Annotated in this window: 41 protein-coding genes and 1 pseudogene; 16 read left to right on the top strand and 26 right to left on the bottom strand. The window is 32.8% G+C overall.

The window, feature by feature from the left end:
- The 5 genes from WBQ70_RS00295 to WBQ70_RS00275 all read left to right on the top strand — a co-directional run.
- Positions 1-3,294, top strand: a 3,294-nt coding sequence (locus tag WBQ70_RS00295; RefSeq protein ID WP_423908947.1) for a T9SS type B sorting domain-containing protein, incomplete at its 5' end; no start/stop codon positions are given.
- A 45-nt stretch (positions 3,295-3,339) separates the two neighbouring features.
- Positions 3,340-4,314, top strand: a complete 975-nt coding sequence (locus WBQ70_RS00290; protein ID WP_423908945.1) for a PorP/SprF family type IX secretion system membrane protein — start codon at positions 3,340-3,342, stop codon at positions 4,312-4,314.
- Between the two features lie 287 nt (positions 4,315-4,601).
- Positions 4,602-5,789 carry a phosphoglycerate kinase gene (locus tag WBQ70_RS00285; protein WP_423908942.1) on the top strand — a complete coding sequence of 396 codons (1,188 nt, stop codon included), beginning with the start codon at positions 4,602-4,604 and terminating at the stop codon, positions 5,787-5,789.
- Positions 5,790-5,896: 107 nt separating this feature from the next.
- Positions 5,897-7,927, top strand: a complete 2,031-nt coding sequence (locus WBQ70_RS00280; RefSeq protein WP_423908939.1) for a LysM peptidoglycan-binding domain-containing protein — start codon at positions 5,897-5,899, stop codon at positions 7,925-7,927.
- 122 nt (positions 7,928-8,049) lie between these two features.
- Entirely contained in the window at positions 8,050-8,955 is a 906-nt protein-coding gene (locus WBQ70_RS00275; protein WP_423908936.1) for a DUF4837 family protein, read from the top strand.
- Between the two features lie 214 nt (positions 8,956-9,169).
- Here WBQ70_RS00275 and WBQ70_RS00270 read toward each other — a convergent pair whose 3' ends face one another.
- The 16 genes and pseudogenes from WBQ70_RS00270 to WBQ70_RS00195 form a co-directional block, all read right to left on the bottom strand.
- Complete coding sequence (locus WBQ70_RS00270) at positions 9,170-10,480, bottom strand: murein hydrolase activator EnvC family protein (RefSeq protein WP_423908933.1); 1,311 nt, start codon at positions 10,478-10,480, stop codon at positions 9,170-9,172.
- 59 nt (positions 10,481-10,539) lie between these two features.
- Positions 10,540-11,343 (bottom strand): DUF4292 domain-containing protein, encoded by an 804-nt coding sequence (locus WBQ70_RS00265; RefSeq protein ID WP_423908930.1) that lies wholly within the window; start codon positions 11,341-11,343, stop codon positions 10,540-10,542.
- A gap of 3 nt (positions 11,344-11,346) precedes the next feature.
- Entirely contained in the window at positions 11,347-12,693 is a 1,347-nt protein-coding gene (locus WBQ70_RS00260; RefSeq protein WP_423908927.1) for a tetratricopeptide repeat protein, read from the bottom strand.
- A 200-nt stretch (positions 12,694-12,893) separates the two neighbouring features.
- Positions 12,894-13,910: a sugar phosphate nucleotidyltransferase gene (locus WBQ70_RS00255; protein ID WP_423908925.1), complete on the bottom strand. Its 1,017-nt coding sequence runs from the start codon at positions 13,908-13,910 to the stop codon at positions 12,894-12,896.
- 73 nt (positions 13,911-13,983) lie between these two features.
- Positions 13,984-14,418 carry a dUTP diphosphatase gene (dut, locus tag WBQ70_RS00250; protein WP_423908922.1) on the bottom strand — a complete coding sequence of 145 codons (435 nt, stop codon included), beginning with the start codon at positions 14,416-14,418 and terminating at the stop codon, positions 13,984-13,986.
- Positions 14,415-15,887: a lipopolysaccharide biosynthesis protein gene (locus WBQ70_RS00245; RefSeq protein WP_423908919.1), complete on the bottom strand. Its 1,473-nt coding sequence runs from the start codon at positions 15,885-15,887 to the stop codon at positions 14,415-14,417. The genes dut and WBQ70_RS00245 overlap by 4 nt, the downstream gene beginning before the upstream one ends.
- A 222-nt stretch (positions 15,888-16,109) precedes the next feature.
- Positions 16,110-16,970 (bottom strand): ATP synthase F1 subunit gamma, encoded by an 861-nt coding sequence (gene atpG, locus WBQ70_RS00240; protein WP_423908916.1) that lies wholly within the window; start codon positions 16,968-16,970, stop codon positions 16,110-16,112.
- A gap of 76 nt (positions 16,971-17,046) precedes the next feature.
- Positions 17,047-18,624: a F0F1 ATP synthase subunit alpha gene (gene atpA, locus WBQ70_RS00235; RefSeq protein WP_423908913.1), complete on the bottom strand. Its 1,578-nt coding sequence runs from the start codon at positions 18,622-18,624 to the stop codon at positions 17,047-17,049.
- A gap of 38 nt (positions 18,625-18,662) precedes the next feature.
- Positions 18,663-19,196, bottom strand: a complete 534-nt coding sequence (atpH, locus tag WBQ70_RS00230) for an ATP synthase F1 subunit delta (protein WP_423908911.1) — start codon at positions 19,194-19,196, stop codon at positions 18,663-18,665.
- Positions 19,197-19,201: 5 nt separating this feature from the next.
- A pseudogene (locus WBQ70_RS00225) lies at positions 19,202-19,702 on the bottom strand (F0F1 ATP synthase subunit B).
- A gap of 121 nt (positions 19,703-19,823) precedes the next feature.
- Complete coding sequence (gene atpE / locus WBQ70_RS00220) at positions 19,824-20,015, bottom strand: ATP synthase F0 subunit C (RefSeq protein ID WP_170111537.1); 192 nt, start codon at positions 20,013-20,015, stop codon at positions 19,824-19,826.
- A gap of 112 nt (positions 20,016-20,127) precedes the next feature.
- A complete protein-coding gene (gene atpB, locus WBQ70_RS00215; RefSeq protein ID WP_423908908.1) occupies positions 20,128-21,285 on the bottom strand; it encodes a F0F1 ATP synthase subunit A in 1,158 nt (385 codons plus the stop codon).
- Positions 21,286-21,401: 116 nt separating this feature from the next.
- On the bottom strand, positions 21,402-21,794 hold the full coding sequence (locus WBQ70_RS00210; protein WP_423908906.1) for a hypothetical protein: 393 nt from the start codon (positions 21,792-21,794) through the stop codon (positions 21,402-21,404).
- Between the two features lie 56 nt (positions 21,795-21,850).
- The gene (locus WBQ70_RS00205) at positions 21,851-22,078 is read right to left on the bottom strand and encodes an AtpZ/AtpI family protein (protein ID WP_423908904.1); all 228 of its coding nucleotides are present in this window, start codon (positions 22,076-22,078) and stop codon (positions 21,851-21,853) included.
- Positions 22,044-22,454, bottom strand: coding sequence for a bactofilin family protein (locus WBQ70_RS00200; RefSeq protein ID WP_423908901.1), 411 nt, complete (start codon positions 22,452-22,454; stop codon positions 22,044-22,046). Before WBQ70_RS00200 ends, WBQ70_RS00205 begins: the two co-directional genes overlap by 35 nt.
- Before the next feature lie 2 nt (positions 22,455-22,456).
- Positions 22,457-25,117 carry a tetratricopeptide repeat protein gene (locus WBQ70_RS00195; protein ID WP_423908898.1) on the bottom strand — a complete coding sequence of 887 codons (2,661 nt, stop codon included), beginning with the start codon at positions 25,115-25,117 and terminating at the stop codon, positions 22,457-22,459.
- Positions 25,118-25,378: 261 nt separating this feature from the next.
- Between WBQ70_RS00195 and WBQ70_RS00190 the strand changes: the two genes are divergently transcribed.
- Positions 25,379-26,431, top strand: coding sequence for a 2Fe-2S iron-sulfur cluster-binding protein (locus tag WBQ70_RS00190; protein ID WP_423908893.1), 1,053 nt, complete (start codon positions 25,379-25,381; stop codon positions 26,429-26,431).
- 95 nt (positions 26,432-26,526) lie between these two features.
- Here WBQ70_RS00190 and dprA read toward each other — a convergent pair whose 3' ends face one another.
- The gene (gene dprA / locus WBQ70_RS00185) at positions 26,527-27,627 is read right to left on the bottom strand and encodes a DNA-processing protein DprA (RefSeq protein ID WP_423908890.1); all 1,101 of its coding nucleotides are present in this window, start codon (positions 27,625-27,627) and stop codon (positions 26,527-26,529) included.
- Positions 27,628-27,729: 102 nt separating this feature from the next.
- Here dprA and WBQ70_RS00180 point away from each other — a divergent pair, with 102 nt between their 5' ends.
- The 5 genes from WBQ70_RS00180 to WBQ70_RS00160 all read left to right on the top strand — a co-directional run bounded on the left by WBQ70_RS00180 (position 27,730) and on the right by WBQ70_RS00160 (position 32,494).
- Positions 27,730-28,659 (top strand): SPOR domain-containing protein, encoded by a 930-nt coding sequence (locus WBQ70_RS00180; protein ID WP_423908888.1) that lies wholly within the window; start codon positions 27,730-27,732, stop codon positions 28,657-28,659.
- A 306-nt stretch (positions 28,660-28,965) separates the two neighbouring features.
- Positions 28,966-29,973 (top strand): recombinase RecA, encoded by a 1,008-nt coding sequence (gene recA, locus WBQ70_RS00175; protein WP_423908949.1) that lies wholly within the window; start codon positions 28,966-28,968, stop codon positions 29,971-29,973.
- A gap of 157 nt (positions 29,974-30,130) precedes the next feature.
- Positions 30,131-30,547 carry a hypothetical protein gene (locus tag WBQ70_RS00170; protein ID WP_423908885.1) on the top strand — a complete coding sequence of 139 codons (417 nt, stop codon included), beginning with the start codon at positions 30,131-30,133 and terminating at the stop codon, positions 30,545-30,547.
- Between the two features lie 16 nt (positions 30,548-30,563).
- Positions 30,564-31,106: an RNA polymerase sigma factor gene (locus WBQ70_RS00165; protein WP_423908883.1), complete on the top strand. Its 543-nt coding sequence runs from the start codon at positions 30,564-30,566 to the stop codon at positions 31,104-31,106.
- On the top strand, positions 31,103-32,494 hold the full coding sequence (locus WBQ70_RS00160; protein ID WP_423908880.1) for a hypothetical protein: 1,392 nt from the start codon (positions 31,103-31,105) through the stop codon (positions 32,492-32,494). Before WBQ70_RS00165 ends, WBQ70_RS00160 begins: the two co-directional genes overlap by 4 nt.
- Here WBQ70_RS00160 and WBQ70_RS00155 read toward each other — a convergent pair.
- The gene (locus tag WBQ70_RS00155) at positions 32,478-33,230 is read right to left on the bottom strand and encodes a lysophospholipid acyltransferase family protein (protein ID WP_423908877.1); all 753 of its coding nucleotides are present in this window, start codon (positions 33,228-33,230) and stop codon (positions 32,478-32,480) included. The genes WBQ70_RS00160 and WBQ70_RS00155 overlap by 17 nt on opposite strands.
- 241 nt (positions 33,231-33,471) lie before the next feature.
- Here WBQ70_RS00155 and trpS point away from each other — a divergent pair, with 241 nt between their 5' ends.
- Positions 33,472-34,446, top strand: coding sequence for a tryptophan--tRNA ligase (gene trpS, locus WBQ70_RS00150; RefSeq protein ID WP_423908874.1), 975 nt, complete (start codon positions 33,472-33,474; stop codon positions 34,444-34,446).
- 64 nt (positions 34,447-34,510) lie between these two features.
- On the opposite strand, the gene WBQ70_RS00145 is transcribed toward trpS, so the two are convergent.
- From WBQ70_RS00145 to tatA, 8 genes are all read right to left on the bottom strand, one after another.
- Positions 34,511-35,905, bottom strand: a complete 1,395-nt coding sequence (locus tag WBQ70_RS00145) for a glycosyl hydrolase family 8 (protein WP_423908871.1) — start codon at positions 35,903-35,905, stop codon at positions 34,511-34,513.
- 392 nt (positions 35,906-36,297) lie between these two features.
- Complete coding sequence (locus tag WBQ70_RS00140) at positions 36,298-37,314, bottom strand: hypothetical protein (RefSeq protein ID WP_423908868.1); 1,017 nt, start codon at positions 37,312-37,314, stop codon at positions 36,298-36,300.
- On the bottom strand, positions 37,292-38,920 hold the full coding sequence (locus tag WBQ70_RS00135; RefSeq protein ID WP_423908866.1) for an NAD(P)-binding protein: 1,629 nt from the start codon (positions 38,918-38,920) through the stop codon (positions 37,292-37,294). The genes WBQ70_RS00140 and WBQ70_RS00135 overlap by 23 nt, the downstream gene beginning before the upstream one ends.
- Positions 38,895-40,415, bottom strand: a complete 1,521-nt coding sequence (locus tag WBQ70_RS00130; RefSeq protein ID WP_423908863.1) for a polyamine aminopropyltransferase — start codon at positions 40,413-40,415, stop codon at positions 38,895-38,897. The genes WBQ70_RS00135 and WBQ70_RS00130 overlap by 26 nt, the downstream gene beginning before the upstream one ends.
- Positions 40,408-40,623 (bottom strand): DUF350 domain-containing protein, encoded by a 216-nt coding sequence (locus WBQ70_RS00125; RefSeq protein WP_423908861.1) that lies wholly within the window; start codon positions 40,621-40,623, stop codon positions 40,408-40,410. Before WBQ70_RS00125 ends, WBQ70_RS00130 begins: the two co-directional genes overlap by 8 nt.
- A gap of 218 nt (positions 40,624-40,841) precedes the next feature.
- Positions 40,842-42,044: a DUF4178 domain-containing protein gene (locus WBQ70_RS00120; RefSeq protein ID WP_423908858.1), complete on the bottom strand. Its 1,203-nt coding sequence runs from the start codon at positions 42,042-42,044 to the stop codon at positions 40,842-40,844.
- Between the two features lie 3 nt (positions 42,045-42,047).
- Complete coding sequence (locus tag WBQ70_RS00115) at positions 42,048-42,410, bottom strand: S-adenosylmethionine decarboxylase family protein (protein ID WP_423908855.1); 363 nt, start codon at positions 42,408-42,410, stop codon at positions 42,048-42,050.
- A 191-nt stretch (positions 42,411-42,601) separates the two neighbouring features.
- Positions 42,602-42,784, bottom strand: coding sequence for a twin-arginine translocase TatA/TatE family subunit (gene tatA / locus WBQ70_RS00110; RefSeq protein ID WP_423908852.1), 183 nt, complete (start codon positions 42,782-42,784; stop codon positions 42,602-42,604).
- Between the two features lie 333 nt (positions 42,785-43,117).
- Between tatA and WBQ70_RS00105 the strand changes: the two genes are divergently transcribed.
- Genes WBQ70_RS00105 through WBQ70_RS00090 form a run of 4 tightly spaced genes read left to right on the top strand, consistent with a single transcriptional unit; the run spans position 43,118 to position 47,683 of the window.
- Complete coding sequence (locus tag WBQ70_RS00105) at positions 43,118-43,519, top strand: peptidase (RefSeq protein ID WP_423908849.1); 402 nt, start codon at positions 43,118-43,120, stop codon at positions 43,517-43,519.
- Position 43,520: 1 nt separating this feature from the next.
- Entirely contained in the window at positions 43,521-45,011 is a 1,491-nt protein-coding gene (locus tag WBQ70_RS00100) for a GH3 family domain-containing protein (RefSeq protein ID WP_423908846.1), read from the top strand.
- Positions 45,008-46,687: a DUF6909 family protein gene (locus tag WBQ70_RS00095; RefSeq protein WP_423908844.1), complete on the top strand. Its 1,680-nt coding sequence runs from the start codon at positions 45,008-45,010 to the stop codon at positions 46,685-46,687. Before WBQ70_RS00100 ends, WBQ70_RS00095 begins: the two co-directional genes overlap by 4 nt.
- 9 nt (positions 46,688-46,696) lie before the next feature.
- The gene (locus WBQ70_RS00090; RefSeq protein WP_423908841.1) at positions 46,697-47,683 is read left to right on the top strand and encodes a hypothetical protein; all 987 of its coding nucleotides are present in this window, start codon (positions 46,697-46,699) and stop codon (positions 47,681-47,683) included.
- The last annotated feature ends 186 nt before the right edge of the window (positions 47,684-47,869 follow it).

Below are 47,869 nucleotides of genomic sequence, written 5' to 3'. Positions count from 1 at the left end.
GATAATCCAATTTATACTTATGCGTTATCAGGTTTTGATATTTCAGGAAATGTAGTCACAAGACCAGCTCTAAATTCAACAGTATTTGAAAATCTTCCAGCAAGTGATGCCTCTGGTTATACAGTAACAGTTACATCAGGAAGAGGATGTGAAGAAACAGCAACAATTGTTGTAACGGAACCTGATCAAATTGCTGTTAATACAGTTAACGTTGCACAATTTGGTTGTAATGCAGGAACAAACGCAGCTAATTACGCAACTATTACAGTTGATCCAGCTGGGATTTCAGGAGGTTCAAGTACATACTTAAATTATGAATTTATAAAAGTGGGTACTCCTAACATAGTTGTTCAAACAGGAACATCAAATGTGTACACCGAACCTGATTTTGCAGGAGGCTCTTATACCGTAAACGTTTATGATGAAAATGGTTGTAGCGGAGCATCTGCTACGGTTACTATTACTCCTTATGTACGTTTGGATGAATTAACTGTTACTAAAAAAGCAATTACATGTACTAATCTTGAGGAAATTACGGTGACTACTATTGATGCAGAAGGAAATACAATTGCTTCTGGAATGGAATATACATTAGAATTTTTACCAAAAGATGGTACTCCTAAAGTAGTAATTGAGTCCAACAACACTACAGGAAACTTCACAGGATTAAATGTGGGTAATTACATTATCACAGCATTGAACACTGCAACTGGATGTAGCATTCAAAAAGCACATTATATAAATGAGCCAAATACGTTCCAATTAAATGCAGTGAAAACATCGGATGTAATTTGTTATAGTTCGAATGAAGGAGCGGTAACAATTAACTTAATTGATACAATACCAACACCAACTGATGAGTCAGGTCCTTTTAGTTACACAGTAACTGGTCCAGTTTCAAGTACAGGAAATTCAACTCCTACAGGTACATTAAATTTAACAAACTTGACAGCGGGTCAATATACGGTTTCGGCTACATTAGACAATACACCTTTCTGTACGGTAGAAACTAGTTTTACAATTAGTCAACCATCAGCAGCGTTAGCGATATCTGAAACACATACTGAAATTACGTGTGTACCAGGAAATGACGGAACCATCTCTGTAACAGCAATCGATGGTTGGGCTGGTGATTATGAATATCAATTAGAAAATAGTGTAGGAGTAGTTTCTCCTTGGTCACCTACTACTGATTTCTCAGATCTAGCAGCAGATACGTATACCGTTCGTGTGAGAGATGTAAAAGGGTGTATTGATTCAAAAATGGTAATATTAGATATTCCAGTACCAATAACTGTAACGGCAAGTTCTGATATTTTATTAGATTGTAAAGATGATGCTACGGGAACTGTTACTGCTATCACTACAACAGGAGGAAAAGACGGAGATTATTTATATACCTTAAATATCACTTCAGCTTCGCCAATGATTAGTTCAGGGCCACAAATTTCAAATGTATTTACAGGATTAGCAGTAGGAACGTATACCATCACCGCAACGGATCCATGGGGATGTAGTGGTACTTCAACAACAGTAACCATTACTGAACCTACAAAAGTAGAAGCGAGTTTAGCTGTTGCAACAACGCAAACCTGTTTGAATGAAACAACCCTTACGTTGACAGCAACTGGCGGTACAGCACCATATAGTTATAGTGCTGATCCTGGTTTTGGAACTTCTACTGTAATGACAGGTACAACGGCAACATTCGCTGTTCCTGTAGGTACGTATCATTATTATATAAAAGACAATAATGGATGTATTAGTATTGTTTCTAACGATATTAAAATTGATGCACTTGATCCTTTAGTTGTTAATGTTGATACACTAAATCCAGTGATTAACTGTTTTGGAGATCTAACAGGTGTTATTGTGGCAACTGCTCAAGGAGGTCTAGGAAATTATGTGTATACATTATTAGATGGATCTGGAAACGCATTAGCATTTACTGCTACACAAGCTTCTCCAGGTATCTTTACAGATTTACCAGCAGGAAGTTATCAGGTAAAAGTAGATAGTGGTGATTGTATTAAATTATCATTAGTAGTTACAATTACGCAACCTCTAGCTCCTTTAACAGTTTCAGCTCCAGTAATTCAGGATGTTACTTGTAGTGGTGCTGGAAACGGTATGGTGACAGTAAACGCTAGTGGAGGAACAGGTGTTATTAAATATGCGATCTCGCCTAATTTGAATCAATTTTTTGATAACAATGTATTTGATAATCTAGCACCTGGTAGTTATGATATTATTGTTCAGGATGTTTTAGGTTGCTACGTTCCATTGAATGTTAATATTACTGAGCCAACTCCTATTGCTGCTTCGACTATTATAGGTACTGTCATTCCTGAAATTTGTTATGATGACAAAGATGGTGAGTTTGCTATTGATATTACCGGAGGTGTTATGCCATACAGTGTTAGTGTAGATGATCCTAATGGAAGCTACATGACAGGAACAGCAACACAAACTATTTTTGCTTTCACAGGATTAAGAGGTGGTGTACATACGGTTTATATTCGTGATGCGAATACCTGTACTTATAATTGGATTGTTAGGATGGATGAATCAGTGAAAATTAATCCAGTAGCAGTGGTAGATTACAGATGTGTTAACAATGCCGCTAGTAATTCTGTAACTGTGACTGTAGATGCTAGTATTACGAATCCAGCCGATGTAAGCTATTCATTAGATGGTGGACCTTATCAGCCGAGTAATGTGTTTACCAATGTACCAGTTGGTGCCAATCACTTTATTGATGTGAAACATACAAATGGTTGTTTCAAAACCACAGCAAATTTTGAAATTCTACCAGTGGATCCACTAGCATTAGTTCTTACTGATGGAGGATTGAATGAGATTGTAGCAACAGCAACTGGTGGTGGTGGTAGTTATCAATACACCTTTAATGGAGAAAACTACGGAACCAATAATAAATATATCATCTATAAATCAGGTGATTATACAGTTGAAGTAACTGATGCTAATGGTTGTACAGCTACTGTAACGCGTTATTTTGAATATATTGATGTGTGTGTACCTAATTATTTCACTCCAAACGGTGATGGAATAAGTGATGGATGGGCTCCTGGATGTACGGTAAACTATAAGGATCTTACTTTCGACATATATGATAGATACAGTCGTAAAATTGCAACCTATCGTTTGGGTCAATATTGGGATGGTAAGTATAACGGACAAGAACTTCCTTCTGGAGACTATTGGTATATATTGAAACTTAATGATTCAAAAGACAACCGCGAATTTGTAGGTCATTTTACACTATACAGATAACAACAAAATACAAGGGTTATGTTATCTCAAATTAAAAATATTAAAATGAAAAAAATACTAGTATCAGTTCTTTTATTGGCCATAACTTCGGGTTATGGTCAAGAGTTGAATTTGCCTGTTTCTACGCAATATCTAGCCGATAATTACTTTGTCATATCACCTACATTTGCAGGTATTGGTGACAACCTCAAAATTAGAGCCAATGGATTAATGCAATGGGTGGGTATTAAGGACGCTCCCAAAAATCAATCCATATATGCTGATATGCGTATTGCGGATCGTTCTGGCGTAGGAGTTTCTTTTTACAATGATAGTAATGGAAATACCCATCAATCAGGAGCAAAATTTTCTTTTGCCCAACACCTTATTTTGGATTATTATACCAAGCAGTACTTATCATTTGGTATTTCATACAACATTAATAATTTTAATATTGATATTAATAATTTTAATGGGACCTATGATATTCCAATAGTAGATCCTAATGTTACAGACAACCGGTCTAATTCAAACAATAACTTTGATGTGGGTGGTTTGTATCGGAACCGTGATTTTTACTTAAGTTTAAATGCCAGTAATATTCTAACTAAAAATATTGATAAATATAGAGGAGTAGAGCCTACGTTGCTTTTGAATTATCAGGTTTTTTCAGGCTATGTTTTTAAAAGTCCGTCAAATAGTAAAGTAGAATTTGAGCCTTCTGTGTATTACCAATACTTTGCTAGTGACAAACGTTCCAGTACAGATGTGAATTTCAAATACCGACATTTTAATAAATATGAAGATTATTATTGGGCAGGAGTGTCCTATCGTTTTCTTAATGATCAATTTTTTAAACCCATTACCGTAGGGCCAATGGTAGGGGCTAAGAAGTCTAATTTTTATTTTGGATATTCGTATCAATTAAATCTGAATACCTTGGCTAATTATAATTCAGGAACGCATATGGTGACAATAGGTTTAGATTTCTTCGCAGGAATTAGCAATTGTCCTTGTACACAGTCTCCTATTCACGATTAATAAAATAGTATATAAATACGCTAGTAGTATTATTTATCGTTAAATTCTATAACTATTGTCACATCGAGCTTGTCCAAATGCTTTTTACAACAGGTCTTAGACAAGCTCAAGCTGACATTATTGATACAATGGTATTACACACATAACAATGGAAATGTGTAATTTGTTTATTTACAACGTTTTCGTACCGTTTAGATGGTTTTTTTCTCTTTTTTCAAATTTAATACTAATCTAAAAGAGTTATATTTGTTCTAATTTCAAAAAAAATAAACTTAAAATAGATCTTAATGAAGACTTTAAACGACTTTGATTTTAAAAATAAAAAAGCAATTATTCGTGTTGATTTTAACGTTCCTTTGGACGAAAATTTCAACATAACAGATACTACTCGTATCGTTTCTGCAAAGCCAACTATTGACAAAATTCTTGCTGACGGTGGAAGTGTTATTTTGATGTCTCACTTAGGTAGACCAAAAGGAGCTGAAGATAAATATTCGTTAAAGCACATCTTGAAAGCAACTTCAGAAATTCTTGGAGTTCCTGTAAAATTTGCTGCTGACTGTGTTGGTGAAGTAGCAACAGCTGCTGCAAACGATTTAAAAGCAGGTGAAGTTTTATTATTAGAAAATTTACGTTTTCATGCTGAAGAAGAAGCAGGGGATGTTGCTTTCGCAAAAGAATTAGCATCTCTTGGAGATATCTATGTAAATGATGCTTTTGGAACGGCTCACAGAGCACATGCTTCAACAACAATCATTGCACAATTTTTCCCATCAGCTAAATGTTTTGGATCTTTATTGGCTAAAGAAATTGAAAGCATCAATAAAGTATTAAAAGATAGCGAAAAACCAGTAACAGCAGTTTTAGGAGGTTCTAAAGTATCTTCAAAAATTACCGTTATTGAAAATATATTGGATAAAGTAGACCACATGATTATTGGTGGTGGAATGACTTTTACTTTCGTCAAAGCGCAAGGTGGTAAAATTGGAAATTCTATCTGTGAAGATGACAAAATGGAATTGGCTTTAGAAATTTTGCGTTTAGCAAAAGAAAAAGGAGTTCAAATTCACATTCCTGTTGATGTTGTTGCCGGAGATGATTTCTCTAATAACGCTAACACACAAGTGGTTGACGTTAGAGAAATTCCTGATGGTTGGGAAGGTATGGATGCAGGTCCAAAATCATTAGAAAACTTCAAAAAAGTAATCTTAGCTTCTAAAACGATCCTTTGGAATGGTCCATTAGGAGTTTTTGAAATGGATACTTTTGCTAAAGGAACAATCGCTTTAGGTGATTATATAGCCGAGTCTACAGCTAATGGAGCTTTCTCTCTTGTAGGAGGAGGAGATTCAGTTGCTGCAGTAAAACAATTCGGTTTTGAAAACAAAGTAAGTTATGTTTCAACTGGTGGTGGAGCGATGTTAGAGATGCTTGAAGGACGAGTTTTGCCTGGAATTGCTGCGATTTTAGACTAATATTATTATTTTTAACAATATTTATAGTTTTTTTTAGTTAATACGTAGTATGTTTGTATTAATGTATCGTTAACAAGTTATGAATAAGCGTATTAACTAAAAGAAATATGACTATAAAAAATATCACAATATCACTTTCTTTATTAGTAACAATCCCTTTGTTTTCGCAAGAAGTTGCTGAAAACAAAGGGATTGTTGTTTTAGAGAATAACATTTCTTATTTAGATTCCATCAAAAAGACATTTATCAAAGATAACCTCGCCACTTGTGTGGATAGTTTATGGATGAAAGAATTGACTAATATGGACTTGTATAACGAGATGACCAATGATTTGGTCAATGTAGATGAAAATAAAAAAGTCGATTATGATTTGTCTACTGAATTATTGAAATCAAGATTGGAGGAGATGGATAAAAAATCACCTTTTAGAATCCAATACAATGAACAACTAGAGAATGTTATTAAATCCTATCTAAAATATCGCAAAAAATCATACGAACGCTTAATGGCCGTTTCTGATTTTTATTTTCCTTTATTTGAAGAAGCTTTTGCAAAAAAAAATGTACCCTTAGAAGTAAAATATTTATCGATCGTTGAATCAGCTTTAAATCCAAAGGCAGTATCAAGAGTTGGAGCCACAGGTTTATGGCAGTTTATGTATCAAACAGGTAAAGAATACAATCTGAACGTTGATTCTTATGTTGACGAAAGAAGCGACCCTTTAAAAGCCTCAGAAGCAGCCGCTGATTATATGGCAAGAATGTATAGAATCTTTGGTGACTGGGAGCTGGTATTGGCTTCTTATAATTCAGGACCTGGAAATGTTTCAAAAGCAATCAGACGTTCAGGAGGTAAACAAAATTTTTGGGATATCAAAAGACACCTACCACAAGAAACACAAGGATATGTACCGGCTTTCTTAGCCACGATGTATATTTTTGAATACCATAAAGAACATGGAATTGTTCCAGATGTAAATGCATTAAAACTATATGCTACAGATACTATCGCTGTTAGAAAAGAAATGACTTTTAGTCAAGTGGCGTCATTATTAGATATGCCTATGGCACAATTACAGTTATTAAACCCATCGTATAAACTGAATATAATTCCAGCGTATCACGATAAAAATCATTTTTTAAGATTGCCAAAAGATAAGATTGCTGTTTTTGCTTCAAATGAAGATAAAATATATGCTTATGTTCAACATGAGTATGATCTTAAGTATGGTATTATTCAGCCTTTAAAAACGGCTATAGTCGCTAAAGAAATTAAAAAAGCGGACCCTTCAAAATTGTCAGTTTCAAATACTCTAATTTATAAAATACAACAAGGTGATAATCTGAGTGTGATTGCGAACAAATACGATGTGAGTATCGAAGACCTTAAAAAATGGAACAATCTTCAAAGTAATTCGATTGCTTACGGTGAAAACCTAAAAATTTCCGCACCTGCTGATACGATTTTTAAAGCTAGTAAAACGATTGGAACAGCTGTTATTACCCCAAAAGTAGCCGTTGTTGAGACTAAAAATAAAGAAGAAGTAGCATCCAGTATAGAAGAAGTAGTAGCTGATGAGGTGGTTATTTATGTAGTGCAAAAAGGAGATAACTTGAATTCAATAGCAAGAACCAATAATGTTACTGTTGCTGATCTAATGACATGGAATGATTTATCGGGGCCTGCTATAGCTTTGGGAACAAAGATTAAAATTAAAAATCACACCCATGCTGAAGTGGCTACTGTATCTCCAGTAGTTGTTTTGAAAAACATAGAATACATTGTTCAAAAAGGAGATAACCTTGGTAACATTGCTAAGAAGTTTGGTACTTCATTAACGGAGTTGAAACAATGGAATAAATTATCAACAACTAGTGTTGCGTTAGGAAAGACATTGATTGTTGCTAAGAATGAGCCTGCAATCAATACTTCATTAGCAACAGTAAATTCATTTAAAAAGGCTGATTCCTTTACTAAAGCGACCAAAGCTTCAGCGGATTATTATGTGCAAAAAGGAGATACTTTATATAGTATTGCTAAAAAATATCCAGGAGTTACGATTGCTGATTTGAAAAAATGGAATGATATAAGCAACGAAGGAATTAAACCTGGAATGAAGCTTAAAATAAACGGATAATCCTTTTAAATCTTTTATAAAAATGGGTTTTGTTTTGTAATTTTACAATTATGAACAAAGCCCATTTCTTATTTCTATTTATTTCATTACTCTTATTTTCTTGTAAAAATAAAGAGGACGATATGCCCAAGAAAACCACGGGTACTATCAACAGTATATCAATTGTTATTGATGATCAATTATGGAACGGTGAAGTAGGAGATAGCATTCGAAACAAGTTTGCCTCTCCTGTGATTGGGCTTCCACAAGAAGAACCTCTTTTTAACATCAATCAATATCCTGCTAAATTATTAGAAGGTTTCATGACGGATAGCCGCAATATTATTGTGGTTAAAAAAGAAGAGATTAATAAATTTGAAATTATTACGGATCAATATGCTTCTCCCCAAAATGTATTTCACATTTCAGGAAGAACTATAGCTGATATACTAAATATTTTAGAAAAACAAAGCGCTACTATAATTGCCGTTATTCGTCAAACTGAGATTGAAGAAAGTCAAAAGATAATCAGAAAATCGGTGCTTAACCCTGCGATTATCAACAATAAATTTCATATTGGTCTTGATGTGCCTTCGGACTATAAATATGCGCTCCATGAGGCTAGTTTTTTATGGTTTAAGAAGGAGATAATCAGTGGAAGTAGTAGTTTGTTGATTTATCAAGTGCCTATTCCACATGTTATCAATAAAAATAATTTGGTTTCCAATATTATTAGTATGCGTGATTCTATTGGACACCTATATATTCACGGAAAAGAGCATGATACGGATATGATGACTGAAGAAGCGTATGCCCCTTATTTTTTTAAGATAAAATTAGATGGTAAAACAGCCTATGAAATGAAAGGAACTTGGGAACTGAAGAACGACTTCATGTCTGGTCCATTTATTAATTATGCTATTGTTGATGAGGAATACGGTCGAATTTTAGTATTGGAAGGATTTTGTTATTCGCCTTCAAAAGAAAAAAGAGATTTGATGCATGAGTTGGAAGCTATTATTAAGTCTGTATCCATTGTAAAAAGATGAGGTTTTATACAACAAATTTTTCAAGAAAGAATTTCTTTTTTGTAGCAATGATTTTGTAATGCATTTAGATCTTGGTAATCTAAAATTTAACCCCTTTTTATAATATAGATAATCTCGGTTTTTTATTGTGCAGTCAGAACCTAGTATTACTGGACGGTTTGATAAAACAAATAACTCAATAGGTTCTAGAAACCTATTGAGTTTAAATTATAAATTACATATTCGTCAACCACCCTTGAGGATTAGCATAAGTCGTGTTCTGTAGAAGCAAAAACTTAATAACTGTCTTCCCGGTCTCTCCACTTGTTCGTATACGTCCAAGATTTTGTTTGATACTTACTTTATCTCCTTTGTTTACAGATACTGAACTTAAGTTTTGATAAACAGTAAAATAATCTCCATGCTGAATCATCACGGCTTTATTTACAGGCGATAAAATCATGACACTGGCTACTTCTCCCCCAAAAACAGCTCGCGCATTAGAACCTTCTTCGGTTGTGATTTCAACACCACTGTTGTGAATGACCAATGTGTTGTAAATAGGATGCGCTTGATCACCATATCCTAAGGAAACAAATCCTTTTTCGACTGGCCAAGGCAAACTCCCTTTGTTTGCTCTAAAACTATCTGCAATTAATTTTGCTTCAGGTGTCAACTCAATACGAGAGGAAGAAACTTCAGAACGAGAAACAACAGGTTCTTTAATCGCTACAACAGGCTCTTCTTTTTTTGAGGATTTAGACGATTTTGGGGCATTAGCAGCGGCAAGAGCGGCAGCTTTTGCTTTGGCTTCGGCAGCTAATCTTGCTTTTTCTGCCGCCGCCTTTCTATTAGCTTCAGCAATCGCTTCCCTAATCAAACGATCAATTTGTTTGTCAATATTTTTAGACTCACTTTGTTTTTTACGAATATCTGATACGATTCTATTTTTATCTTTTTTAATAGAATTAACTAATTTTTCTTGTTCTACTTTTTCTACTACAAGAGAAGCACGTTCTTTTCTGTTTTCTACAAGAAGTTTTTGTTTGACAACTTTTTGCTCATTTAATTTTTTATTAAATGCAATCAATTCGGTAGATTTCCCCTTAATTTCTTCCCCTTGTTCTTTACGGAAATTAGTGTATTGTTTTAAATATTGTACTCTTTTGAAAGCTTGTAAAAAATTCTCAGAAGACAAGATAAACATGGCACGGCTTTGTTCTGAACGACTTTTATAGGATTGCACTATTTTTTTAGCATAATCTTCTTTTAAAATCAACAACTCTCTATTGAGTTTATTGATTTTTAATTGATTTAAGTACATGTCGTTAGCAAGCAACTTGGTTTGTTTCTCAGTTGTGCTGATCAAATTTTCCTTCAGTCTGATTTTGTTTTTTTGAATCAAATATACATTCATCGCTGATTTTTCCTTGGATTTGACAGACTGTAACATCTTCTCATTGTCCTTAATCTCCCTTTGAATTTGGGCTTTGCGTTGCTCTAACTTTTCTTGTTGAGAAGATTGACTCCACAGGACAGAAGTCATGCATATTAAAACTAGGCTTAGAAAAAACTTTGGCATCTTGAAAATATATTTGTGCAAATTTAATTAATTAAAATTCTTTTGTAGCCATTTGGGACACTATATGGAAAAGAAAGTTCCTCATTAAAAGAAATCGAATCGTAATCCAAATTAATTTCGGTTTTCCCTTTATCCTGCGTTGCATTAATTTGTACTTTTTGAGGCATTAAAATTTCACTAAACAAATTAAAATTAGTGTATTGTATCTGAATTTTTCTAGCTTTATCCGTTTGAACTACTTCTTGCTTCTTCATTTTAAAATTAGCAGCATCTATGTAGAACGTTTTTTGAGTTGTATTGTTCGCTTTGTCATCCAATCGATACGTTTGTTCTTCCATCGTTTGAGTATATTTTCCTTTTCTTAAATCATCTAGTGATTCTCCCATCAGCATATTCTGAATTTTATCATAATTCAAATCAGTCCCTAAAAATTGACTCAAAGTACTAAAATCTCCTTCAAAATAAGTCCCTTTTATTTTTTCATAATAACTTACTGTCGTAGGTGTAATCGAGGCTTTGGCCATTGTAATCCCTAAAAAACGAATACTTACTAAAATTTGTTCATCTTTTTTGATTCGGATTTCAGCGGTTACATTTTGTGCTGTTTTTCCGTTGTCAAAACTGGCACTTGACTTGATATAAACGGTTTTAAAATCAGTTTTGTTAGTATACAACTTCTCAATTACTGCATTGTTTTTTAAACCAATAATTGGGGTTGCATCTGTAGACTGAACCAGTACTTGTTTTGATTTACAAGAAACAAAAGCAAGACTACTTACTAAAGTTAACAGAATGAAGGTTCTTTTGAGAAAATATTTTGTGTGCATTTTTTACTTTTTTAATAATTGATTGGCCTTAGAGAAATAAAATTCTTTTTTAGCATTATCTCCTAAGCCGTTGTAGGCTTCTCCTAATTGAATATTAAAATTAATTTCAAGATTCTTATCATCTACTACAAAATCCATACCCATTTCGAGTATTTCCATGGCTTTCTTGAACTGTTTGAGTTGGTTGTATGCCAAACCTGAGAAATAATAGAACTGAGGCTGATTAGGGAAAAAATCAATCAAATCAGAAGCTTTTTTGGAAACCAAACCAAATTTAGACGCATCAACATACGCTTGCAACAAAAGTAAGTTGTTGTCAACATCCATTTTATCAGTTTTACTATTCGATAATTCGTAATATTTTATGGCTTTATCAAATTCTTTTCTCGAATGATAAAATTTACCCACTTCTTTGGATACATCCACCTCTTTATCGGTATCAAAATAAGAAATCGCTTTTTCAACTTCCTTTTCATACTGCGGATTATTATTCACAAAAAGCAAAAACTCATTGAGAATACGGTGTTTTATTTTCGAGTCTACTTTGGTACTAGCCAAAACAATTTGCATTGCTTTGACTGCTTTATCACCTTCTTTATTTTCTAAATAATTTTTGAACAAGCTTACTTGTGCCCACTCTGAGGTAGGAACTTCAATTTCTAGTTGCCGAGCCGTTTCTAACACTTTATCAATCTGATTATTCTTAGAATAGAAATAAATCAAATTGACATAATTAGATTCCTCTTTTGGATTTTTTTTAATCTGTTCCAATAGACTTTGAATCTCTGTATTTTGGTATTTCCCTTGGGATAAGATCTGGATTTTATAAGATTCACGTCGGTCTGACTTGCCTACATTTTCATTCAGTTCATTAATTAATGCTAATGCTTTATCAAATTGAGCCGTATTCATATACAAAGAAGTCAAATCTTCTTTGAATTTAGGATCAAAAGAAATGAGTTTATTAATGGTAGCAATACCACCCAAATAATCTTTGGTTGCATAATTCACATCATAAATCCCCATCCAAAACCATTTATTTGTAGGATCAATCAGTGTTGCTTTTTCAAATGAAGATTGCGCATTTTTATACTTTTTTAATGCCAAATAATTTTTACCTAATTCAAAATGAATAGTCGCATTTTCAGGTTCTGATTTCAAACACTTTTCTAAAGAAAGGATGGCTTTATCATAGTTTTCAATTCCCTTTTGTTTTAAGGATTCATAAAAGTTGTCTTCAAATTTATCTTTATCGGTTTTTACATACTCTTTCTCTGTTTGTGCCAAAACAAAAGAAGTATTGCTCAGCAAAACAAAAAACAATAGCGATAAAACCAATTTTTTTATCATTTTAGTATAAACCACAAATTACACAAATTATTACAAATTTTGTTATCAATAAATTATAGTCATAAATTAACGAATTATTATAGATTTTAGACTTTAAGTTATTGACTTGATATGCCAGCTATATTTTATATCCTAAGAAAACCGCCTCAATTGTAACTTAAACAGCAATGATTTATGTGTTAAAAAACAACTAAATAAAACTATTCTAAAACCGAATAATCTCCAATGCTAACACTAGTAAAATTACCATCAAACTCAACGTGATTTCCAATCATGGCATTATCTAAATTGGCATTTTTAATATGAGCATGTGTTTGGATCAAGCTATTTTTAATGGTGCTATCACTTACATGAGAACCTTTCCCTAAGGACACGTTAGGCCCAACGGTTGCATTAATTAAAACGACATCTTCCCCAATAAAACAAGGAGGGATGATTGTAGCATTTTCTAATTTAGTATTTTGTGCTACTAAATTTTCACCATCAGATTGCAAAAAACCAAGCATTCTAGAATTTGTTTCGACTGTGACGTTTTTATTTCCACAATCCATCCATTCGTCAACACTTCCGGTTTTGAAAACTTTACCGTTAGCCATCATCGCTTTGATACCATCGTTGATTTGGTATTCTCCACCATTTTGAATATTGTTATCCAAGACTCCTTGCAATTCTTTTTTCAATTCGCCTACTTCTTTGAAATAGTAAATGCCAATAACAGCTCTATCACTAACAAACTCCTTAGGTTTTTCAACTAATTCAACTATTTCATCATTAGCATTCAATTTTACTACACCATAGGCTTCTGGTTCATCCACTTGTTTTACCCAAATCACGGCATCTGCAGCAGGATCCAAATCAAAATCAGCTCTGATCAATGTATCAGCATAAGCAATTACTGCAGGTCCAGACAAAGATTCTTTGGCACACATAATTGCATGGCCAGTCCCTAGAGGCAAATCTTGACGGTAAATAGAAGCTCTTGCTCCTAAACCTGTTGCTAGTTCTTCTAAACTTTTCACAACATCATCACCAAAAAAACCGGGATCGCCTAATACGAAGGCAATTTCTTCAATTGGTTCTTTCAAGATTTTAGCGATATCTTCAACTAGTCGGTGAACAATCGGTTTTCCAGCAACGGGAATTAAAGGCTTAGGAACTGTTAAACTATGTGGACGAAGACGTGAACCACGTCCTGCCATTGGAACTATTATTTTCATTATCTTTATTATTTAAACACTAAGGCACAAAGAATACACTAAGTGCACAAAGTTTTTTTATGATTATACTAAACTATTTTACCCCTGTACTTCCAAAACCACCAGCACCTCTGGAAGTTTCTGATAATTCTTCAACTGCTGACCATTCCGCACGTTCGTGTTTCGCGATTATTAGTTGCGCGATGCGTTCTCCGTTTTGGATTTCAAAAGCTTGATCGGATAAATTAACCAATATCACGCCTATTTCGCCACGGTAATCGGCATCTACAGTTCCAGGACTATTAAGTACTGTTATTCCGTTTTTAAAAGCTAAACCACTTCTTGGTCTTACTTGTGCTTCAAAACCTATTGGTAATTCAATAAAAAGCCCTGTTTTAACAATTGTTCTTTCTAAAGGTTGTAATGTAATGCTTTCGACTAAATTAGCCCTTAAATCCATTCCTGCTGAAGCTATCGTTTCATAACTTGGTAAAGCATGTTGGGATTTGTTGATAATGTTTATTTTCATTCGGATTTGGTTTTTCGATTCAAAATCGTAGTTAAAGTTTCTTTTTCATTGTAATAAATAAAATATAAAAAGAGGAACAACAATCCTATTCCAACAAAATAATTTTCTCTAAACTTATAAAAAGAAATGACCGAAAATAAGATGGACATCCCTAGATAACTCCCTATTTTTTTGAAGTCATAAGGAATAGGATAATATTTATTTCCTAAATAATAAGAAATTAACATCATGCTTCCATATGCCGCTAGTGTTGCGATAGCTGAACCCATATAACTCATAGATGGAATTAGTAAAAAATTTAGAATCAACGTGATTATTGCACCTGCTATGGAAATATATGCTCCAATGTATGTTTTGTCAATCAATTTGTACCAAACGGAAAGATTTGTATAAATTCCTAAAAAAAAATTAGCCAGAATAATTAATGGAACGACTTTCATCGCCACCCAATATGAGGAATCACGAATCATCAAGAATTTAAACAAATCAGCAAAAACAATTACCGTTAAAAGAATAAACGAACCGAAGATCACAAAATATTTTGTCACCATAGCATACGTATTTGGTGCGTTTTTATCAGAAGCATGACTAAAGAAAAAAGGCTCTATTCCAAGCGTATAGGCAGTACGATATAAAACCATAAACAACCCTAATTTATAACAAGCAGAATATACTCCTACTTCGGCTTCAGCGATTTTAGCTGGAAGTAATTTAGCCAATAGAATTTTATCAAATTGTTCGTTAATTGCAAATGCTATTCCAGCGACCATAATAGGTAATCCATAATGCATCATTTTTTTCCAAAGTACAAAATCAAATTTCCATTTTAAGAATACATAATCTGCTGATAAAACAATAAATGTGAGTAAACTGGCTATGATATTGGCTAAGAAAATATAGCCAATTTCAAAATTATCAATATATAATGAACTAACAAAACTGTTTGGATTTGAATGAATTAATTTTGGGAAATAAAGCAAAAACAAAACGCTCAATATTAAGTTTACCAAAACATTTCCAATTTTAATGATAGCATAAACCATTGGTTTTTGATACGCTCTTAACTTAGAAAAAGGAATGATAACCAAAGCATCAAGTGCTAGGATCCAAATAGTATAGGTAATATACTGTGAATCTATTCCTGACCAATTTGCCAATGTCGTACGGAACAATAATGCTATGAATAAAAAAATAATAGTAGTCCAAAATATAGAAATCATTGAGGTTTCAATGACTGACTTTTTATTAGTTTCATTATTGTAAAACCTAAAAAAAGCGGTTTCCATACCATAAGCAAGAATAACATTGAAGAAAATCATCCAAGCAAAAATAATAGACACCTTACCATACGCTGCTTTTGGCAGTAAATTAGTGTAGAGTGGGACAAGCAAAAAACTGAACATTCTAGGCAACACTGTTGCCAATCCATAAATTGCTGTTTGTTTAAAAAGTTTTTTATATAATCCCAAAATGGTATGTCTATTAATTTCAGAAAACAAAAATAACCAATTCTTTTATTTAATCGTTCAAGCGAATACAATCATTAGTTATCTTTTTTATAAACAAATAAAATAAAGTGCTATTTTGAATTCAAAAAATAAAAAAATCGACAAGAACATAATAAAGAAAATAAAGAAAGAGGCTGTCTCACAACTTGTGAAACAGCCTCTTTTAATAAAATCTATTATTTTTTATCCGTTCAAAGCTTCAGCTCCACCAACAATCTCAAGGATTTCGTTAGTAATAGCAGCTTGACGTGCTTTGTTATATGTCAATTTCAATTGATTTCTCAACTCAGTTGCATTATCAGTTGCTTTATGCATTGCAGTCATACGAGCTCCATGTTCAGAAGCAAAAGAATCACGAATTCCTTTGTATAATTGAGTTTTCAATGATTTAGGAATCAAAGTCAATACAATTTCTTCTTTAGATGGTTCAAAAATATAGTCTGCAGGCGCGATATTCAAATCAGATTTAACTGGTGCCAAAGGCAAAAATTGTTCAACTTGAACGATTTGAGTAGCAGCATTTTTGAATTGATTGTAAATTAATTCAATTTTGTCATACTCACCAGAAACGAATTTTTCAGTTAAAGTGTCAGCAATAGCAGCAACGTTATCAAATGTTAAATCATCAAAAACACTACTTTCATTAGCAATAACTGAACTTGTTTTAGTTAAAACATCATTTCCTTTTTTACCTATAGCAAAAATATCAACTTGTTTCCCCGCGTAAAATTCAACACGACTTTTTGCTCCTTTTATTACATTGGTATTAAAAGCACCACATAAACCTCTATTTGAAGTAATGGCAACAACTAATACTTTTTTTACCTCACGTTGTGTAGTAAATTCACCTCCTGCATCACCTTCAAGTGTAGCTGAGAGACTTTGTAATAATTCAGTTAATTTTTCGGCATAAGGGCGCATCGCAGTGATTGCATCTTGTGCTTTCTTTAGCTTTGCTGCAGAAACCATTTTCATTGCCGATGTGATTTGCATCGTTGATGAAACGGAAGTAATTCTATTACGGATTTCCTTTAAATTTGCCATTATTTGTGTAAAAGTTATAAGTTAAGTGTTATGAGTTAGAAGGTTTCTCCTAACTCATAACTTCTAACTTCTAATATTAGTTATATTTCGCTGATACTTCTTTTGCTACAGTTTCGATTACATCAGTAATATCATCTGTCAATTTACCTGCTTTTAAAGCATCAAGAGTCGCTCTGTGTTTTGTGTTCAAGAAAGATAAAAAGTCTTTTTCAAATTCTTTTACTTTGTTCACAGGAACATTTCTCAATAAGTTTTTAGAACCAGCGTAAATAATAGCCACTTGGTCTTCAACAGTATAAGGGTCATTCAAACCTTGTTTCAAGATTTCAACGTTTCTTCTTCCTTTTTCAATTACGTTCAAGGTAACTGCATCAAGATCAGAACCAAACTTAGCAAACGCTTCCAATTCACGGAATTGTGCTTGATCTAGTTTTAAAGTACCTGATACTTTTTTCATTGATTTAATTTGAGCGTTACCACCCACACGAGATACAGAGATACCTACGTTGATCGCTGGACGTACACCTGAGTTAAACAAATCTCCATCAAGGAAAATTTGTCCGTCAGTAATAGAGATAACGTTTGTTGGGATATAAGCAGAAACGTCACCAGCTTGCGTTTCGATAATTGGTAATGCTGTTAATGAACCACCACCTTTAACGATTCCTTTTAATGAATCGGGTAAATCATTCATGTTTTTAGCAATTCCATCATCAGCAATTACTTTACAAGCACGTTCTAATAAACGACTGTGTAAGTAAAAAACGTCACCAGGGTAAGCTTCACGTCCTGGAGGTCTTCTTAATAAAAGAGATACCTCACGGTAAGCAACAGCTTGTTTAGATAAATCATCATAAACAATTAATGCTGGACGACCTGAATCTCTGAAGTACTCACCAATTGCAGCACCTGCGAAAGGAGCGTACACTTGCATTGGAGCTGGATCAGATGCATTTGCAGCAACGATAACAGTATAAGCCATTGCACCTTTTTCTTCTAACATTTTAGCAATACCTGCTACAGTAGAAGCTTTTTGTCCAATTGCAACATAGATACAGAAAACTGGTTTCCCTGCATCATAAAATTCTTTTTGATTTAAGATCGTATCGATACAAACTGTTGACTTACCAGTTTGACGGTCACCAATAACCAACTCACGTTGTCCACGACCAACTGGGATCATAGCATCTACTGCTTTTACACCTGTTTGTAATGGTTCAGTAACTGGTTGACGGAAGATAACTCCAGGAGCTTTTCTCTCTAATGGCATCTCGTATAAGTCTCCACCAATTGGTCCTTTTCCATCGATAGGAAAACCAAGAGTGTTTACTACACGTCCTACCATTTGCTCACCTACTTTAAGAGAAGCAATACGTTGTGTTCTTTTTGCAGTTGAACCTTCTTTGATTCCAGTAGATGGTCCTAAAAGTACCACACCTACGTTATCTTCTTCAAGATTCAATACAATAGCCTCAAGACCATTTTCAAATTCTACCAACTCTCCGTATTGAACATTTGAAAGCCCGTAAATACGAGCAATACCATCTCCAACTTGAAGTACGGTTCCTACTTCCTCTAGCGTAGCGCCAGATTCAAAACCTTCTACTTGCTTTCTTAATATTGCTGAAATTTCAGCAGGTTTGATTTCCGCCATCTTAATTTATAATTTAGACACTTAAATGTGCAATAAAACTAGTTACTTAACTCTCTTTTTAATCCTTGTAATCTGTTAGCTACCGAAGCATTGTACTGCTGATCGCCTATTCTTAAGATAAAACCTCCAATGATAGAAGGATCTACATTACTTTCAATTGTAATTTTTTTATCTGAAAGTGTTGCAATTTTAGCCAAAACTTTAGCTTCAAGTGCAGCATCCATAGGGAAAGCTGTAGTTACTTTTACAACTTGAACACCAATGCTTACATCAAATAATTTACTGTATTCTTGAGCAATAGCGCCAAGAATTTCAAATCTTTTGTTTTCAAATAATAAATGAAACAACCCTTTAGTAACTCCATTCACATCAGCGAAAACTTCTAATAATACTGATTCTTTTACATCAACAGTAGTAGTTGGGTTTTGAATAAATGTACTCAATTCCAAATTACCCTCGATTGTTGAAGCAATAGATTTCATATCCTTATTAACTACATCGGCAATACCTATTGAGTTTGCTAAGTCTAAAATAGCTTTTGCATAACGAATTGCTGCTCTTGTACTTGCCATAATGATTAGTTTATCTTTACATCACCTAACATTTTCTCAACTAATTTAGTTTGAGCTTCTTTGTTAGATAATTCATCTTTCAATAATTTCTCTGCAATGTTCAATGATAAAGTTGAAACTTGAAGTTTCAATTCAGCCATAGCTGCATTTTTTTCGCTTTCAATAGCTGCTTTAGCTTGCTCGATCATTTTTTGACCTTGCACTTGTGCTTCAGTTTTTGCATCTGCAACCATTTTCTCCTTCATTTCGCGAGCATCTTTAAGCATGTTGTCACGCTCTAATCTTGCTTCTTGCAATATACGTTGGTTATCAGCTTGCAAATTTTTCATTTCGTTTCTAGCATTTTCAGCAGAAAGTAATGCGTTTTTGATTCCTTCTTCTCTATCATTTACTGCATCAAGAATAGGCTACCACGCGAATTTTTTTAACAAAAGTATTAATCCAACAAATATTAAAATTTGCCAAAAAAACAAACCAAACTCAAACTGATTTATTAACTTTTCCATTGTATATAAGTATAAATTTTATATTCTAAATTTTAATCTAATTGCAAACCGCAATCTAATGTTTTAATTTTAAAAACAATAGTTACAACCAACCGTTGCAACTATTGTCTTTTTGTTTTAATTACGATGCGAATAAAGCAGCGAAACCAATACCTTCAATAAGTGCAGCAGCAATAAGCATAGCTGTTTGGATTTTTCCTGAAGCTTCTGGCTGACGAGCAATTGCGTCCATTGCTGAACTACCAATTTTTCCAATACCTAAACCTGCTCCGATAACGATTAATCCAGCTCCAATAATTTGTGGAATTTCCATGATATATATATTAAAAATTAAACATTCAATTTGTAGGGAGAAGTGATGTGTTATTAGTTATAGGTTAAGTCTGTGGGACTTCTAACTTTTAACTTCTAACGCCTAACCTTTCCTAGTGTGCTTCATCATGATGATGCTCTTCTACAGCAGAACCGAAGTAAAGTGCCGATAACATCGTGAAGATATACGCTTGTAAAAAAGCAACTAATATTTCAAGAATTGAAAGCAAGAATGACAATCCAAATGACAAACTACTTCCGATCCAGCTTTTAAAGATAAACATTAAACCAATGATACTCATCAATACAATGTGTCCTGCAAAAATGTTTGCATACAAACGAATCATTAACGAGAATGGTTTGATGAAAATCCCTAGCAATTCAATAGGTGCTAAAATAATACGCATTGGTTTTGGCACACCTGGCATCCAGAAGATGTGTCCCCAATAATTTTTATTAGCTGTTAGGTTTGTAATTAAAAAAGTTAAAAAAGCTAGCGAAAATGTAACCGTTAAGTTTCCTGTTGCATTAATACCTAGTGGCATTAACCCTAAAATATTTAAAAACAAAACAAAGAAAAATATTGTTAATAAATAACTCATGTAGTTTTTATACTTTTTCTCACCAATATTTGGAATTGCAATTTCGTCACGTACATATAATACAATAGGCTCAAAAATACGACCAACACCTGAAGCTATACCACCATTTTTAGTATATGATTTAGCTAAACTACTAAACAATAAGAACATTAATAAAGCAGCAAAGAAAATTGAAACTACTGTTTTTGTGATTGAAAAATCAAGTGGACGAACATTTGAAGGGAAACCAGTTTCTTCATTTTCATTTATCTCACCAGAAGCATCAGTTCTATAGATCTTACCATCATGGTGACTTAAAACATAATATTTACCTTTCGATTCTACTACTCCGTTTTCATGATGAAAGGCTGCAGAAGAAAAAATATGAAAACCTTCATCAAATAAGATTACTGGCAAAGGAAATCCCCAGTGCTCTCCACTTTCATCATCTTGAGTTAATGAAAAGTGGTGCGAATCTAAAACGTGATGGCTTACAAAGGCTTTAATTTTTGACTTTACATCTGTAGGCTCTGCATGAGCTCCTTTATGGTGTCCTTCTGATACTACTTCATGAGCAAGTTCTGTTTGTACTTGCAAAGAATCAACTTCAGAATTTGCTACACTTCTTAGAGGAAGACACGCTACTAAAACTACTAATATAAATCTAAGCGGTTTGATTAAAATCACCATAACTGTTAAATATGTTATTTTTACGTTTCTAAATTTTGGTGCAAAGGTACATTTTTTATTAATATCCGAAAGAATATAAAAAAAATATTTTGAGGTTTCGTCAATTTGCAGTCTATTTATTCTTTTTCGTTTAAAATTCTTATAGTTAGAATCGTTTCTATTGCTAAAAAGAGAATAAACATCATAAAATAATTAATTTTCTCAATCGTGTTTTCAAAGGGCTCCATTTTTAGAATCGGCTTTAGAAGAATATAACAAAAAACTAATTTAAGATTCGTTACTAATAAAAATGACATTCCAACATTATCAAAACTTCTACTTTTTACTTCCAATAGTATGATGAAAACAAATACTGATAAACCATAAAAAACAAGATAAAGAGTCATTAATGAATAAAAAAATCCATCATCATTAATCTTAAATAACCAAAAAAGTGATTGATGTACAATAAATGCAAATAGAGATAGAACAGATAAAAAAAGTATGGGTTTATATTTGTTTAGAATCATACATAGGTATTTGTACTAATAAAAGATGGAATTGACCCATCCTTTATCCGTACGTTTTATTCCGATTTACCAATTTCGTTTACTTGTCTTATCACATTATATAATGCTAAGACAACGCCTACCATAACCAATATTTTGTTATAATAAAATTTTGGGTTTGGATGATTTTCATCTAACCAATCCCCTAAATAGGAGAACAAAAATATAATTATTCCCATTTGAATGGGAATATTAATAAGTGCAATCCACTTACTTGATCTCTTTTTTTGAGGTTTTTTCTCCATCAGTAAGCATGAGTTTTTCTATGTTTTGTTTCATTACGCAGGAAGCACTAAATTCAGCTCCTGGTTCAACTGATAATTTAGCAACGATGACTTCTCCGTGAATTTTCGCTTTGGATTTCACATTCAAAATTTCAGCAACTTGAATTTTACCCCTAAACGTTCCTTCTATATCTACATTTTTGCATATAATGTCTCCAGTTATAATTCCCGAAGGACCAATAACTAATTTGGCAGTCGACTCAAAATTACCGATTAATTCTCCATCTAATCTAAAATCAGCTTGAGAAACAATATCTCCTTTAATAATTGTTCCTTCAACAATTCTATTGGTTTTTCCTAAAACATCGGTATAGGGTTTTGATTTTTTATCAAACATATTTATTGTTTTTTTGAAGCTAAATAGTCTTCAAGATTTTTTTTAATTTGTACCACTTTATAATTCTCATTGGACAATACAATGGCAGGTTCCTCAATTTTATAATCTTTGTTTTCTTTTAAAAGAGCGCTAACCACCTTAGCATATTCTTCTGAGTTAGAACCTTGTATTACTAAGAATTTTTCGTTCTCTTTATATCCTTCAAATGAGTATTTTAATATTGTATTGTATGCACTAGCAATAAATTTCTTTATTTTCTCCTCCATAACTTTCATCTTGGTTTCTTCTGCTTTTGAAAGTTTATACAAAATTTTCCAGTTTTTAGATTCCTCATTGTTAAAATTCAATTTCTCTAATATAGGAATTTGAGTGTTAACAATTTCTAATGATTGTTTGCCTTCTTCACTGTTTGGATAATTATCCGCAACATATTGCAATGCATTTTTATACGCAATCACGCCTCTTAATCGCCCAATAGCATTAGCTCTTAATAATTCAAATTTAGAAACTATTTCATCTCCTGAAAATTGATTAATTAACAGATTTGTTTGCTCTAAAACCTCTTCAAATTTTTCTTCCTCATATAAAGCATAAACGCGTTCATACACTTTTTCAGGAGAATCATTAACCAATTCAGCTGCTGCTGAATTCCCAATAATTTGTGCATAACGGGAAGTAGGAAACTGTGTTAAAATAGTGTTTTTTATTTCGGCTGCTTTACTATTATTTGTGATTTGATATATTTTATACAAATTGTAAAGACTTGGAAGTACTAATTTTTCCTCAGGGTTTTGACGTAATAACTGTTCTAGTTTGTTAATCGCTAAAGGATATTCTTTGAATTTTTCTTTATAAATAACACCCAATTGATAATAGGCAAAATTACGTTCTTTATGAATACTGTCTTTTTCTTTTTGAGTTGAAGGAAGTTGCTTTACATAGAAATCAGAGGTGTATTCTGCAATTATTTCATCGGCTTTGTTTTTTTCTTCAACAACTTGATCTTCTTCATTGGTGACAGCGTTATCTGCTAATTGAGCATTAGAATCTGATCCTATACGCCAATTTCCACCTAAAGAACGGGAACCCCAATTGCTTTTAAAAGCTAATTTACCAAACGAAACCGTATTGGAATTGTAAAAATAGAAAAGTGTTGCCGTTTGATTACCGCCTATTGATGGAGGTAATACAGTTGCTTTTGGTTTAGGTAAATTTGAATCTGAAACGGCTACATCATTTGTAGTTGATTTGCCATTATTTTCGATGTTCTTTTGAATCTGTAATTGCTTTTCATAAGCGATTCTTTTTTCTTCATCTACTTTTTTAAGCTTCACGATGTAATCTTCAAAATAAGAAACTCGTTCAGGATCTGACATTGAAAAAACTTTGATAATACTATCATTCCTTTTTGCAATGGCTTCATATAAAATAACATCATCTAAATCTTTTCGAACTTTAGCAATATGAATATGTTCTCTACTTTTTTGATTTAATTTAGTCAAAGTACTATCATAGTATTTTGCTGCCATAGGATACTTTGCTTTTCGAAAATACATATTAGCAATATTGCGATAATTAGAAGCTACTAAATATTGATCTGATTTTGCTTTTTTTAATGAAGTATTATAATAATGTAAAGCTACTTTTTGATTGTCTTGTTTGTCATAAAAAAGTCCCATTTGATGATTCAATACATCTAGAAAAGGGCGGTTTTCACGATCTTTTAATAATTTTTCAAAGGTCTCTAAGAATACCAATGTATCTCCAGTGTTAAAATCAAACAGTTGTGCTTTTTTAGCTTGTGCCTGAATAACATACTTTCTTTCTGCTTTACGATTCATTTTAATAACTGACTCGTATTCATAGATTGCACTATCTTTTTTTCCAAGCTCTTCATATAATTGCCCTAAAATAAATCGATAACGGGCTCTTTGATAATTATTGCGCGTTTGATTTTGTGCCAAATTTAAATGAATTAAAGCACTATCTTTTACCCCAATATTTAAATATGCCTCGGATAATAAGGCGTTTGCATCTGACTGAAGTTGTTTGCTTAAACCCGATTTTCTATATTTAAGGAATATTATTTTTTTATAGACTGGTTTATTATCAATTAATAATCGCTTCATGTTTTTTGCTACAAGGCCATCATTTCCAAGACGCATATTTGTTTTTTCACGCCAAATTTTAGCCTCGTAAATGCGGCTGCTATTAGGGTATTTATACAATATATAGTTGAAAGCATCCAATGCAGGAATAAATCGCTGGTCGTAATAACGTGATTTTCCTAATAATAAATACGCCTCATCAGTCTGGAAGTTTTTTTCCATTCCATCAATATTCATCGAATGTTTCTGAATGGCTTTGGTTGCTTTTTTTTCTGCCAACTCAAAATCGGCATTTTTAGTTTTCGTAGCAACATTATCATCTTCCTTGAATTGCATTTTTTCAATTGGCAATAGCTTCCAGAAATTATCGGTGTCATCCGAACTTACCCCAATCACTCCTTTGTCTAGACCAATTTGGCCATTATATAAAATATTATATTTCGTACTTAAAGCATGTGAATTTCTTGATAAAAAAGAATCCCTTTTAGTAGAGCAAGCTACCAAAAGAAAAAGAAGTCCCAATGAAAAAGAAGAATTAATTATGTTGGTTTTCAATTGTATCTGTTTTTGTATCAATTAACTTCTAAAATACTTATTTTAGTATAATGACTGGTAAAAATACGTTTCTTTTTGAAATATAGAAATTTATCTCTGGAAAAAACATCTGTATCCTGCTTTAATCCCAACACTTCAAATGAATTAAATGTCTTCAAAGCGTCAAAAAATAAAAAATAAATACCGTTCCATCAAAAAAATTCAAGCTTAATCGGCTTCATTTATTTCGGGTTTCCTACTTTTGTAAAAAAAAATATTCAGATGCCTTCATTTTTAAAATTAATTATAAAAGAAGTAAAACGTGAAACCGCTGCTGCTGTTTCCATTCTTTTTAATGTTCCTGAAGAATTAAAATCTAATTATACTTTCCTTGCAGGACAATACCTCAATTTAAGATTAACATTAGACGGGAAAGAAATTCGTAGAGCCTACTCCATCTGTTCTTCACCAGAAAGCGGTGAATTACGTATCGCTGTAAAAGCAGTAAAGGACGGTGCTTTTTCGCAATTTGCCAATACAAAACTAAAAGCTGGGGATGCTCTTGAAGTAGGGAAACCAGAAGGGAAATTTACTTTTGAACCTGAAGCCGACAGACAAAAAAACTACATCGCTTTTGCATCAGGTAGTGGAATTACACCTGTATTATCCATTATAAAATCAGTATTAAAAAGCGAACCTAAAAGTTCTTTTGTTCTTGTCTATGGCAATAAATCTCCAGAAGAAACAATATTTCATCAAGAATTACATGATTTGCATTTACAATATGTAAGTCGTTTTTTTGTGGATTATGTGTACAGCCAAATAAACGTTGAAAATGCATTATTTGGTCGTATTGATAAATCTGTGGTAAATTTTGTTTTGAACAACAAACACAAAGAATTGGATTTTGAAAAATTCTATTTGTGTGGTCCTGAGGAAATGATCAATACGGTTTCGACTGTCTTGAAAGAGAAAAACGTAAAAGAATCTGCAATTCAGTTTGAACTTTTTACTGCTTCTTCTCAAGAAATTGAAATTAAAGATTCGCTTGACGGACATTCAAAAATCACCGTTATGGTCGATGATGAAGAAACGACTTTTGAAATGTCACAAAAACAAACCATTCTTGAAGCTTCATTAAAAAAAGGAATTGACGCTCCTTATTCTTGCCAAGGGGGTATTTGCAGTAGTTGCTTGGCCAGAGTAACGGTTGGTACCGCCGAAATGAAGAAAAACTCAATTTTGACCGATAAAGAAATTGCCGATGGTTTGATTTTAACCTGTCAAGCACATCCAACATCTGAAACGATTTACATCGATTTTGATGATGTATAGATTATTCAGGTTCTAAGAATCTAAGGTTCTGAGGTACTAAGATGTAAAATTGTTAATGAATTACTTTTTGTCTTAGTACCTTAGAACCTCTCTTCTCAAATCGCCTCAAACAACTTTCCGGGCAATGGACGAATAACCCCTTTGAGTTCCATATTGAGTAACAAACCAGAAATGCGATAAATAGGAAATTCACAGTGTAACGCAATCACGTCCATTAATTCTTTCCCTGTATTTAAAAGATAATCATAGACTTTTTGTTCATCATTATCAAGAGTAACAAACAGTTGTTTTTGTACTGGTTTAGTCTTTTCTTTAATATCCCAATTCAATATATAAATCAAATCAGCGGCATTCGTGAGGACATGTGCTTTTTGAATTTTTATCAAATGGTTGCAGCCTTGACTGTATTTATCAGTTACTCTTCCTGGAACGGCAAATACATCTCGATTGTAATCACTTGCCATGTTTGCTGTAATCAAAGATCCGCCTCTTTCAGCTGACTCAATAACAATGGTTGCTTCAGTCATTCCAGCCACAATACGATTGCGACGTACAAAATTTTCTTTGTCTGGATTAGTCGTACTCCAAAACTCTGTCATAAAACCACCGTTTTCTTCCATTTTCGCAACATATTTTTTATGAGGCTTGGGATAAATTTGATTCAACCCATGAGCCACCACTCCTATCGTTTGTAAATTGTGATCCATCGCTAATTGATGTGCTACAATATCCACTCCGTAAGCAAAACCACTTACAATAACAGGGTTTAAAGGTGCTAAATCCTCAATTAGTTTTCGACAAAATTCAGTTCCATAAGAGGTGATTTGGCGGGTTCCTACAATGCTAATTAGTTTTCGGTTAGTCAAATCGATATTCCCCGAAGAAAACAACAAAACAGGACTATCAAAACAATGTTTCAATCGCTCAGGATACTCTTTATCTTGAAAAAATTGAATTTTTATATTATTTGCCCTAATAAATGCTAACTCTTTTTCGGCTTTTTCGAAAACGGTTTTATTTTGAAGACTCTTCAATAATATACTTCCTACTCCATCAATGGTAGCGAGTTGTTGCGGCTTCGAGTTGAACACTTTTTCGGCCGTTCCGCAATGTGTAAGTAATTTTTTGGCCATAATATCGCCCACTCCATCGATTCTTTGAAGCGCTAAAACGTAAAATAATTCTTGATCTGTCATGCTAATGAATTGTGTCTGAAAAGTATAAAAAAATACTGTGATTGTTAATAAAAATTGTGAATAAAATTTTGATAACTATTTTCATTGTATAACTTTGTAAGTATGAATATCGAACATTACATTGCCCAGCTTTTATACCGTCACCAATGCGTTAGCGTTCCTGGTTTTGGTGCTTTTTTGACTGAAATTCAATCCGCAAAATGGGTTGAAAGTTCTCATTCATTTTTTCCTCCCAAGAAATTGATTTCTTTTAATACTAACATTAAAAATAATGATGGATTATTAGCCAATCATATTGCTAACGCTGAGAATACTTCCTATAGTTATGCTGTAAGCGCTATTCAACATGAAGTATTGAATTGGAAAAAAGCAATTGAGCAAAATGGCGTGCTTAATTTGAAAAACATCGGTGAACTAAGTTCAAATACTGAAGGATATGTTGTTTTCAAACCTTTGGATCAACACAACTACTTACCAACTTCGTTTGGATTGAGCTCGTTTATTTCTCCTTTAATCAAAAGAGAAGTAATACAACAAATTGAAACTATAGAAGAAAAAGAAGTTTTTCATTTTGAACCTGAATACAACAACCGTTCGTACTTGAAATACGCTGCTATTTTTGTTCTTGGGATAGGATTAATGGGAACCGTAGGATATCCATTGTATCAAAATGAAATGGCAAATCAAAAAACGCTGGTTGAAAAATCAGTTCAAAAACAAGTTGAAACTAAGATTCAAGAAGCTACTTTTTTTATCCAAAATCCGCTACCAGCAGTAACGCTTTCCATCAAAGAAACTAAAATGTCTTACCATGTAATGGCAGGTGCTTTTAGAGAGGAAAGAAATGCTGATAAAATATTCAATCGCCTATCTAATTTAGGATACAAAGCCAAGAGAATTCCTCAAAACAAACACGGTTTATACCCTGTTCTTTACGGAAGCTATGCTACTTTCTCAGAAGCTGAACAAGCGAAAAAAGAAATACAAGAAAAAGACAATCCCGAAGCTTGGCTATTGATTGAATCTTTATAATACCTTCTAAATGACCCAAAATAACAAAACTTATTTTGGGTTTTTTATGCTATTATGTTTTTAAATACCACAACTACCATTTAAATCATATTTGATAGCCTAAAAATAATCAAAACCGTATAAATATAGGTTTCTAAAAAGTGAATAAAAATATTTTCAAAAGCGAATTTTACATCAAAAAATAAGTATTTTTACGAAATAGATTTTTATAAAAATTAAACAATTAATACTATAGAAAGCTCTAGTTATGAGTTTTTTAAGTGAATAAGATAACATCCATTAATGAAAGAAAAGGTAAAAGAGACGATGAGTACAGAGAAAGAAGCCAAATTAAAAGCGTTACAACTAACGCTAGACAAATTAGACAAAACCTACGGAAAAGGTACGGTTATGAAAATGGGAGACAAGGCGATTGTGGAGGTGGAGACCATTTCGTCTGGTTCATTAGGAATTGATTTAGCATTAGGAGTAGGTGGGTACCCTAGAGGACGTATCATTGAAATCTACGGACCGGAATCTTCTGGAAAAACGACTTTGACACTTCATGCTATTGCTGAAGCTCAAAAAGCCGGTGGAATTGCAGCTTTTATTGATGCGGAACACGCTTTTGATAGAGGTTATGCTGAGAAATTAGGGGTAGATATCGAAAACTTGATCATCTCACAACCTGATAATGGGGAACAAGCTTTGGAAATTGCTGAGAACTTAATTCGTTCAGGAGCGATTGATATTGTGGTTATTGACTCCGTTGCTGCTTTGACTCCTAAGAGTGAGATAGAAGGCGAAATGGGCGATTCTAAAATGGGATTACACGCTCGTTTGATGTCACAAGCTTTGCGTAAATTAACAGGGACAATCAGCAAAACAAATTGTACGGTTTTCTTCATCAACCAGTTGAGAGAGAAAATTGGTGTGATGTTTGGAAATCCTGAAACAACTACGGGTGGTAACGCCTTAAAGTTTTATGCATCAGTACGTTTAGATATTCGTCGATCTACTCAAATTAAAGACGGTGACAACGTTTTAGGAAATAGAACAAAAGTTAAAATCGTTAAAAATAAAGTTGCACCACCATTTAAAACAGCTGAATTTGACATTATGTACGGTGAAGGTGTTTCTAAAACAGGAGAAATTCTGGATTTAGCGGTGGAGTTTGAAATCGTTAAAAAATCAGGTTCATGGTTTAGCTACGGTGATACAAAATTAGGACAAGGTCGTGATGCTGTGAAAACATTAATCAAAGACAATCCTGAATTAGCAGACGAACTAGAAGTGAAAATTAAAGCTAGAATCAAAGAACTAGCAGATGCTTAATTAGCACTTTTAGAAAATATAGAAAATGCCCGAAATTGATTTTTCGGGCATTTTTTTTTAACTTTAAATATCATTTTAAATAATTGACGCAACCTTTTTTATCTGTTTTCATCTTATGTAAAATATCATGAAGTTATTAACCTATAAAATTTGAAAAATGAAAAAGATCTTATTATTTTTAGTCCTAATGATTGCCAGTACTAGTTGTAGTCTTGATAAAGACAATCATGACACTGACACCTACACCTATAGCTCACTACCGATTGAAAGTTACGAACTACCCGATACTTTTACTCTTGGAGAAACTTATGAAATTAAATTAAAATACCAAAAACCAACTGCTTGTCATTTATACCAAGGTATTTATTACGATAAAAACCTAAATACTAGAACGATTGCTATTCAGGCTGCAGTGAAAGATAACGAACAGTGTACTCAAGAGGTTCCACCATTATCTGAAGTATCTTTTAATTTTGTAGTTAGCAATACCGGTTCGTATATATTCAAATTTTACAAAGGAAAAGTAGATGGCGAAAATGTATTTGAAGAAGTAGAAATTCAAGTAGTTGAATAACCAATAGCAATTTTCTGTGGTATTAGAAGAACTCATCAGTGAATGTAAGAAAAGCAACCCCAAAGCTCAAGAACAATTGTATACATTGTTTGTTAAGAAGTTCTTTGGGGTTTGTTTGAAATACTCTAGCAATTATGCTGATGCTCAGGATAATTTGCAAGATGGGTTTTTAATTATTTTTAGAAAAATAGAACAGTATAGTGGCAAAGGTTCCTTTGAAGGTTGGTGCAAACGAATTATGATTAACAATGCGCTTCAAAAATTCAAAGGTATTCGGTACATGGAAGTCTTGAACGAATCTGTCCCTGAAGAAGTCGTGGAAATTGAAGACGAAACCGTTCCACTAGATTATTTGATGCAAATCATTCAAGAACTACCTCACCAATATCGAGTCGTATTTAGTCTATACGTTTTAGATGGTTACTCTCATCAAGAAATTAGTGAAACCCTCTCTATTTCGACAGGAACTACCAAATCAAATTTGCATAGAGCGAGACTTATTTTGAAAGAAAAAATAGAAAACAGAACAGATAACCATCAAGAATCATCGGCAACATGAAAGAGAAAAAAAATATCGACCGATTGTTTCAAGAACAATTAAAAGACTTTGAGGCTACGCCCAATAATCAAATTTGGCTCAACATTGAAGCTGAACTGAAGAAAGACAAGAAAAAAAGACGCATCATCCCTTTATGGTTTCAATATTCTGGAATTGCTGGGGCTTTAATTTTAGGGCTTTTTATAATGAAAACTGGATTCCAAAAAGAGGTATTACCCACCAACACTTCTGTTGTAAAAAGTCAGGACACTAATCAATCACGAAGTATCGATAACGAAACTTCTATAAAAAAAGACGTCAAAATAATTGAAGAAGAAGCAATGGTTATCAAAGAAATAATTCCTTCAAAAAAGAATTCAAAACAAAATAATCTACGTTCAATTTCCCAAAAATATAAAGAGAAAAACACCTATTCCTTTACTAAAAAAGAGAATATACAAGAGATAAAAAACAATCCGATTGTTCATCAACAAGCTTCGCAATTGGCAGAAAACAAATCAACAAACAAACAATCTTTAGGTAATTCTGTTTTAGAAGACAACAACAACACAACTATTTTAGATCCCAAAATTGCTAGTAGTGATACAAAAAAAACAATAACCAATACGAAAGAAGAAACTAACGATTTGGAAGATATTTTAAAAACAAAAACTGAAAAGAAAACCGAAATTGCTTCAGTATCAAAAAGCAGATGGCTAATAACGCCAAACATTGCCCCAGTTTATTTGAACACAAGTTCAGGTGGCTCAGCGATTGACAACCAGTTTTCAAATAATGAGAAAGTGGCAGAAACAGGACTAAGTTATGGCCTTGGAATACATTATGCTATTAATTCAAAAATTGCGATTAGAACAGGGATAAACAAAGTTGTTTTAGGATACAATACGAATAATATTGATTATGCACCAGGATTAACAACAAATAGTATTGCTACAATAGATTACCTTCCAAGCAATGCTATCGAAATAAGAAACAAAGCCAGTTTTAGCGCACTAAATTCAACAGAAAAAAACATTCAAAAAAACACTACAGGAGCTATTAATCAACAAATGGGGTATTATGAGTTTCCATTAGAAATTTCCTATTCCTTACTGGATAAAAAATTCGGCATCAGCATTATTGGAGGTTTTAGTTCATTGTTTTTGGATGAAAATAAAATTTATTTGGTATCCTCTCAATCCAATGTAGAATTAGGAGAAGCCAATAATTTGAACAAAATACATTTGAGTTCTAATTTTGGTATTGGATTTAAATACCAATTGATTCCCTCCATTCAACTTAATTTTGAACCCACGATAAAATACCAAATGAATACTTTTACGAGCCAATCCAATAATTTCAAACCATTCTTTATTGGATTATACTCTGGGATTAGTTATCGTTTTTAAGATTAAATAGATTGAGTTGATTCAAAATAACATCACGTGATTCTTCTCTTAGTATTTTCCTATCCAAAGCTGTTTTTCCAATGGTTTCTATTGGCTTATGAATTTTTACGCGCATAACGCCTGGACTTCCGCTCAAAAAAGTATAGGAAAATCGTTTTTTATTATCTGCAAAGCTAATAGGAAGAACAGGGATTTGATGATCAATCGCTAAACGAAAAGCACCGTCTTTAAAAGAATCTAAAATCACAGATTCATCACTAGGAACACCACCTTCAGGAAAAATACAGACACTCAGTCCCATATTCAATCGTTGTTGAGCTTTCTTGAAAACATCATTTTTACTTTTCGAGCAATTTCTATCTACTAGAATACACGTACGTTTGTAGAAAAAACCAAACAACGGAATTTTAGCTAATTCTTGTTTCCCCACAAAAACAAAAGGGTTCTTGACTACAGCCAGCATCAACATAATGTCCGTCATCGAAGTATGATTAGCCACAATCATGTAACTTTTTTTAGGGTCTATGGCTTGTTCCTTCTCTATTTTATAATAAAATCCCATTCCAAAAAGGATAAACTTGGCCCAAATACGCGCCATTTTGAAGAAATAAGGATAGCTTTTATAGGAAAGAATAGAAAGGACCAAAAATGGAAACATAATCAATATAGGCACAGCCATTAGGATATAAAACCAAATGCGCCATAAAACCCAAAAAACAATTTTAATGATTTTCATAGATTCAAAAATACTTTTTTAACTGCAAAGTTTGTAAAGAAAAAAGCTATTTACGCGGATTCACTTATTATTTAATAATTTTAATTGTAAATATACCCTATATAGCGGAATTAGCGCAAATTTATTCATCCTCAATAACAAATGTTAAGTTTTAAATAAAAATCCGCGAATCTGCGGTTATAAAATTATCCTTGACTATTGCAAAAAACTTTACGAACTTTGCGATTAAGAAAAATACACAATGGCAAAAATACTTACCGGAGTTCAAAGCACCGGAACACCACATTTGGGAAACTTACTTGGAGCAATTATTCCAGCAATCGAATTATCAAATAATCCAGAAAACGAATCCTTTCTTTTTATAGCCGATTTACATTCGATTACTCAAATAAAAAACGGCGAAACTTTAAGCAACAACACCTATAGTACTGCTGCCGCATGGTTAGCTTGTGGGCTTAATGTTGATAATGTAACTTTCTATAGACAGTCAGACGTACCTCAGACAGCGGAACTGACTTGGTATTTAAGTTGTTTTTTTCCATTTCAAAGATTAACATTAGCACACTCTTTCAAAGACAAAGCTGATCGTTTGGATGATGTAAATGCCGGTTTGTTTTCCTATCCAATGTTGATGGCTGCTGATATATTAATATACGATGCCGAAATAGTTCCTGTAGGGAAAGATCAATTACAGCACTTAGAAATCACACGTGACGTTGCCTCGCGTTTCAATCATCAAATGGGAGAAACCTTTGTACTTCCAGATGCTAAAATCCAAGAAAACAGCATGTTGATTCCTGGTACCAATGGTGGAAAAATGAGTAAATCAGCGAATAACATCATCAATATTTTCTTAGACGATAAAGCGTTGCGTAAGCAAATCATGTCGATAGAAACAGATAGCACCCCACTTGAAGAGCCTAAAAACCCTGACACATGTAATGCTTTTGCTATTTATTCACTATTAGCAAATGGAGAACAACTTGCTACAATGAAAGCCAACTATGAAGGTGGGAATTATGGTTATGGTCATGCTAAACAAGCATTATTTGAATTGATCGTTGAAAAATTCAAAACCGAAAGAGAAAAATACAATTACTATATGAACAACCTTCCAGAAGTTGATGCATTACTAAAAATTGGCGCTGACAAAGCTGGAGTTGTAGCTTCAGGCGTATTGAGTAGAGTTCGAGTAAAATTAGGGTTTAGCGCTTAATTAACATGCTACAAAATAAAATAGCACGATTGAAAAACTTCTATCGTGCTATTTTTATTTCTTATTATTTTAAAATTACTTTCTTTATTATACTTTTACCATAGGCAGTAATTCTTACAAAATAAATTCCACTAGACTGATTGGCGAGATTAATTTGGGTTATTTCAGTAATCGTTTTTTGTTCAAAAATGACAATTCCTTGTGTTGATATTATAGATAATAATGCGTTTTCTGGTGCTGAAACTGTAATAGTATCATGACCCGGATTAGGATAAATTGTTATGCTTGATTTTTCTAAGTCAAAATCATTGGTGGCTAAAATAACATTTGCTGGTAAATAGAAATTACCCGTTAAAGCAAATAAATATAAGGTTTTTAGCGTATGATTGAAATAACTATTTGGTTCATTTAATCCTTTTAAATCTGTATAAGAAGCATTTAAATGGTCTTGATTTTCACCAGCCATTGCTGCACAAGCAAACGCTCCTACAAAAGTTGCATTATGCCATTGTCCTTTTAAACTTCCGTCTTGATTGTAACCATCTTTAATATTTGTTGTACCTCCTAAATTTAACCGTACAAAATCCGATGATTTTTTAGAATATGTTTTAGCATCTGCATTTCCGTACCATAAATAATCAAGTGCAATACGCCAAGGTGTTCTTGCTGCATCATAAGTATAGGATTTTCCTCCATTAGCATAACCGCTTGCTTGCGATGAATAAGCGCCCGTATCAGTACACCAATCAGAAACAAGTCCACCAACAGCATTGTTACCGGATAAGTTTTTATTGATAATTGCATACGCTTTTTCGGCAACGGCATTCCAGAAATTTATATCAGCTGTATAATTTCCAAAAGCTCTATAATATGCAGGAGCAAAATATGAAGGATTTGTGATTGCACTTCCACCAAATGCATCTCCTGGTTTTAAAACATAAGTATTAGCTTCAATTTCATGCGTTTTAATAGCAGTGATTAAGGTTTTGGCATCCGTTTTATAATTAATTACACCAGTACTTCCCCATTGATAATCGGCAACAATGAGAGCAAAAGCAGCATCTAATTCGGCATCAGTAGCGCCATTTTGACCAATGATTCCTGAACAACCATTAATTTTCCAATTCATTACACCATGGTTATTAACATTGTCTTTATAATACAACCATAGACCGTCAAAAAGCGTTTTATCAGCTTTATAGGCAGATAATAACATTCCGTATCCAATACCCTCAGACACCGTTTGTGAAGATGTATCAAATTTTATACGATAGCGCCCGTTAGTACAGGATTCAACAAAGTTTGTTTTCCAAGTTGTGTAGGCATCTGAGGCATCTTGACTGTTTTTGTTACTTGCCATTAAGCCGTAGCTAAAAACTTTGTTAGTTGGAAAATTTTGAGTTTGTGAATTCCCATTAAAGACAATTAATAAGATGACAAGGGTTGTGATTAATTTCATGAATGTTAGGTTAAGTTAAATCAAAGGTAGGATAAATAGTAATGATATCGTAACTAGCTGAATGTTTCTGATCTTTTTAGTGAAATTCTATAATTATTGTTACATTGAGATTGTCTAAATGTATGGATCAAGAGGTCTTCGAAAGAATCAGACTGATATGATTAGTATAATCGCTATAGATTTTAATAGAAATCCACTTTTTGGATTTGTTTAGATTGATTATATAAGTAAGTCGAAAGTTTTAAAGTCATCCAGTTAAAAGTACTATTGTCACAACAAGTATCACAAATACAATCCTATAAAACCTTTTTTAATCTTTTAAAAAGACGAAATTAAACTGGTTTTAGTACTTGTAAAGTATCTGTATGTATACCAAATCATTAAGAACGTAATTATTTTTTATTTGTTTTCCAAATAAATGCATCCAACAAATAATGGGTAAATTGAGGCACGGTCAATAAAGGGACTATTAAAAATTGCCAACGGCTAAAATCAAAATTATCATTAGAAAAGTATTCATTCCAGACGGTAATTTCCCATAGATATTCCTCAGTAAAAGCAATCAAAAGAAGGAAAGCAATAAAAATAACTAAGCCAGAATATTGTTTTAGATTATGAAGAATTCCTAGTTCTAGAGCTGATTTTTTTTCGATTTCATTAAGATAAATTAAAGCAATATAAGGAACACCATGAGATATTACATTGAGTAAGGTGAAAATAAAATCATTATTAAAATATACGATTCCAAAATACCAAGACAGCGTGGTGCCAATAATGACAGCATTTTTCGGTATATTAAAAAACTTATTTTTAATTGATTTATAGAGGGTTCGGATGCAATAAAACAAAAGTACTGTAGCATATGCCCAACTGAGAATCGAATCTAGTAAGGCATTTTCGTATCGAAAAAATTCATTGGGAATGAACCAATTGAAGTTTCTCTTTGGTGACAAAAACCAAAAAAGCATTGGGTAAAGGGTAGCTGTATAAATAACTAAATTATCAATCCAAGCATAGGTTTTGTCTTCATTACGGGCATACAAGCGCATGAAGCCATATTGCTGTCGTATGAAATGAAAAACGGCCACATAAGCAAGAATCGACCAAAAAATAACACTTCCTAAAGCAAATAAAAACAGTCCAATTCCAAAACATAAAATGGGTAAGCCAAGATAAATTTTTTTTCTTTTTTGGAACTCTGAGGCCACAAAATAAGTCTTAAACAAAGTAGCATATACATGAGCCACATCGATAAACACGATGAGAAAGAGCCAAGTGTAAAATGAATAATTGTTTTCTATAACTACCAATTGTTTTTGAAAAACGACAATAATTGCCAGTATCACAAATGGCGGTGATAGGATAAAAAAAGTATCTGTTAGCGGTTTATGAATCCAATTTTGCCTCATGAATCATGGTATTTACAGCATTAATTCCTTGATGAAAGGCTTCTTCAAAAATCGAAATTCCAGATAAATCGGTATGGGCAAAATAAATTTTGTTTTCAATAGGTACAGACGCAGTCTTTTTGGCTTCTCCAAAAATAAAACCCGGGACAGGACTAATCATTGCATGACCTAATAAGTGAATATCCAAACTCTCTGTAACCAATTCGATCGTAGGATGTGCTATTTTTAAATCATTAAAAACCATTTTCCTCCAGTATTCTTGGTCATTTTTATACATTTTTCGACGCGTTTTTCTCAAATCTCCAGAAGAAAAACTATAGTAATAGGTGATCACTTTTTTAGTTTGCATTTGTTGTAATTCTTGATGTTGGTCGTACACGTACCCTAAACCTTTGGCACCGTGAATAACATTATCCCAAGATAACGGAAAACTTGAATTATCATCCAAATTGTTTACTACCAATGTTGCTAATAACCATGGAGTATAATGAAATTTGGCTGTTATTTCTTTGCGATTTTTCAAGACGTATTGGTTCACAAATTGAGGGGTTGCCATAATCACTTTGTTAGCCACAATGCGAGTTGAGGATTTGGTTAACGCGTCATAGATTAAACATTCTACTTTATTGTTTGTAATGACTACGTTGTAGACCAAATGATTATTTAAACTTGTATCCTTAGTATATTTTTTCAGATGAAGAGCAAGTCGCGCATTGCCTTCAGGCCAGGTCAAAACCGTATTTTTTTTATCTTTTGAGGCATCTTGTTTTCGAGCAGCAAAATAGTGAATTCCCGCATAAGCGGAAACATAATCAATTCCCAATCCAAAATCATCCCGACAGCAATAATCAATATAATCCAAAAGAGGACGTGAAGTAAAATCATGCTTGATTAACCATTCTTTCATGGTATATTGATCTAACATTTTTACATCATTAACTGTGGAAGATTCTGCAAGTGGAATACTAAACCAAAATTTTCCAGTACTATCTTTTTTCGCTCTAAAATCATCCATTAATTTAAAAAAACGAACGAATTCTTGATCTTCTTGTACTGAATTTCCAGTTTTAGGGACAAGTCCTTCCTGCCAACTATTTTTGTAAAATAGACGTTCTTCTGGAGCAAAAGCGAGTTGGGTTTCGTCAAAGTTAGGAAAACCATTGGCATCGTAATTGAGTATTATTTTTTCTTCTTCCAAAAATTGCAGTAATGCTTTATCAGTCAAATTAGGTAAAGGCAAATAGTGAGCTCCAAGAGGATATTTAGAATATTTATTTTCGCCATTTGAGGAATTTCCGCCCAAATGATTTTCTAATTCGACCAGTAAGAAATCCGTTATTCCTTTTTTGGTGAGTTGTCTTGCGGCACTCAGTCCCGAAATTCCTCCGCCAACAATCAAGTAGGGAATCGTAATTTCTTTGCTAGGTTTAGGGAAATTTTGCACCCTAAGACGATGCCCCAAAATGTTATTGGTTCCTGATAACCGAATCAAAAGAGTAATGACTTTTTCTTTGCAAGCGTCCAAAAAGGGAACAACAAGCAAAGAAATCGCTATAATTTTGAAGAAACTTCTTCTGGAATTATTGTATATTTCCCCATTCTTCATCAAAATAGCGTACTAAAATTTGGTTATCTAATCGATTTATTTCTATGTCATTGTTTCTCATATCTTGAGAAAAATAATTGAGTTTTCGAAATTGGTAATCGTAAAATCGTAAGCCTTTTACGGTACGATTAACTGTGTTGAAATGGGTTGCAAAACTATTGATAGCAATAGTGTACCCCCATTCGCCAAATGAAGGAACATAGGCATGATATGCATCAATTTGCGAAAAAACTTGTTGAGCTGTTTTATTAATACACCAAAAAGATTTGGGTGCAAAATAAGGCGATGTCGTCTGAATCACCACCAGAGCATCGGGTGCTAGAATGTTTTTTACGGTTGAATAAAAATTAAGCGAATACAATTTTCCCAAGCTATAATTGGATGGATCTGGAAAATCAATAATCACTACATCATACCGTTTTGATTGATTTTTAGACCATATATACGCGTCTTGGTTGTACACAGAAACTTTAGGATTATTAAGCGCATTATGATTAAAACCAGTCAATATTTTATTTGTTTTAAAAAGTGTAGTCATTCCTTGATCTAAATCGACAAGGGTAATGTCTCTGACTTCAGGATATTTTAAAATCTCTCTTACCGCAAGACCATCACCACCGCCTAGAACGAGAACATGATCTACTTTTTTGGCCATTGCCATCGCAGGGTGTACGAGCGCTTCGTGATAACGGTATTCATCAACAGAACTAAATTGTAGGTTGTTGTTCAAGTACAAACGATAATCATTTTTGTTATGAGTCAGTACAATACGTTGGTATTGGGTTGAATGCGTGTAAATAATATTTTCACCATATAATTTCCCTTCCGAAAATGACAAAATCACATCCGAAAACAAAAAAACAGTTAGTAAAGTAGTAAAGGAAAAAATAGCTTTGAACTGGAGTACTCTTACTTTTTTTAATTCTTTTTTTAGTAAAAAACACAAAGCAAGGGCGATAGAAATATTAATCATTCCGAAGAATAAAGAAGTACCTATGATACCTAATTTCGGAACCAAAAAAAGCGGAAATAATATCGAAGCCAACAAAGCACCTATGTAGTCAAAAGTAAAAACATTGGACACTAAATCTTTGAATTCAACTTTGTCTTTGAGAATATTCATTAATAACGGAATCTCTAGTCCTACTAAACAACCCGTAATAAAAACAAGAAAATACAGTAGCAGTTGAAACGAATACACACTATCGAACATTAGAAACAAAACTACCGAACTAAGTCCTCCAATCAAGCCTACAAGAATTTCGATTTCGACAAAGGTGTTGAGTAAATTTTTGCTAAAAAATTTAGAAAAATAAGAACCGACACCCATCGAAAACAGGTAAACCCCAATGATAAAAGAGAATTGTTTTACCGAATCGCCCAATAGGTAGCTTGCCAAAGTTCCTGCAACAAGTTCGTAAACGAGTCCACAAGTGGCAATGGTAAATACGGCAAATAATAGTAAATATTCAAACTTTAGGAATTTTTTACCCATGAATTGCGGCGCTAATAATCATTGAAACCCCAATTATAAACGACGCAAAAACAATCGCTAAAGCAATATTATTATTACTCGAAATTTCTTTCCATGTATTTTCAGGTGTCACTTTTTCAATAATTAAATAGCCAATAATTAGAATAAAAATTCCTAATAAAGAAAAGAGAATCGAATTCAAAACGGGTTTCATTAATACAATATCCATAGTGTTTTTTGTTAGTTATTTATGATAAAAATGATTTACAGTTCGTCCCGATGTATTAGGTCTATAATTTTCGGTTGTTTCGCAATCACAAATACGGTTTCCGGTATAATTGTAATAGAGAAAAATCCCATAAAAAAATAACCCAACCAATAGAGGTAGGTAATTTAGTTTAATAAAAGATATAATTTTTTCCATTGCATTTTACTAATTTAAAGGGTCTAATCCTCCCATCGTTTATTTTCGAAATTTCGTTCAAAATAATAGATTGCTACTACAAAAACAATCATAAAAATGAAACTCATCCAAACGTTTCGTAGTGAAGGACTCGACCAACTGGCTTTTACTTCCACAGATTGATTCTGAATATCTTCAGTAGCTTTTGATGGAGTTATTGCCAAGTGGTATTTTCCAGAAGGAATTCCACATATATTAAAATCACTAGAAGGATTTCCTTCTGTCCAATTTTCGCCATCGGTATAACCATGATAATATTCAATGTCTTTATTGGCATAAATTTCTTCATTTGTGACTTCGTTGATCAAAGCCACTTGCACATTTGCCCAAGAATTATCCACATTTGAATGAACAGCGATAGTCATTGGAGCCGAGCTCCCTTTTAATTCAAAACTTGGTGTTACATAATCTTTTGATGAATATCGATCAAATGGAATGGTGGTATTCAAAACCACTTGTTCGGGTCGATCTAAATTCATAAACCAGTGCGTGAATAAGATTAACAATGCAAATGCACAACAAATTAGTCCCAAAATACGTACATCAAACAAAAAGGGCTGTACCATACCAATGCCACTTTTAGGAGGAAGCGTGTTTGTAGTTTCAAAAGCCTTTTTAATATCTCTCCTTGAAATGTGTTTTCCAAAATATGCGTCTTGATTGCCCCCAAGTTCATCAAAGGATAATAATAAGGGTGGTAATATGTATTCTATTAACTCCGATTTATTATAAATATTAAAATCAAAAAAACCTTGAGCCGCAATTAATGTGGGGTGACAGTAATTATAACGGTCAAAAATTTTATCCTCATATTCTAACGTCAAGGGATGGTTGCCTACTTTTTTTTCAAATACTATTTCAGTTAGAATAATCCAATGGCCTAAGGATTCTGATAGATATAAAAATTCCCCTTTTTTATTTACTAAAATGTATTCTTTCCATTCGTAACCGTTAGATGTTTTTATTAGGAGTCCAGTTATGGTGTATTCTTGATTATGAAAGTGAGCAGTTTTACCAACAACAAAGGTTTCATCAAAATAATAAGACTTAAATCTATTATTAAATTTATGACCAACATCTCTAGTATTTTTATACACATAGGTACAATGAGGGCAGGCAAAAATTTCTACCTCAAAAGGAACTTCAAGCGTTGTTGTCTTATTACAATTAATACATGTAATGTTCATAGCTTAACGATTAATTTCAAAATCTTTTAGAATAGTTGCATTGAAATAGTTAATGTAATCATTAGTTATTTCACGAACCTTATTGGAGTTGTCTGTCAAATAATTACATAAATATACATCTAATGTTAATTGATTAAATTCTGGCCAAGTATGAATGCAAATGTGTGATTCTTTTAAGCAAATCGCAATCGTAAAGCTATTATTTTCAAAGTCATGAATACTGATTCCTACTTTTTCTAATTGGTATTTTTGAATTAAGTTTTCAGAAAAGGCAACAAACAAAAAACTTTGTGTTAGGATACTAGTATTCCCTACTTCAAGAGTAAGTAATTTATGTAAACCTGGCGAATAGGAATGTTGTATCATTTAAAAACGTAAACTAATAAACAGAATTGAATTTTTAGTGTGTAAAAAAATTAAAGCGAATGTAGTTATTTCTTTGTAAGAAAAAAACAGAGAGAATGATAGTAAGTTAATTTATAATGTAACTAAACAAAAAAAATCCCAAATTCTAATTATGCATTAGAGTTTGGGATTCAAATAAGAAACGATATTTCTTATTTTGTTTCTTTTTCGCTGTCTTCTTTTTTATCTGTAGCAGTCTCGTCTTTAGCAGCATTTTTAAATTCCTTAAGTCCGCTTCCTAAACCTTTCATTAATTCTGGAATTTTTTTACCTCCAAAAAGTAACAATACTACTGCTAATATAACTAGGATTTCTGTAACACCAAATCTTCCCATGATTGAATAATTTACGCCGAAGCTAATTTTTTAAAATAATCTAACTACAAAGGTAAACAGAATAAATTAATAGAAACACTGTTTGTTCTAATTATTTATTATATGACGAGTTAAAAAAGCATTAAAATCAATTATTGATTAAGTTTGGTAACGAACAGCCTTTGAAACCTCATTGGTTTACATTAATTATTATATTTGTGTCATATTGAAAATAATATGTCTAAAAAACGATTAAAACGCAAAAAACTCCACAAAAAATTATTTACAAAAAACCGTTTGGTGATTTTGAATGAAGACACCTTTGAAGAGATTTTTTCGCTCAAATTGACCTTGATGAATGTATTTGTATTTGCAACTTTAGGTGCGATTGTATTGATATCAATTACTACATTTATCATTGCATTTACTCCTTTGAGAGAATATATACCTGGTTATTCATCTTCAAAATTAAAAAGAGATGCTACTGAACTAGCATTAAAATCTGATTCTCTAGTCGTGGCTTTGAAGAAAAATGAAGCTTATATACAGTCTATTCAAAAAGTACTCAATGGACAATTAGAATATGCTAAATTTAATAAAGATTCTATTTTAAATTCTAGTGAAGATCCCGCTCCACATCTTAAAATGACTGCTTCAGAAGAAGAATTAAAACTTAGAGAAAAAGTAGCATCAGAGGAAAAAACACCAGCTCAGCTGACAAAAAAAAAGCAACCAACGACCAAAAAACAAAAATAGAATGTCAATAAAATCAGTAGCTGCTCAATTATTTGCTAAAAGAGTATTTCATAAAACCCAATCTTGGGCTACTAATCCTATTGCGACACAACAAGCTGTTTTTGAGAAATTAATCAAAACAGCTAAGCAAACGGAATTTGGTATTGACCATCATTTTGATCAAATAAAAAACTACGAGGATTTTGCTAAACAGGTTCCTGTTCGGGATTATGAAGGGCTTAAATCGTATGTTGAAAAAGTAGTCAAAGGAGAAGCTAATATTCTCTGGAAAGGAAAACCACTTTATTTTGCCAAAACTTCAGGAACGACTTCTGGGGCTAAATATATTCCACTGACTAAAGAATCGATGCCGTATCATATTGAAGCAGCTCGGGATGCTATATTGCATTACATACATGAAACAGGCAAAGCTGGTTTTGTTGATGGCAAAATGATTTTCCTGCAAGGGAGTCCTATTCTCGAAGAAAAAAACGGTATTCAGTTTGGCCGACTTTCAGGAATTGTAGCTCATTTTGTTCCAAAATACCTTCAAAAAAACCGAATGCCATCATGGGAAACCAATTGTATAGAAGATTGGGAAACCAAAATTGATGCCATTGTTGAAGAAACTTTTGCGCAAAATATGGCTGTAATTTCAGGAATTCCATCATGGGTACAAATGTATTTTGAACGTTTACAACAAAAAGGAGGCAAGCCTGTGGGAGAAATCTTCAAGAACTTCAATTTGTTTATTTATGGTGGAGTCAATTACGAGCCTTACCGTGCTAAATTTGAAAATTTAATTGGGCGAAAAGTACCGAGTATCGAACTTTTCCCAGCCTCCGAAGGTTTTTTTGCCTACCAAGATACACAAACTGAAAAAGGGATGTTGTTGCTTTTGAATTCGGGAATTTTTTATGAATTTATCAAAAGTGATGCATTTTATTCGGATAAACCAAGACGTTACACCATTGGCGAAGTAGAATTAGGAATTAATTACGTCCTCATTATTTCGACCAATGCCGGTCTTTGGGGCTATAATATTGGTGATACCGTTCAGTTTACTTCATTAAAACCGTACAGAATAATCGTCTCCGGACGAATTAAACATTATATTTCTGCTTTTGGAGAACATGTCATTGGTAAAGAAGTCGAAACTGCTTTGCAAGAAGCAATGGAAGGAACAGAAATACGTGTGAATGAATTTACGGTAGCGCCCCAAATTAATCCTGAAAACGGATTACCTTATCACGAATGGTTTATCGAATTTGAAAACGAACCCATAGACGGTAAAACTTTTGCGGAAGCGATAGACAATGCCATGCGAAAACAAAATATTTACTATGATGATTTGATTGTGGGGAATATTTTGCAAAAGGTGGTAATTACTAAAGTTGTCAAAAACGGTTTTCAAGATTATATGAAATCGATAGGTAAATTAGGAGGACAAAATAAAGTAGCCCGTTTATCCAATGATAGAAAAATTGTTGATTTATTACCAACTAAAAAATGAAAGAAACAAAATATATAATGATTACTCGTGCTCAGGAATCCTCGGCTGCAATTGAAAAATTGTATATCACGATGCGTCATTTATTCAATAGAGGTTTTTACAAACCTATGGGGATTTCAGGTGATAGTTTACGAGAAGCATTGCTAACCTTACGCCCGGAAATATATGGTCATATTGGTGATGAAAAAGCAGAACTCAAAGGGCTTTTATACGTCATGGAACGTCTGCCTATGGGAATTGAAGAATGCCGTTTTATCAATTTGACCTCACATGAAGGGTATGGAAAATCTCATTTTAAAGCCATTATTCCACCTAAAAGAAGACGAAATTGTTATCGGATTGATGACGATTTGATGCACATTGAAATTACTCGAGGACGATCAGATATTTATGATATTTTGACTCATCTTACGTTTATTTTTATTGAGTCTCATAAAATTAGACGCAGAGTTTTGATGGAAGAAGGAGGAGAAGTGTCAAGTGATTGGGCAAAATTAGAACAAGCCGTTACCCAAAAAAAGAAATTAAGTTTAATCGAAAGAGAGAAAACCATTTCGCATACGGCGAATATTTTAGGGCGAACCTTTGAAGACATCTCTGATATTTATGATTCCTTTGGAACAATTACAGCTCCAGACCGTTTCTTGCATGTTATTTTTTGGCTGGGTAAATTAGCTATTGAAGAAGTTACTCAAGATGCAAAAAGAACCATCACTTTTAGTCCCATTTTGAGAGAACGCTTAGGACATCATATTCATGGGGAAATATGGGCGACTCATATTAAAGAAGTTTTAAAAGAAAAGCAGCTTTTGGATCGTCCTATTCATATTATCAGTGCCAATATGCATTCTGTAATGAATTCAATTTTTGCAAAAACAGCTTTAAAATCAAAATTGACAGGAACTGAAGCAATTTCTATTTATGAAAATTTGAGTAAATCTGACGCCAAGGAACTGCGAAACAAAGTTGAAGCATTTGCTTTAAAAAATGGGATGATTAGTTTACCAGACACTTCAGGGACCAATATTGATGTTCAACTATTTGATACTGCCAAAATTGATTGGTCATCCACTTCCTTTCCAAATGCCGATTTAAAGGATAAAAAACCTGTTTTAATTGTTATGGATTATGCTTTTGGAGAGCAAGCGTATGAAACTGTCGATGAACTATTAAAACCCTTTAAAAAAGATATATTATTGCAAGTAGAATCCGTTTCGATTATGGGTAAAGCGGGAATTCTAGAAGGTGGAAAAGGAGATATTATGATTCCTAATGCACACATCAATGAAGGAACAGCAGATAATTATTATTTTGAAAATGAATTAACGGCGGCAATGTTTGAAGGTAATGGTATCGAGGTGTTTTCAGGCCCTATGGTAACCGTATTAGGAACATCGTTGCAAAACAAAGAGTTACTGAAGTTTTTTCACGATTCGACTTGGGGAGTGATTGGATTAGAAATGGAAGGATCTCATTATCAAAAAGCCATTCAATCAGCTTCAAAAATCAGAAAAAGCATACCAAAAGACGTAAAAGTTCGTTATGCCTATTATGCCTCGGATAATCCTTTAGAAACAGGGAGCACACTTGCCTCAGGAGGACTTGGTACAACAGGCGTAAAACCCACTTATTTGATTACCATAAAGATTTTAGAACAAATATTCAACATAAAATAAACGAATTATATGAATACAAATATACCCCAGAATACGGAAGATCAGGAAATTGATTTGACATTAGTTTCAAAAAAAATTGGAAGTTTTTTTGAAGGAATTTCAACTAAAATCTTCCGTGCGGTTTTTTATATCAAGAGGAATATTTTGGTGATATCAGTTTTATTTGTCTTGGGAGCAAGTATTGGTTATTATTTAGATAAAAAAATAAAATCATATCAAAGCGAGATAATTGTATCACCTAATTTTGAAAGCGCAGATTATTTATATGCTAAAATTGATTTAATTAATTCTAAAATTGAAGAAAAAGACACTGTTTTTTTAAGAGATATAGTAGGGATAAAAAATCCAAAAAGACTTAAAGGAATAAGCATAGAGCCTATCATCGATGTTTATAAATTTATTGAAAATAAAGAACTTAATTTTGAATTACTAAAATTAATGGCCGAAGATGGTGATTTAACTAAAATTATTTCAGACAATACAACTAGTAAAAATTATTTATACCATAGAATTAAATTTGATACTTCTGGTGAAACATCTTTAGACAAATCAGTTCAGCCAATTTTAGATTATTTGAATAATTCAGATTATTATAAAATGATGCAAAAAGTGCGTCTAAATAATATTAATCTCAAACTAACAGCCAACGATACCGTTATTAAACAAATTGATGCCGTTTTAAATAGTTTTTCAAATACAGCAAATAATAATCAGCGAAATGATAAATTGGTGTATTATAATGAAAACACTCAGTTGAATGACGTAATCAAAACTAAAAATGATTTGGTAAATGAGCAAGGTTTTTATCGTCTTGAATTAGCTAGATTTGACGAAATTATTAAATACAGTGGTTCAACATTAAATATTAAAAATACCGAAGGTGTTGAAGGAAAAAGAAAAATTTTCTTTCCGTTTTTGTTTATTTTCATCTACATTTTCATAGGATATTTAAAATCACATTATCGTAAACAGTTTGTAAAAGATCAAAATAAATAAATTGTTTATGATTAATAAAGAGCAAATAATTAATCAAACTAATTCTGAATAATTATTTTTTTGTTAAGCAAAAAATAATTTATTATCTATTCTTTAAAATTTATACATTTGTCAAAAATTAATTAATATTTTTATGAAAATTAGAATTATAATTTTGTGTTTTATTTTTGGGGTATTATATATATC

Source organism: Flavobacterium sp. (assembly GCF_049590715.1).
Taxonomy (GTDB): Bacteria; Bacteroidota; Bacteroidia; order Flavobacteriales; family Flavobacteriaceae; genus Flavobacterium.
Note: the sequence above shows the minus strand (reverse complement) of the source record. Positions and strands in the feature narration are given on the sequence as shown.

What these genes read in the sequence shown, in the direction of transcription:
- WBQ70_RS00290 (WP_423908945.1), top strand. Translation starts at nt 3,340, where the DNA reads ATGAAAAAAATACTAGTATCAGTTCTTTTATTGGCCATAACTTCGGGT.
- WBQ70_RS00285 (WP_423908942.1), top strand. Translation starts at nt 4,602, where the DNA reads ATGAAGACTTTAAACGACTTTGATTTTAAAAATAAAAAAGCAATTATT.
- WBQ70_RS00280 (WP_423908939.1), top strand. Translation starts at nt 5,897, where the DNA reads ATGACTATAAAAAATATCACAATATCACTTTCTTTATTAGTAACAATC.
- WBQ70_RS00275 (WP_423908936.1), top strand. Translation starts at nt 8,050, where the DNA reads ATGCCCAAGAAAACCACGGGTACTATCAACAGTATATCAATTGTTATT.
- WBQ70_RS00270 (WP_423908933.1), bottom strand. Translation starts at nt 10,480, where the DNA reads ATGACTTCTGTCCTGTGGAGTCAATCTTCTCAACAAGAAAAGTTAGAG.
- WBQ70_RS00265 (WP_423908930.1), bottom strand. Translation starts at nt 11,343, where the DNA reads ATGCACACAAAATATTTTCTCAAAAGAACCTTCATTCTGTTAACTTTA.
- WBQ70_RS00260 (WP_423908927.1), bottom strand. Translation starts at nt 12,693, where the DNA reads ATGATAAAAAAATTGGTTTTATCGCTATTGTTTTTTGTTTTGCTGAGC.
- WBQ70_RS00255 (WP_423908925.1), bottom strand. Translation starts at nt 13,910, where the DNA reads ATGAAAATAATAGTTCCAATGGCAGGACGTGGTTCACGTCTTCGTCCA.
- dut (WP_423908922.1), bottom strand. Translation starts at nt 14,418, where the DNA reads ATGAAAATAAACATTATCAACAAATCCCAACATGCTTTACCAAGTTAT.
- atpG (WP_423908916.1), bottom strand. Translation starts at nt 16,970, where the DNA reads ATGGCAAATTTAAAGGAAATCCGTAATAGAATTACTTCCGTTTCATCA.
- atpA (WP_423908913.1), bottom strand. Translation starts at nt 18,624, where the DNA reads ATGGCGGAAATCAAACCTGCTGAAATTTCAGCAATATTAAGAAAGCAA.
- atpH (WP_423908911.1), bottom strand. Translation starts at nt 19,196, where the DNA reads ATGGCAAGTACAAGAGCAGCAATTCGTTATGCAAAAGCTATTTTAGAC.
- atpE (WP_170111537.1), bottom strand. Translation starts at nt 20,015, where the DNA reads ATGGAAATTCCACAAATTATTGGAGCTGGATTAATCGTTATCGGAGCA.
- atpB (WP_423908908.1), bottom strand. Translation starts at nt 21,285, where the DNA reads ATGGTGATTTTAATCAAACCGCTTAGATTTATATTAGTAGTTTTAGTA.
- WBQ70_RS00210 (WP_423908906.1), bottom strand. Translation starts at nt 21,794, where the DNA reads ATGATTCTAAACAAATATAAACCCATACTTTTTTTATCTGTTCTATCT.
- WBQ70_RS00205 (WP_423908904.1), bottom strand. Translation starts at nt 22,078, where the DNA reads ATGGAGAAAAAACCTCAAAAAAAGAGATCAAGTAAGTGGATTGCACTT.
- WBQ70_RS00200 (WP_423908901.1), bottom strand. Translation starts at nt 22,454, where the DNA reads ATGTTTGATAAAAAATCAAAACCCTATACCGATGTTTTAGGAAAAACC.
- WBQ70_RS00190 (WP_423908893.1), top strand. Translation starts at nt 25,379, where the DNA reads ATGCCTTCATTTTTAAAATTAATTATAAAAGAAGTAAAACGTGAAACC.
- dprA (WP_423908890.1), bottom strand. Translation starts at nt 27,627, where the DNA reads ATGACAGATCAAGAATTATTTTACGTTTTAGCGCTTCAAAGAATCGAT.
- WBQ70_RS00180 (WP_423908888.1), top strand. Translation starts at nt 27,730, where the DNA reads ATGAATATCGAACATTACATTGCCCAGCTTTTATACCGTCACCAATGC.
- recA (WP_423908949.1), top strand. Translation starts at nt 28,966, where the DNA reads ATGAGTACAGAGAAAGAAGCCAAATTAAAAGCGTTACAACTAACGCTA.
- WBQ70_RS00170 (WP_423908885.1), top strand. Translation starts at nt 30,131, where the DNA reads ATGAAAAAGATCTTATTATTTTTAGTCCTAATGATTGCCAGTACTAGT.
- WBQ70_RS00160 (WP_423908880.1), top strand. Translation starts at nt 31,103, where the DNA reads ATGAAAGAGAAAAAAAATATCGACCGATTGTTTCAAGAACAATTAAAA.
- WBQ70_RS00155 (WP_423908877.1), bottom strand. Translation starts at nt 33,230, where the DNA reads ATGAAAATCATTAAAATTGTTTTTTGGGTTTTATGGCGCATTTGGTTT.
- trpS (WP_423908874.1), top strand. Translation starts at nt 33,472, where the DNA reads ATGGCAAAAATACTTACCGGAGTTCAAAGCACCGGAACACCACATTTG.
- WBQ70_RS00145 (WP_423908871.1), bottom strand. Translation starts at nt 35,905, where the DNA reads ATGAAATTAATCACAACCCTTGTCATCTTATTAATTGTCTTTAATGGG.
- WBQ70_RS00140 (WP_423908868.1), bottom strand. Translation starts at nt 37,314, where the DNA reads ATGAGGCAAAATTGGATTCATAAACCGCTAACAGATACTTTTTTTATC.
- WBQ70_RS00135 (WP_423908866.1), bottom strand. Translation starts at nt 38,920, where the DNA reads ATGAAGAATGGGGAAATATACAATAATTCCAGAAGAAGTTTCTTCAAA.
- WBQ70_RS00130 (WP_423908863.1), bottom strand. Translation starts at nt 40,415, where the DNA reads ATGGGTAAAAAATTCCTAAAGTTTGAATATTTACTATTATTTGCCGTA.
- WBQ70_RS00125 (WP_423908861.1), bottom strand. Translation starts at nt 40,623, where the DNA reads ATGGATATTGTATTAATGAAACCCGTTTTGAATTCGATTCTCTTTTCT.
- WBQ70_RS00120 (WP_423908858.1), bottom strand. Translation starts at nt 42,044, where the DNA reads ATGAACATTACATGTATTAATTGTAATAAGACAACAACGCTTGAAGTT.
- WBQ70_RS00115 (WP_423908855.1), bottom strand. Translation starts at nt 42,410, where the DNA reads ATGATACAACATTCCTATTCGCCAGGTTTACATAAATTACTTACTCTT.
- tatA (WP_423908852.1), bottom strand. Translation starts at nt 42,784, where the DNA reads ATGGGAAGATTTGGTGTTACAGAAATCCTAGTTATATTAGCAGTAGTA.
- WBQ70_RS00105 (WP_423908849.1), top strand. Translation starts at nt 43,118, where the DNA reads ATGAATGTATTTGTATTTGCAACTTTAGGTGCGATTGTATTGATATCA.
- WBQ70_RS00100 (WP_423908846.1), top strand. Translation starts at nt 43,521, where the DNA reads ATGTCAATAAAATCAGTAGCTGCTCAATTATTTGCTAAAAGAGTATTT.
- WBQ70_RS00095 (WP_423908844.1), top strand. Translation starts at nt 45,008, where the DNA reads ATGAAAGAAACAAAATATATAATGATTACTCGTGCTCAGGAATCCTCG.
- WBQ70_RS00090 (WP_423908841.1), top strand. Translation starts at nt 46,697, where the DNA reads ATGAATACAAATATACCCCAGAATACGGAAGATCAGGAAATTGATTTG.